This is a genomic window from Paraburkholderia fungorum (genome assembly GCF_046027605.1).
GTDB classification, from domain to species: Bacteria; Pseudomonadota; Gammaproteobacteria; order Burkholderiales; family Burkholderiaceae; genus Paraburkholderia; species Paraburkholderia fungorum_F.
Map to the genome: position 1 here is coordinate 460560 of NZ_JAQQEF010000002.1, position 56832 is coordinate 517391.

Below are 56832 nucleotides of genomic sequence, written 5' to 3' on the forward strand. Positions count from 1 at the left end.
CAGCCGCTTTCGGGCTTCGGATTGCGATCGGACTGCTGGGCATGCTGCTCACTTCGCTCGCGGCCGGGCTGAACGAGCATGTCACCGAAGTGGCGATGACGGACGTGCGCGGCGCACTCTCAATTGGCCACGACGAGGGAACCTGGCTGACAGCTCTCTTTGAGGCCACCAACGTCTCGGCCATGGCGTTCGCGCCCTGGTGCTCGATCACCTTTTCACTGCGGCGTTTCACTATCGGCGCAACGCTGACGTTTGCGCTGCTGGGCCTGCTTTGCCCGTTCGCTCCCAATGTCGAGACACTCGCTGTCCTGAGGGCGCTGCAGGGGCTGGCCGGGGGCTGCCTGCCGCCAATGCTGATGACCGCAGCGCTGCGCTACCTGCCGCCCAACATCAAGCTCTATGGACTCGCCGGCTATGCGCTCACCGCTACGTTCGGACCCAACCTGGGGACACCCTTAGCCGCTTTCTGGACCGACTACGTCAATTGGCGCATGGTGTTCTGGCAGGTGGTGCCCCTTTGCCTCGTCAGCAGCGCGGCCATTGCCTATGGCCTGCCACAGGATTCGCTAAGGCTGGAACGTATCCGCTCGTTCAACTGGGTTGGCTTGCTCACCGGCTTTCCCGCCATCTCGATGCTGGTGATCGGGCTGTACCAGGGCGACCGGCTGGATTGGCTGAACTCGCCGCTGATCTGCGTAATGCTCGGTGGAGGAGGCCTGCTGTTCTGCTTGTTCCTGTTGAACGAGTGGTCGCACCCGCTGCCTTTCTTCAAGCTGCGAATGTTGGCCCAACGCAATTTCACGCATTCGCTGGTCACGCTTGCCGGCGTGCTGGTGGTTCTACTGGGCGTGGCCGTCATCCCCAGCGACTATCTCGCCGAGGTGCGCGGCTATCGGCCGCTGCAGACCGCGCCGCTGGCGCTGGTGGTTGCCCTGCCTCAACTCATCGCGTTACCTGTTACGGCTGCGATCCTCAACATCGAACGCGTCGATTGCCGCTGGGTGCTGGGGCTTGGTCTCACCCTTATGGCGACCTCTTGCGTCCTCGGCAGCTTCATGACCTCGGACTGGGTGCGCGAGAACTTCTACTTGCTCCAGGCGCTTCTGACGGTCGGCGAGCCGATGGCCGTGATCCCGCTGCTGATGGAAGTGACGACCGGCCTGTCGCCAACAGAGGGCCCATTCGCCTCGGCCATGTTCAACATGGTGAAGGGCTTTGCCGCGGCGGTGGGCACTGCCCTGGTGGAAGGGCTGGGTACCGCGCGCGAGCACTACCATTCCGTGATGCTCGTCGACCGGCTGGGCGGCGAGCCGTTGGTCGCCGGGCAAGGCGCCGCCCGCACGGGGACGTTTGGCGATCTGGCCGCGCGGATTCACGCGCAGGCGGTCGTGCTCACGTCGGCCGACCTCTATCTCGTCATGGCGGCCATTGCGATCGCACTTGTGCTGCTCGTTCCCATCGTGCCTGTGCGCGTTCGTCCGCCCCGTGCAGCCACGCAGACAACTTCCCGCTGAACGCATCGAACATGTCATTACCAAGTCAACCATCCCGAAAGACGGTCTTGCTGGGGGCCTTCGCCCTGCTATTGGTAGGTTGCGGCTGGGGTGGCACTAGGCTGGTCTCCCAACCCGACGCCGAAACAACGAACGACGCCTACGTCAGCGCCGATTACACGCTCGTCGCGCCACGCGTGGCCGGCCAGATTGCCGAAGTGCTGGTCGATGACAATCAGGTGGTGAAGGCGGGCCAGCTTCTCGCCCGCATTGATGACCGGGATTATCGCGCCGCGCTTGCGAGCGCTGAGGGGGACCTGAAGGTAGCGATGGCCGCTGTGGGTGATTTCGAAGCGCAGATTGCGCAACACCCCGCGCTCGTCGCACAGGCGCAAGCAACCTTGCGCTCCGACGAGGCCGCCATCGCCTTCGCGCGTGCCAACGCCACGCGCTACCGCGATCTCTCAGCGGGCGGTGCCGGCACTATGGAGGAGCAACAGCACGCGGTGACCGCGCTCGACCAGCAGCAAGCCGGCCGGGACCGCGACCGTGCCGCGCTGCTTGCTGCCCAGCAGCAGCTCGAGATCCTGCAGGCGGGGCGCGACAAGGCGCTCGGTGCGTTGGCACGCGCGCAGGCCGCGCTCGATCAGGCGAAGCTCAACCTCTCCTATACGGAAATCCGCGCGCCGATCGACGGTATGGTCGGCCAGCGCTCGATCCGCGTGGGCGCATTCGTTGGCGCGGGCACCCCATTGCTGGCGGTGGTGCCGTTGTCGCAGGCGTATGTCATTGCCAATTTTCAGGAGAATCAGCTTGCCCGTATGCGCCAGCATCAGCCGGCGCGCATCATCGTGGACAGCTTTCCGGGCCTCGTCCTGAAGGGCCATGTCGACAGCCTTGCGCCGGCGACGGGCGTCGCGTTCGCGCCGATTGCGCCCGACAACGCCACAGGCAACTTCACCAAGATCGTCCAACGCCTGCCGGTCAAGATCATCATCGATCCAGGACAACCCGAGGCGGCGCGACTGCGCGTGGGTCTTTCGGTCGAGCCGACTGTCAATGTCGCCACCAGCGAAGCACCGGTCGAAGGGACGGAGAAAAAGTGACGGCGCGCGTTCTCTCCATTCGGGCTCCTCTGCTAGCCCTTCTGTCGGGTGCCATGCTTGCCGGCTGCACGGTCGGACCGAACTTCCAGCGGCCCAATGTTGCGGCGCCGACTGATTTCACCCGCGCCAACCACGCCCAGGCGCCGAGCCGCCCGGTAGAAGCAACGCTCGCGCCCGAGTGGTGGTCCTTGTTGGGCGATCCCGAGCTGGTCGCGTTGGAGTCGCGCCTCGCCAGTGACAATCTCGACGTGCAGGCCGCCTCGGCGCGGCTCCTGCAAAGCCGCGCCGGGTTGCGCGTCGCCGGGGCGGAGCAGTATCCGATGATAGGCAGTGCGGCGTCCTACAACCGCGAGCAGGCGAGCCCGAATGGCATTGTTTCGTTACTGGGCGTCAATCCTGCCGAAGCACAGCCCGAATCCGCGAGTGGCGACTCCGCATTCGGTGTCGCGAGCTTGCCGGGCACGAGCGGATCACCGCCCTACAACCTGTGGCAGTACGGCTTCGACGCGTCCTGGGAGTTGGACCTGTGGGGCCATGCACGGCGCGGCGTGGAAGCAGCCAACGCGGCCATGCAGGCATCGGTTGAGGACCGCCGCGCTATTTTGCTTTCCGCCCAGGCCGAGCTTGCCCGCGACTATATCGAGTTGCGCGCCACGCAGACCCTGCTTGGCATCACGAACAAGAATCTCGCGCTTGCCCGCGACACGGTCAAGCTGACCCACCTGCGGCTGACCGAGGGCGTCACGACCAACCTGGACGTCGCCAACGCCTCGGCGCAGGTTGCGTCGATTGAAGCGCGGCTGCCGCCGCTGCAGACCCGCCGCGATGCGCTGGTCAATGCACTGAGCTTCCTGCTCGGCGAAGAACCCGGTGCGCTCGGACAGACGTTGGCGGACGCGCGCGACATTCCGTCCCTGCCGGTCCGCGCGCCGATCGGCTTTCCGTCGGAACTTGTACGACGGCGGCCAGATATCCGGCGGGCGGAAGCCCAACTGCACGCCGCGACGGCGGAGATCGGCGTCGCGCAGGCTGATTTCTATCCTCAGATCTCGCTCACGGGCAGCCTCGGCTCCCAGTCGCTCCAGCTTTCGAGCCTGGGTGACTGGGCGTCACATCAGTTCGTCCTCGGTCCTTCGATCTCGCTGCCCATTTTCCAGGGCGGAAGACTCAAGGGCACGCTCGAGCTGCGCAAGGCTCAGCAACAGGAAGCGGCGATCGTCTTCCAGCGTACGGTGTTGCAGGCCTGGCATGAAGTGGATGACGCGCTGTCGGCCTACGATGCCGAGCAGCTCCGTCGCGACCGGCTGCAGGAGGTGGTGCAGCAGGACCAGATCGCACTCGCGGTCGCGCAGCAGCGCTATCGCGAGGGTGCGATCGATTTCCTCAACGTGCTCACAGTGCAGCGGGATCTGCTGAACGCCGAAAGCGATCTGGCGCAGAGCCGTGCAATCGCCTCAATCAATTTCGTCTCCCTCTACAAGGCCCTTGGCGGCGGCTGGGAGTCGGCGTTCCCGGAGGGGCCGCCGGCTGTGGAGCGCGCCGAATCCGTGCAACTGAAAACTGCGCATACCGCAGCCATTGGATCCGGTTCGTAGATTGATATTTATCTAAGGGCCTCCTGGCCGCTAACCGCGTATGTCGCGCCGCTTACCACCAGCCCGATCAGCGCTTCGCCGTATTCCGGTACCCATATGTGCACGATGACCGCCGCGATCGAACCCAGCGCCCATGTCGGCGGCGGGAAGGGATAACCGCTCGCGCTCGTCGGGGCCTGAGATGACGGACAGCATCAGCGCTGCGTCTGCGACGGTGCGCGTGAGCGGACCAATGTGTTCGAGCGATTCCCAGCCCGAGAATCCCGGATACAGTTCGTCGCGGCAGCCCGGATAGAGCGGCACGCGTCCCATTGACGCCTTCATGCCGAAGATGCCGCTATGAGCGGCCGGGATGCGCACCGAACCGCCGCCGTCGCTGCCGAGCGTGATTGGACACATGCCCGATACCACCGCCGCGGCCGAACCAGCGCTCGATCCTCCGGGGGGCATCGCCAGATTCCAGGGATTCCGGGTAGTTTCGAAAATTGGGTTGTGGCCGACGCCGCTATAGCCGAACTCGGGTACGTTGGTCTTGCCGATGACGATCGCGCCAGCCTGCTTCATGCGTTCGACGGCGACATCGTCTTCGTCCGCGATAAAGTTCTCGTAGGCGGGCGCGCCGCCCGTCATGCGAATACCCGCGGCGGAGATGAGGTCCTCGATCCCGAACGGCACGCCAGCGAGCGGACCAGGATCGCCCCCTGCCATCACGATGCGCTCGACTGCCTCGGCCTGCTCGAGCGCGAGCTCCGGCGAGGCGGTACAAAATGCATGCACGGACGGCTCGAGCGCGTCATACGCGCAAGCGCGGCCTTGACCACTTCGATCGCGAAGTGCTGGCTTGGCGCAGATGGCCGCAGTGCATCTGCTCCGTGATAACGAAGCCGTCGATGTCGTGCACCGCGTGCAGGCAAACGCGCACTGTGCTCTTGCACGCTATATGAAAATGCACCGTGAGCGCCGCTAACGCCTGACGAGCCGCTACCGCTAAATGCTCAATGTCTCGCGAGGATTCGCGATCTCCCCCGTGAGCGGAACTCCCGCTCGCCGGCGGCGTTCATCCCGCGTGCGAGATTCCGCTGCATACGCGTTGCCGATCAGACGGATTGATTGCCTGGCAGGTCAAGCATGGTTTGAAGTATGGCGCTAAACTCGTGCGCTTTGCCAAGGAGAACACCGCATGTCATCCGAAATCCGTGTAATCGCAGTCGTTCAAGGAAAACCCGGCACCGCCGACGCGATCCAGCAGGCGCTGTTGCGTTGTGTAGCGCCGAGTCGCGCCGAGACGGGCTGCCTGCTTTATACACCGCACCGCGACCTCGATCGCGCCGAGCGTTTCGTCTTCTTCGAGCGCTGGGCAAGCCGCGCAGCGCTCACCGAGCATGAGGGCACCGGGCACTTTAAGGAACTGGTTCGCGAACTGGCACCGCTGCTCGCGCATCCGCTCGACGTGACGGTGCTCGAAGCGCTACTGGACGATTGAGCGTGCCGTTGCGACGCTGATCGCGACCCGCCATCCATGTGCCTGCTACGTCAATGGCTGAGGCAGAAGCGCGCGGATGCGGATGACGACAGCGGACGGATACGACATTTTCTCGTTTCAACGATTTGGATGCGCCAGGGTTTGAATCATCGCGCTTGGTTCACCCGTAAAATGAACGCGCGTATTCGAGTGGGCTAAAGAGTTAGCGTTTCCTGCGCCTTGACGATCTCGCTCGCCACTACCTCGATCTGCTCGCGCTTGAGCATTGCCTTAGAGCGCAGCAATTGATACGCATGTTCTTCCGACACGCCACGCTTTTCCATCACAAGCTGCGTGGCCTGCTGGATCACTCGAACCTTCGCTTGCTTCTTCTCGAGCCGCTCAATGTATCGATCGCGCTTCCGCAATGCCTGACATTGCGCCAACGCCACCGCAAGCGCGGTCAGCAATCCGAAGGAGCGCACCGGCGACGGTATCGTCGCCAGTGCGTTCAGGCGCAGCACCGCTTCGACGGTGATCGGATTCTCGTAGCTCACCACCGAAATCACGGGCGGCGACAGGCTGGTTCCGAGCCACGGAAAATTGACCGAGAGGGTTTCGGGGCGCATCGCCACCCTGATCCTGCGGATGAATCACAACCACTTTCAGCGAGTGCAAATCGCGCAAGATCGCTAAGGTATCCGCAGCCCACTTCATGGCTTCGCCTGATTGCATGCAAAGGCTGCCGGAGCCAGACCGAGAAGCGTACCGCCTACGTCGGCACGTCTCAGGCGCTTGTGTGGGCCTTGATCAGTCATGCCAACACAATGCGAAGAGCGAATTGGACAGTGCTTCCACGATCGTCATCGTAAACGTGCGCACGTCAACGTCATCTCTGACGGCATGTCCAAAGTTGCATTGTGTTCAGCGTTCAAGATCGTGCCCCGCTTCAGGAGAGAGTGAAACAGTAGTTGAACAAAGGTAGCGATCAAACAGATTCTGACTGTGCGGCTATTGCATACATACTGAGGAGAAGTCGACCGTACGGCGATAAACAGTCCTGCCAAGCCACGGCACGATCGTGTACTCGTCATGTGAGTTGCTGCGGATGTGGATCCGTGTAGCGATGAGAGAAGATTAGATCGAGCCCGAGGGCGAATCTTCTCTACGGTTGGATACGCCAATGCCGCGTTAGCGTACCCCGCCTATACGGGCGTATAGGCGCAGGGAGGGGTGAACGCTTACGATCGACTGCCCGTCTCAGTAGATATCAGGACGGCGGTCCCGCAATACGTGATTAAACGCGGTGATTGCCGGTGCCGGCGCGCGCCGGCCAGATGCACCGACGCCATCAGAATTTCTTCGTCCGTTGGACTGGCAAGGCCGGCGCCGGCCAACCTTGCGAGTTGACAATCAGGCTGCGTCCAGGAAACGGCTGGTCGCCTGGTTTTTTGTCGAATCGACCTGAGTGACGCAGCTCCTCGGCACTTAGAGTTGCACCCCGCGCGTGAGCGCGCCATCCACTACAAGATTCGCCCCGCTCACGAAGCTCGCCGCCGGACTCGCGACGAACGCGACCGCGTTCGCGATCTCCTGGGGGCGCGCCATGCGTCCGCTGGGATTCAACGCGAGTGCTTCCGCGAACAGCTTCGGATCGTTATGTTCGATGTGATCCCACACACCGCCTTCGAAATAGACGTTGCCCGGCGATACGGCGTTCGCTCGGATGCCCTTCGGCGCGAGGTGGTACGCGAGGCCTTGCATGTAGTGGATCAGCGCCGCCTTGAAGGTCCCGTAAGGGCCGGCGGCAAAGTCGATTTCACGGCCGGACACGCTCGATATCGCGATGATCGAGGCGGCTTTGCTCGCTTCGAGAAACGGCATCGCGGCGTCGACCAGGTTGACCGTGCCCATCAAGTCGGTTTCGAATTCCTTGCGCCACGATTCGAGATCGTTGCCGATCGACAGCGCGCTCACATTGGCGACGACGATGTCGATGCCGCCCAGTTGCGCGGCGGCGTCGCGTGTCCAGGCCTGTAACGCCGGACCATTCGAAACGTCAACCGAGGCGCCGCACACCTTGACCGCGCCACCCGTGACCTGCACGATGTCGGCCACCGTCTGTTCCACGGTGGCACTATCACGGGCGCAAAGCGCGACGTCCGCGCCTTCGGCTGCCAGCGTTTGCGCAATGGCGCGGCCGATACCCTTGGTGCCGCCGGTGACAAGTGCCTTCAAACCTTTGAGTTTCAAATCCATCGTGGCGTCTCCCTAGTTAGCCGGTGCGAGATATTTCTTGCTGATCGCCGCGCCGACCGAATACTTCGGGTCGACAAAATTGCCCAGCCGCACCTTGCCACACTGGCTGAGCATCATGTAGGCATCCCAGCGGTCGAAGCCGTATTCCTTTTCCATCCACAGCACCAGTTCGCGGTACGCGATGCGCGTCGCGTCCTCAAGCGGGCGCGCGCTGCCGATCGCCATCAGCAGTTCATCGGTTTCGAGGCGCGGCCATTCGATGTGCCAGCCCTTGATCAGATCGACGTGGATCGTGGTCGTGCTGGAGTATTCGACGGCGGTGCCGCACACTTCGCCGTCGCCCTGGCAGGCATGTGCGTCGCCGATAAAGAGCCGCGCACCCTCGGAGCGGACCGGCAGATAAGTGATGCTGCCCGGGCCCATGTCGGGCACGTCCATATTGCCGCCGTGGCTGTCCGGCGTGAGCGAATTGATCGAGTCGATTTCCGGCGACAGGCTCAGCGTGCCGATATGCGGCTTGTACGGCAGCGTAACGCGCTTGCTCCAGTAGACGCCTTCTTCGTCCACGTCGATCTTGCGGGTGATCTCGGGCAACGGCTCATTGAGTGTTGCGGTGTATTCCGTACCGGTCAGCGCGCCGAAGCGCGGAATCAGGCAGCAGGTGCCGCGCGGATTGTCGCCGCGCGGCAGCATCGATTCGATGTACACCGCCACCACGTCGCCTTTCTCCGCGCCTTCGATCATGATGGGGCCGCTTTGCGGATTCAGAAACGGCACCCGCAACTTCTGACTTGGCAGATCCTGTTCCGTGAGGATCTTGCCGTCAAATGCATCGCGTGTCTCAACCACCACCCGGTCGCCCGGGGCGATGTTCATCACCGGCGTCGAGTACGGTCCGATGGTGTAGTGAAACGTGCCCTGTCGGGATTCGCTGAGTTCATGCGTTTCGCGAACCTGGCCGCGTGCGACGCCGCGCGTATGCATGATTGATTGTTCGAGCCAGTTCATTACGGTGTTCCTGTTCAAATGTAGGTTGTGTCGACGTGATGGGCGTACCGGTGACGCCGCATCACACTGAAATTAGCGCTCTGACGTTATTGGCTTCCATCTGGTCCCCAGGCCCCGCTGACACGACCTGGCCGCGCACCAGCACGACATAGTCGTCGGCTACCGCCTGCGCGAAATCGAAAAATTGTTCTACCAGCAGGATCGACAGCGATCCTTTCAGCGAGCGGATCACCGCCTCGATCTCCATCACGATCGACGGCTGAATGCCCTCGGTCGGCTCGTCGAGAATCAGCAGCTTTGGATTGGTCAGAAGCGCCCGGCCAATCGCAAGCTGCTGCTGCTGTCCGCCCGACAGATTCCCCGCGATGCGCCGGCGCATCGTCTTCAGCACAGGAAAGGTATGAAAGACGTCGTCGAAGGAAAATTGCTTGCCCTTGGTGGTCTGATTGCGCTCGCCCGCGTAGGCGCCGATGCGCAGGTTTTCCTCGACACTGAGTTGCGGAAAAATCTCGCGTCCTTGCGGTACGTAGCCGAGACCCGCCAGCACGCGCCGGTGCGACGGCGTGCGCGTCAGCGGCTGGCCCGCCAGTTCGATTTCACCGCCTTTGACCGGCAGCAACCCCACAAGGCACCTTAGCAAGGTCGTCTTGCCCACGCCGTTACGGCCAAGCACGACCGTGCAGGCGCCTTCGGCCACATTCAGCGACACGTCGCGCAACGTGTGGCTGCTGCCGTAAAACTGATTTAGTGCGGAAATCTTCAGCATGCTCATCGTCCGAGATAAACCTGAATCACGCGTGGATCGTTGCGCACGCTCTCCATCGATCCCTCGCCCAGTAGCTGCCCTTCATGCAGTACGCTGACGAGGTCCGCGATCTTGCCGACAAAATCCATGTCGTGTTCGATCACCACCACCGCCCGCTCGGGCGACTTGAGCCGCTCGATCAGTTCGGCGGTGCGTGCGGTTTCGTGGTCGGTCATGCCGGCTACCGGTTCGTCGAGCAGGATCACTTGCGGATCGGCGACAAGCAGCATGCCGATTTCGAGCCACTGCTTCTGACCGTGCGACAGCGTGCCAGCAATCCGGGGCCCTTCATTCTCGAGACCGATCGTCTCGAGCACTTCGTCAATGCGCCGGTTCTGCTGTGCGCCGAGGCGGGAGCGAACCATCTCCGCGTAGCCACGACCGTTGCGAATCGCCAGTTCGAGGTTTTCGCGAACCCGCAGCGCTTCGAACACGCTCGGCTTCTGGAACTTGCGGCCGATGCCCAGTCGCGCGATGGACGTTTCGTCGAGTGTCGCCAGATTCGTGACCTTGTTCAGAAAGACCTCACCGCCTGACGGCCGGGTCTTTCCCGTGATGACGTCCATCAAGGTCGTCTTGCCCGCACCGTTCGGACCGATGATGGCGCGAATCTCGCCGTATCGAAACTCCATCGACAGGTTCGTGATTGCCGCGAAGCCGGAAAACGTGACAGACAGGCCGCTGATGTAGACGGCAGTGGCCGGTTGTGGCTGGTTCATTGGCCGCCCCCTTTGGTTTCGCTGCCAGCGGCCATGAGCGTACCCCACAGGCCATTGCTGAAATAGACGACGATCACGAGTGTGACGCCGGCAAGAATGAACGGCCACAGCGCCGGCAGTTGCGCGGTCAGCCAGAACTTGAGTCCGTTGACAACGATAGCGCCGACGATTGCACCGATCAGGGTGCCGCGCCCACCGATGGCCACCCACACGGCAATCTCGACGGACAGCTGCGGCGAAACGATAGTCGGGTTGACGATGCCGACCTGCGGCACGTACAGCATCCCGGCAAACGCCGCGAGGACCGCCGACAGACACCACGCGAAGAGCTTCAACGTATGCGTGCGGTAGCCGAGAAAGCGCATCCTCGCTTCGTCGTCGCGCACCGCGATCAAGGCCCTGCCAAAACTGGAGCGCGCGAGAAAGCGCACGCCGACATAGGCCACCACCAGCAGCAGGCACGAACACACCGCGAGGCCTATCTGCGTGGACGTAGCGGCAAGCTTACGGCCCGCGAGGCTCGTGAAACCGGTCATGCCGTTGTTGCCGCCGAGGCCCACGTCGTTGATGAACAACAGCAGCATCAGGGCATAAGTGAGCGCCTGAGTGATGATCGACAGATACACGCCATTGATGCGCGAGCGGAACGTGACGAAGCCGAACGCGCCCGCCACCAGCACGGTGACGACGATCGTGGCGACGATCGTCACATCCAGCCGCGACAGCATTTTCCATACCGCGGGAAAGTCGCTCGCACCCATGTATTGCAGGAAGTCCGGCAATACATGCGTGTCGGCATACGCGCCGTTCAGCAGATAGATGGCCATCATATAGCCGCCTATGCCAAAGAAGATGCCGTGCCCGAGGCTCAGGATGCCCGCATAACCCCACACGAGATCGAGCGCCAGCGCGAGCAGCGCGAAGCACATGATCTGTCCGATCAGGTTGATGCCGAACAGCGACAGATGCAGCGCATTCGACTCCGGAATCACAAAATAGGCAAAGGGTAGATAGATCGCCAGCAGGACCAGCACCGGGACGATGCCGACCTCCACGGACTGGCCCATCCATTTCGTTGCGAACGCCGACAAGGTGAATCTCCTGCTGGTACACGGATCGGGAAACGTATTCATACGCGGGTCTTCAATGCAAAGAGTCCTTGCGGGCGCTTCTGGATAATCAGCACAATGAGCAGAAGCACGGCCACCTTGGCGGCAACCGCTCCGTAGAACGGTTCGATAAACTGGTTGATTTCGCCGAGCGCGAGCGACGACACGACTGTCCCCGCGAGACTGCCTGCACCGCCGAGCACCACCACCATGAACGAGTCGACGACGAAGCCCGTGCCCATCGACGGATTGACGCTGGCAATCTGCGTCAACACCACGCCGGCCAGGCCCGCGAGGCCTGCCCCAAGTCCGAACGCGATGCGATCGACTCGCTCGGCGGGTACACCGAGGCAGCGCGCCATGTCGCGCAACTGCGTGGTGGCCCGCATCAGCAAACCAAGCTTCGTGAAGCGAACCACGGCGAAGGTCGCGACGAAGATCAACACGGCGAGCACGATGGCAAACACGCGGTTGTAGGTCACGAAAAAGCCGGGTGCGACCTGCATGCCGCCGTTGAGAAAGCCGGGTGTGATGAACTCGACGTTCTGCGAGCCGAACAGCACCTGAATCAGCTTGATCAACGCGATGCTGACCGCCCAGGTAGCGAGCAGCGTCTCGAGCGGCCGGCGATACAGAAACCGGATGACGAAGAATTCGAGCAACATGCCGCACACTGCGCAGATCACGAACGCCACGGGAATCGCCACGAAAATGTAGGTGTCGAACCAGCCCGGCAGATACGCCTGCATGAAACGTTCGACGAGATACGTGGAGTACGCGCCGATCATGATGAATTCGCCATGCGCGAGATTGATCACGCCCATCAGGCCGAACACGATCGACAGGCCGAGCGCCGTCAGCAACAACACGCCGGCATAGCTCAAGCCGCTAAACAGAATCGACAAGCCCTTGCCGAGCGACAGCCACGTGTCCATGTTGCGAATCGCTCCCTGCACTGCAGCCAGCACGTCCGGATCCGAGCGCACGGAATCCTGCGCCGCGAAGTTCGCCAGCGCGGTGCGCGCGGTTTCGCTTGGGACCTCGGCCACAGCCTTGATCGCAGCCAGGCGGTCGGCCTTCACATTGCTGTTCAGCCCACGTTTAGCCAGCGCCAGCGTGAGAATGGTCGCGGTATCCGGGTCGTGCTGGGCCTTGAGCGCATGGGCGACGACAGCGGGATCGAGCAATGCAAAGAATTTGTCGACTTGCCGCGCAGCCGTCGCGCGGGTGTCCTGCTGCGGCGAGAACAGGTCCATTTCCGCCGACACCACCGCGAGCTTGCGCATTATCACGATGCTCGGCACATAGGGTGAATCCGCGGGCGCATTGGCGCGTGGCTGGAGGGTTGCGGCGTCGAGCGCAGGATTTCCCCGCAGCGTCACCTGACCGTCTGTGCCGCACACCAGCGCGCCGTTACGAATCGCATCGACGACCTGACGCGCCCACGCACGCTCATGCGTATCGTCCGACACGCCGGTTTCGACAAGTTGCTCTAGTGCAGCGGCCTTATCGCCGTTCGTCGCGCAGAACGATGTGAGCATCGCAGCGCGGCCCGGCGCGGCGCTCGCGGTAGTGGCCCAAACAAGCGCCAGACAAGCGATCGCGCGAAAGATCTGCCTGAAGTTGATCATGGGTGTTTCCATTCGATCCTGCTAGGAGGACCGGCATGCTTGTGTATGCCGATCCCACAACTGCCTGACTATGCGACAGGGACTATCAAGCTTTGCCGATGAACGGGCTAAATGGCACCGGCTTCTCGATGTCTTTAGACTTCCACAAAATGTCGAAGCCCTGAGTCGCGTTGATCGAGCCGATCATGTCGCCACGCCACAAGTACTGCGAGGAAGCATCCATCTTCACCGTGTAGCCCGCCGGATCGACCATCGACTGACCCGCGAGCGCTTTGCGCACCGCGTCCGTGCTGGTGGAGTGAGCTTTTGCGGCAGCCTGCGCCCACAGATTGATGCCGAGGTAGGTCGACACCATAGGGTCGATCACCATGTCCGGCCGATGCTTCAGGTTATGGGCGCTGACGTAGTTCTTCCAGTCGCTCTTGAACTGGCGGTTCTGCGGCGTATCGACGTTCTGGAAGTAGCACCAGCAGCTCAGATGGCCGACCAGTTGCTTCGTATCGAGGCCTTCCAGATCGCTGTCGACCACGTCCAGACCAAGAATCGGAATATCGGTTGCGCGCACGCCCTGATTGATCGCTTCCTTGAACATCGCCGGAATCGAATCGCCGACCACGGTCATCACGACGATGGCCTGGCCGCCCGGTTGCGCGGCGAAGTCCTTGATGTCGCGCACGATGGTCTGGAAGTTCGACTGCCCGAATGGAACGTAGTGTTCACGCCATGCCGAGTCAGGAATGTTCTTGGTCTTCAGATAGCCCTTGAGCATCTTGTTGATCGTGCGCGGCCAGACGTAGTCGCTGCCGATCATATAGAAGCGCCTGGCGCCGCCACCCTGGTCACTCATCAGGTAATCGATCGCCGGGAGCACCGAGCTGCTCGGCGGCGAGTTCAGATAGACGACGTTCTTCGACTGCTCTTCGCCTTCGAAGTGAAGCGGATAAAACAGCAGACTGTCCTGCGACTCGACAACCGGCAACACCGACTTGCGCGACACCGACGTCCAGCAGCCGAACAGCGCCGCGCATTTGTCGCGCAGGATCAGTTGTTTCGAGAGCTGTGCATACATGGGCCAATCCGACGCCGGATCGACGACGACTCCCTGAAGCTTGCGCCCGAGCACGCCGCCCTTGGCGTTGATCTGATCGATCGTCATCAGTGCCGTATCTTTTAGCAGCGACTCGCCGTTGGCCATCGTGCCCGATTGCGAAAACAGCAAGCCGAGCTTGATCGGATCGCTGGCTCCCGCGGCAAACGCAGCCTTTGGTAGCGCAGTGCCTGCAGCGCTCACCAATCCGGAGCCGACTGCCGACAGGAAGGTACGTCTTTTCATTTGCTTCACTCCGACATGGATTAGAAATCGCAAACGCAAAAAGCCCGGAACCAGACAAGCTGGTTTCGGGCTTTTTTGGCCGGTGCTGCTCAAGACGCCTTTGTCTCGGACAGCGAAATGGATGCTGGTGGTCGCCGTTCTGCACGGCGGGTCAGCGTGTCTGTCTAAGCAATGGTCATGCCAGCGGTTTGCGCTCGGCAGGGACGTTTTCCGCAAAACCCTTTTGTGAAGCGGACGCAAATTGATTAGTTGCGTCCCCGTCAAAGCGGAAGGCATTATAAATAAGCAGTTTGCGCGGCTGACTGCCTGGAGTACCGCACAAAGACAGTGCGAATGCGCACCAGTCACGTGCCACATGCACAAACAGCGCACTTCCCTGGTGACCCATTGGTTTTGACGAATGACTCGTATTGATGCCGGCCGTACCTCGGACCCAATCAGGATTGGCGTCCTGTATTCACGCTCAGGCGTAACCTCAGCCGCGGAGCTCACTCAACTGCAAGCCGCCATGCTTGCGGTAGAGGAGATCAATCGCGCGGGTGGGGTGTCAGGCCGCGAGATCGAACTCGTCTGTCTAGATCCGCAATGCCAGCCGCAGCGTTATGCCGAGCTCGCTGAACAACTGATTCTCGAACACCGGGTTCGGGTCATCGTCGGCTGTTATATGTCCAGTACGCGCAAGGCGGTCATTCCGATTGTCGAACGGCACAATGCGCTGCTCTTCTATGCGACACCGTATGAAGGCTTCGAATACAGCCGCAATGTGATCTACACCGGTGCGGCGCCCAATCAGAACACACTTCCGCTCGCCGGTTTCATGCTTACGCACTTCGGCTCACGCGTGAGCATGATCGGTTCAGACTATGTGTGCCCATACGAGTCGAATCGCGTGATGAGCGATCTGATCTTCGAACGCGGCGGAGAAAAGGTGGGCGAAACCTATCTGTCGCTCGATGCGCCGTGGGAGAGTTATCTGGATGTCGCAAAGCGGATCAAGCAACTTGCGCCCGACTTCATTTTCTCCACGGTAGTCGGCGAAGGTATTCCGCATCTGTACCGTGCGTTTGCGCAGGTCGGGCTCGATCCGTACCGCACGCCTATCGCCAGCCACATGACCAGTGAAGCCGAAATCGCGGTAATGGGAAACGACCTCGCAGAAGGACACATCACGTCGGCCGCGTATTTCCAGAGCGTGGATACAGCCGCGAACCACGACGCCGTCGCCCGCTATCAGGCCCGCTTCGGCGAAGATCAGCCGACTAACATGTGCTGGGAAGCCTCCTATTTCCAGATGCATCTGCTCGCGGATGCGATCCGTCGCGTCGGCTCCGACGACCCGACGCTGTTGCTGCGCGTGTTGCCCGGACTCGAGTTCGACGCGCCGCAAGGCCGCGTGCGTATCGACGAGTACAACAACCACACATACCTGCATCCGTTGATCGGCCGGGTCGACGCGCATTGCCGTTTCGATATAATCGGACGCGCGCCTGAACGCGTGAAGGCGGATCCGTATGTCGTCTTTCACAGCACGCCAGAGTGGACCGCGCACGCCCATCCTGAACTCGCACGCGCGGGAGCGGATCGATGAAGCGGACAGCGCAGACGCCGACGATCCTGCGTGACCTGCGTTCGCTAAAGGTCGTAGTGATTCATCCGCATGATCAGGATGGCGAAGAGTTGCTCGCGCAGCTTCAGCGCATCGGCTGTGACGTGCAGGTATGCTGGCCGCGCCTCGACAGCCTGCCTTCCGATACCGGCCTCGTTGTCATGGCGATGCGTCCTGAGACGCTGTCAATCGATTATCCGTGGCTCGGAACAAGCACGTCGCCACCGGTGATTCCGGTCGTGACCTACGAAAATCCAATCACCATCGAAGCGGTGCTGCGGTTGAATGCGTTCGCTACGATCCCGTCGCCGGTCCGCTCGTTTGGGTTATTGACCGCCATCGCCGTCGCGCTCACGCAATTCAAGGCGTCCCGCGCACGTGAGCGATACATCGAGCGGCTCGAGCAGAAGCAGGCGAAGGTTCGGGTGATCCAGCAGGCCACGCGGATCGTAATGGACTCGCGCGGCATGTCTGAAGAAGATGCGTATCAGCTGCTGCGCTCAAAGGCCATGCTCAAACGCGAGCAGATAGAGACGGTGGCCGGCGAAATCGTCAAGGCACACGAAACCCTGAGTTTCTAACCTCGGCGCGGTGGCGTCACGCAGGCGCAATTGGCCTGTGTTGCAGAAGGCGGTCCGCTATGACCCACCGGATCTTGGAGCGTTGTCTAACGGACTCTATGGCCGAAGCGCCTTCATCGCACCACGTGTTTCAACCAGCAACTCTTCCGCAAGTCGCGTCAGAGGGCGGTCTTTCGAAGAAATCGCCCAGGCGTCAATCGTGTTCTTCGGCCGAAACGGCAGCGCGACAATCGGCTGCTGACCGGTATGTGCGACGGCCGACAGTGCGTCGACCACCGCGACACCGGCGCCGGCGGCTACCAGCCTGCACACGGTCTCCGAATAGCGTGTCTCGACAGCCACGCGGTACGGCACGCCGCTGTCGCGGAATGCGGCGGCAATCAGCGTGCTGACGCGCGCCAGACTCGACAGACCGATCAGCGGATACGGTTCGAGATCGGCCGGCACGACACGTTTGCGCCGCGCAAGCGGATGTCCATGGGGCACGACGCAAACCATCTCGATCGACGCGATCTTCACCATCTTCAGCGACTGGTCAAGCTCGGGTTCGAGCGCCATCGCCAGGCCGAAATCGGCCGCCAGCGATTCAACGCTTTCGATCACCTTGAATGAATCGACGACGTCGCAAAACACCTTTACGTCGGGTTTGCCGATCATGAAACGCTGAATTGCCTGCGGAAGTATCGAGTGACCGAGCTGCGGCGTGGCGCTCACGCGCACATGTCCGAGGCGGTTCTCCTTGATGTCCTCGACGGTCTGGTCGAGAGCCTCGGAATACATGAACATGGCTTCTGACGCGCGAAACAGCAGCTTCGCCTCCTCGCGCGGGATCAGCCGGTTCCCCACGCGATTAAAGAGCGGGAATCCAAGTTCCGATTCGAGCTGGCCCAGCGCAGTGCTGACAGCCGGCTGCGAGATCCCGAGCACGCGGCCAGCACCGACTGTGGTCTGCGACGTCATGACGGTCCTGAAGATACCCAGCAGTCTCGTGTTCACAATAACCTTTTCTTATACGGTGTGAATAATTTTCAATAGTTGATTATTGTAATGCGGCTTTTGATAATGCCAGTTATCGCATACCGGAGACCGGATGCGCGCCGTGACGGCACAACCCCTCAGAACGAGACACCCCGATGAATACTGTCGCAAGCGCCAACGTTTCCGGTGTCGAACAAGCGGTCATGACAAAGGTGGCATGGAGAATCCTGCCTTTCCTGATGCTGCTTTATTTCGTCGCGTTCGTCGATCGGGTCAACATCGCGTTCGCCTCGCTGCAGATGAACGCGGACGTCGGGCTGTCGAGCGTTGCATACGGAATCGGAGCAAGCGCGTTTTTTGTCAGCTATTTTCTGTTCGAGGTGCCAAGCAACTTCGCACTCTCGAAGGTCGGCCCAAGAAGATGGATCGCTCGCATCCTGGTGACCTGGGGGCTGGTCTCCGGCGCCATGATGTTCGTATCGGGCGAGAAGAGCTTCTATGTACTACGCTTCCTGCTTGGCATGGCAGAAGCAGGCTTCTTCCCGGGCATTGTGGTTTATCTGAGCCGATGGTTCACCGCGAGTTACCGGGGACGAGTCACAGGCATTTTCATTGTTGCTATCCCATTGTCGGGCCTGATCGGTGGTCCAATTTCCGGGCTGATCCTTGACGGCATGAACGGCGTGTCTGGCCTGCGCGGCTGGCAATGGATGTTTCTACTGGAAGCCATTCCGGCGATAGTACTCGGTATCGGTTGTCTATGGTGGCTGGCCGATCATCCCGCGGATGTGACCTGGCTAAGCCCCGACGAGAAAGACAGGTTGGAACGCATGCTCGAGAGCGAGCGTCGCGCACTCGACTCGGAGGCGCGCTATCCGTTGTCAGCGGCCTTCGCGAACCGCGCTGTCCTGCTGCTTGCCGGCACGCTGTTTTGCATCGTATTTGGTACGACTGGCATCGCGTTCTTTTTGCCGCAGATCATCAAGAGCTTTGGCTATAGCAATACGGCGGTTGGTTTTCTGAGCGCCGTGCCATATCTTGCTGGCGTGATTGCGATGGTGTCATGGGCGCGCCATTCCGATACCCATCGCGAACGCATCGCGCATCTGGCCACGGCGACGCTGGTCGGTGCGCTCGGTTTCATTGCTCTCGCGTTCCTGTTGCCCGTGCACTGGGCCGCCATGATCGCTCTGTGCTTCGCGGCGATGGGCGTCTATGCTTCCAACGCGCTGCTATGGACACTGCCTTCCGAATTGATGACCGGTACCGTGTTAGCCGTGGCAATTGGTGTCGTTAATTCATTGGCTAACCTGTCTGGTGTGATCGCGCCGAGTCTGCTGGGATGGAGTCGTCAGGTCAGCGGCGGATTCGCTCTCCCGGCGTGGATTTTCGCGGGTTTTTTAGTCTTGGGAACCGTGCTAACGGTAGTCTTTAGTCGCACACCGATGTTCACTACATCGCGACGTGCTTTAGGGAAGGCAGTTTGATATGACGACGGCAGGCGCAGCACCGACCATCGATGTAAAACCGTTGAGCGCGAACGCGTTCGAAATATACGGCGAAGTTCTCGAGAACAAGACTGAACAGCGACGGCGCGATTTTTCAATGCCGTTTGCCGGACTCGACGCCGGCACTACGCCACGTTTGTGGATTAACCGCTTGCAGCCGAGCCGTACCCGTTCAATCACAATCGATACGATGGAGTGCCATCCGCACTCGCAGCAGACCTTCATTCCGATGCGCGAGGTTCCATACCTGATCGCGGTTGCACTACCCGGCGAAGACGGCCTTCCCGACCTTGCCACGCTCTGCGCTTTTACCAGTGACGGCGGCCAGGGCGTGTGCTATCGACGCTCGGTCTGGCACTTCGCATTTACGTCGCTCGACGACGTCAACGAGGTAGCGGTGATTATGGCAGACAGCGGCCGCGGCGATGACACCGTCGTAACGAAACTGGCCGAGCCTGTTAGGGTCGCGCTATAGAGCGGGAGTACGCAATGGACGACAAATACGCTCACCTGGAACGGAACTTCACCGGCTATGGACGCCGGCCGCCCAACCCCCGGTGGCCCAACAACGCCCGACTCGCAGTCAATATAGTCATCAACTATGAGGAAGGTGCGGAAGCGTCCTTCCCTGATGGCGACGACCACTCTGAAAGTGGTCTGGCGGAAGGCGGGGCGGGCGGCTTCGAAGGCCGCGATCTCGCTGCCGAGTCGATGTTCGAGTATGGCAGCCGGGTGGGTATCTGGCGCGTGCTGCGCCTGCTGGAGGAGCGCCGTTTGCCCGCCACCGCGTTCGCCTGCGCGCAGGCGCTGGAGCGCAATCCGGAATTCGCGCAGGTAATCCGCGATGGCGACATGGACGTGTGCAGTCACGGCCGGCGCTGGGTGAGGGCGCAAGCTCTCACTGAAGAGCAGGAAGCAGAGGAAATCAGGCGCGCCTTCGAGTCCATTACACACTCCACGGGACGGCCGCCAGCGGGTTGGTATTGCCGTTATGCGCCGACCGTTCATACTCGCAGGTTGCTGGTTGAGCACGGCGGATTCATCTACGATTCTGACGCGTATAACGACGAGCTCCCGTACTGGACGACGGTGCAACAGCAGCCGCATCTGGTGATCCCGTATAGCTTGACAAATAACGACGTCAAATTCGCGCGCGGCGCGATGGCAACCGGGGACGACTTTTACACCTTCGTCAACGACGCGGTCGAGATGCTGTGCCGCGAAGGCGCTCAAGCGCCGAAGATGATGTCGATCGGGCTGCACATGCGTTTGATCGGCCATCCTGGCCGTGCCGCGGGACTCGAGCGTCTGCTCGACAGCCTCGCGCGGCGGGAGGATGTGTGGATGTGCCGCCGCATCGATATCGCGAATCACTGGTTGCAGGAACATCCTTTCAGCGCGGCAGCGCGGAGTTGAAGAAAGTGCAGCGTGGCCAACTATTGGCGATACCGGAATGAAAATAGCAACAGATGCCTATTCAGTCGTCGAGATTTCCCGGTGAGTTCAAACGGGCGTAGACGATTCACTCGATGCAGCGCGCCATGCGCTTTCGGTCATTGCACGGCGGGAACGAGAGTTGTACGCATGGTCGCATCTCGCGTCTGCGAGCGACCTCGTTGGAGCGTCCGCGCAGACCGCACCCGGTCTGCTGGCCGGCGTTCCATTCGGCGTGAAGGACATCATTGACGTGGCCGGCATGCCGACCCGATGCGGTTCCGAGGCCTGCACACCTCGCCGTCGAACCGGTCCCTGCATTAACCGACCCAGCCAGATTTCTCGAAGCGCATTCGGTGATCATGCGTTACGAACTGGCGCGCAGTCTCCTACCGGTGGCCTCGGAGCACGCGGCGCAACTGAGCCGGCCGTTGCGTGATGCTATCGACCAAGGACTGGAGATGCCGACGCAGACGTATCGCGAGATGAAGGCGTGGCAACACACGCGTCACGTCCAGACGCTCGCGCATGGCCGGGAGCGTTTGCATGGTCTTGGCGGCCTGTGCGTCGGCAGCCTTTCTCCATTGCTCGCCGGTCGTCCACAAGACATATCTGCAGTAGTCGAGCCCGCGACACGCCCGGGAGGACTATTCGTCTGCTGAAACCCCCGTTGTTGTCGGCGCGGGCCGTGTCGAGACAAACCTTTACAGCCTGGACGAACTTAAAGCCGGTAACGTGTCGCACGAAGTCGATTGCGCCGCGGCCTCCACGCCCGGGCGTACGCATTTCAAGACCGGTAAATGAAGCTGGTAGATAACTTTTTTCGCATGCTACGATGGTCCGCCAGCGATTCCTAGCGAGGTCGAGCAAGCGATGGCAACCCTATATGACACGCTCGGTGTGCAAGCGCACGCCACGGACGAAGAAATCAAGCGTGCCTATCGCAAGGCCGCGATGAAATGGCATCCGGACCGCAATAATGGCGCCGAAGAAGTTGCGCGCGCCACCTTCCAGGAAATCAAGGACGCGTACGCGATCCTCTCCGACACCGCGCAGCGCAAAGTGTACGATTCGGTGTATAGCGAGCAGATGCGCGGGTGGGAGGCGCAGCGGACGCGTCAGCAAAAAGCGCAAGCCGAACGCGAAGCAGCGGCGCGTGCCGCGGACGAAGCGGCCTATGCGGAGATGGTGTCGCTCGCCATGCGTTTCGCCGACGACGGCCACAATCGCGACGTGTTATTCGGCGTGCTGCTGGGACGTCGATGCGAGGCCCGGCGAGCCGCGCAGATCGCCGACAGTGTGTCGGCATTGCAGGCGTCGCGGCGCGAGGCCGAGAAGGCGGAGCTTGCCGCCGAAGCGGCTGCGAAAGCGGCGGACGTGCCCGACGTTTCAGCCGGAGCGCAGGCCGCTACGGTCAACGACGATGCCGCCAATCGCGGCACACCCGGTCACCACGGCAACCCAGGCAAGCGCGAAGAGCATGCCAGTGATGCTCACCCTGCTGGCGTAATGAGTGGGCTCTGGTTTCAGTTCCTGAATGGTTTACGCTTTTGATGAGAGGTTTTTGGCCGCTAGACCAGAGACGTAGACCGAATTGATATAGAGCGCGGGCTTTAGCGTTCGAATGTCCGCTTCTAGAATCAAGGACATGTCCGTGACATGTGTCGTTCTATTGCCGAATAAAGAACGACGGTTCCTCATTGCCACGCATGCGGGTGGCGGACTCATCAGTATGCTGGGCACAAGGTGGCGCGTGCTCGCGGCTCTCCTCCTTGTCGCTGACTCGACTTCCTTTGCGAAAGGCCCGCTTCGCCTGACCTCCACGTTGCAGATTCCGAGAGGCACGACGGCCATGATTACCTTTATTTTTGTCGTTGCAGTGGCGGCGTTTATCCCCTACGTCGCGGCGCCAGGCATCGCGAACGGGGTCAAGGCGATCAGCGCGCAGCCTGCGGCGATGCGGTTCGAAACTTCACCGGCAGTGTCTGATGGCGCAAGTGACGCGGCGAACCGGATCGTGTCCGAACGGCGCGAAGGCGGGGCTTCTGTCTGAAGAGATGCCGCCACGAGAACGCGGCGGCATCAAAGCGGTATAGGCGGGGGACAGCAGGCGGCACTCAAGTGGCACTCGAGCGCCACACCAGGCGGCACTCAGGCGGCACTCAGGCGCCGGGCACATCCAGGCGGCACTAAGGGCGCCTCCAGGCGCTTACTTGCCGACCTTCTCGCGCGGCTGGAAGAACGCGAGACATGCGCCGACGAAGAGCGCGGCCGCAATCACATACATGCCCGCATTGGTGCTGTTCGTGACGTCCTTCATCCACCCGACGACGGTCGGACTGACGAAGCCCGCCAGGTTGCCGACCGAGTTGATGAGACCGATGCCGGCGGCGGCCGCGGTGCCGCCGAGCATCGCGCCAGGCCACGCCCAGAAAACGGGCATTGTGGCGAGCACGCCCGCTGTGCCGATTGAAAGCGCGATCATCGCGAGAACGACGTTCGAACTGAAAATGGTCGCGGCCAGCAGCCCCAGGCTTGCCATCAGACCCGCGGCAGCGAAATGCCAGCGCCGCTCGCGCAAGCGGTCGGCGCTGCGGGCAATCAGCAGCATGGCGACGATCGCACACCCATAAGGGATCGCAGTGAGCAGGCCGACGTTCAATGCATCCTTCACGCCCGCGGTCTTGATGAGCGTTGGCAGATAAAAGCTGACGCCGTAGAGACCCATCATGCAGCAGAAGTAAATCCCGGCCATGAACCACACCCGGCCATTGCTCAACACGCTCGACAACGATGCGTGCAGCTTGCCGGCGCCATCTTCCGCGACGCGTTGTTCGAGCAAGGTCTTTTCATCTTCGGTGAGCCATTTTGCCGAGCGGATTCCGTTAGGCAGGTACTTCAGCGTGATGACACCGAGCACGATCGAAGGAATGGCTTCCAGCAGGAAAAGCCACTGCCAGTTCGCGAGACCATGCACGCCATTGAATGCCTCCATGATCCAGCCCGACAACGGACCGCCGAGCACACCGGCGACAGGAATCCCCATCATGAACAGCGCATTGACGCGGCTGCGACGCGCCCCCGGATACCAGTACGTGAGGTACAGCACGATGCCTGGGAAGAAACCGGCCTCCGCGATACCGAGCAGGAATCGCAACGCGTAGAACTGGGTTGGCGTGGAGACGAACAGGGTGGCGGCTGAGATGAACGCCCATGTGATCATGATGCGGCTGATCCACAGCCGTGCGCCAAAGCGGTGCATCAGAACATTGCTGGGCACTTCGAAAAAGAAATAGCCGATGAAGAAAATACCCGCGCCCAGTCCGTAAACCGTATCGCTGAAGTGCAGGTCGTTGAGCATTTGCAGCTTCGCAAAGCCGACGTTGACGCGGTCGAGATAGGCCGCGACGTAGCAGAGAAATAAGAACGGCAAGAGGCGCCAGGTGACTTTGGCGTAAGCGAGGGACTCCAGTTTGTCCCGGTCGGCAGCAGGGTTCAGCGTTGTGGCGTTCATGTGTCTCTAGTTTCTGTGGGAATTTTCAATGCACGCCGGCGGTGACCGCGGAGGTCGCCTGCCTGGCGCGCGGCTGACAGCATACTGAAAAGATTCGATTTTGCGCTGCTACACTTCGTCGCAAATGCCGTCCGCGATACTCGCGCGTTGACCGTCCTGGTACAAATTCCCGTAGCGCAGCAATTTAGGCCATCGTAGTGTCACGAGGTCGCAAGACTGAACCAGCAGAATTGCGCAGAGAGATAATAAAACATGGAACGGGGTGAGCGTGACCAGAAAATACAAAGTGCTGTTTCTCTGTCGCGAGAATTCGGCACGCAGCATCATGGCGGAAGCTTTACTGCGCGAACTGGCAGGCCACCGGTTCGACGCATTCAGCGCGGGGCCGGAGCCCGCCGCGCGTGTCCATCCCAGTACGATCGCGCAACTGCGGCCGGGTATTTCAGACCTCGGCGTGCTCAGTCCGAAAAGCTGGCTGGAATTCACCGGCGAATGGGCGCCGCGAATGGACCTCGTCATTGCCATGGACGCGGCTGTCGCCGGGCATCGCGCGCCGCTCTTTCCGGGTGAACCTTCAATGTGTCTGTGGACTTTTGCCGATCCGCTCGCCGCTGAAATGCCCGAGCCGGAACGAGTCCGCTTGTTCGAAAAGGTTTTCTGGCAAATCGTGCGGCAGCTCAGCGCATTCATCGAACTGCCGCAATACGCGGCGGCGCCAGACGCTGCCGCGAGCGACGAAGCACCGGCGTGCGCTAGCCACGCGCTGTAAATATCCGCCCGCGCTTTGACAGCGCCGGCGAATATGCCGACCCTGCTGCTGCCATCAGGAAGTGCGGGGTGATAGGTCTTCGTGCTAGCGCTTTAACAGGCTGACCGCCTAGCGATTGTTCGGGCGCGCGAGCGGACTGCCGGCGAACGGGTCGTTGAGCCAATCCACCTGCTTTCTCGGCTGCGGAGCTGGGGCCGGCGCGGCCGTCAATTCGAAATGGTCAATTGATTGACCGGCACTGATTGCCTGTTTAAGCCATTGGGGCATTTCGCCCTGGCCGTCCCAGCTATCTCCCGTTGCGCTGCGGTAGCGCTCAGCCTTTTGCCCCTTCGGTTCGGCCGCCAGCACTGCGGCGAGGTCTTCTGGTTTGATGCCAAACTCTTCCATGCGGTGGCGGAGATACGCAATCATGCTATCTCGCTTCCTTTCGTCCATAAGATATTCGTCCTTCTAAAGCGTCCGGCGTTCTGTCAATTACAGATTGCGAGGGAACCCGCGAAAGCATTGAGCCCAAGTGAATGGAGTCCGCTCGCGGTAAAGTTATTGATCGAAGGAAATCCCAGTGGCAACGCCTAAAACGGTGTTCCATAAACGCGTTCATGCATATACCTGGCCAGGCCGCCTGGACGGCTGGCCGTGCCGATCGGTATCAATCGGTACCAACCGGAGACAATCAGTGAATATTCAAGCGCTCCGCCGCGCGGCAGGTACGGCTGCATAAGCCTGGTAGCCGGTATGGAAAAGACGGTGTTGACGATGCACTGACCGCGAATGGCCTGTCTCATGCCCACGCTCCGTCTCTCGCCGGTGCCTCGCGCGGGGCTGATTGTGTGTGTTATTCCAGCATCATAGCGCACTGTGCGGGTAAAGCATGCGCTGGCCCGACTGATTTTGTTGTCGAATGCCCTTGAATGTCCCTAATAGGGCTCCTGCCGACGCCGCTAACCCAGTCCGCATCGCCGGGATTGAAATCCCGGGTGGCCGACCTATAACGAAACTGCGGAGCGACAATCTGCGTTTCCAGCCTGATGGCGACCGGTTCCGGCAAGCCATGCGTGACCGCCCGACATCGGTTTCAGGTCTGGCAACTATTTACTCGTTTAGTTCGGTGACTCGCGGCAGCAGTCCCACATCGGCATTCGCCCGTCCGTCAGTTCGATTTGGTGACATGACGTTTTTCGCGGATCGATTCTTTTTGAAGGGGATGAGCGCTGCTGCGCCGGATTCGAGGAGTCTGGACATGAAATTACGTTTATTGATGGCGCTGGCGAGCATCGCGCTCTTTCTGGCGCCGAACCCGGCCGGCGCGCTGGATGGTCCGCAGGACGAAGGTGTGCCGGGTCGGACGTTAATGCAGAACGCGAACGAATCAGCACAGGCCACCACCGACATGTCGTATGGTGAAGCGGGGCGGAGCACGATGCCGGGTGCGCAAGCGGTGCAGAATGTCTCTTATGGCGGGGTTGCCGCCGGCACGGAGGAAGCGGGAGGCCGACAGGAGCGGCCATGCTCTTCCGGGCCGCAATGCAGGGTCTATTTTGGTCGATGACCGGCCGGCAGTTCAGGAGGCGGTGAAGGAGCAGCACGTACCGCCTCCAACACTTCGATGCGAGACCCGATCATGGGGTCCGCGCACCGCATCCTGATCGAAACGGCGCGAGAAACAACACACGAAACAACCGTGTCATCCGCACCCGACATACTGATAGAAATACCCCCACGCCCAACTGCGATTTTACGGAGTGGCCAGCGGGCGATTTAATACGATGTTATGGTGTGTTCCGTTCAGGTCTCCACCCACTGATTTTCGAGCCGCAAATCACAAGCAGGCAAATTCCGCCTGTTTTTTTTAATCGTGATGAGCTCCCCGCGAATTGATTAGTCCGGTGCGACTGCTCCAATCCCACCCGTTGTTTAGTGACTCGCAAACAATACTATGTTGATGGAAAATAATCTGCCGGCGGGCACTGTCTCGCCGGACGATAGCGCCTCGTCGTCTCTGCGTTCGTGGCTTGCTGTCGGCGCCGTGGCAATCGGTGCGTTCGCATTCGTGACCACGGAGTTTTTACCCGTTGGACTCCTGCCGCGTGTGGCGGCGGATCTGGGCGTGCAGCCCGGCACCGCGGGGTTGATGGTGACTGTGCCAGGTGTGATTGCCGCGATCTCCGCACCCGGTTCGATGCTGGTGGCCGGTCGGATGGATCGCCGGCGTGTGTTTCTGTTGCTCACGACATTGTTGCTGGCGTCGAATCTGATTTCCGCCTTTGCGCCCAATTTTTTGCTCCTGCTGTTCGGGCGCGCGCTGCTTGGCGCGGCGCTGGGCGGATTCTGGACCTTGGCAACGGCGGCATCGGGGCGCCTCGTGCAGCCGAAAGATTCGGCCAAAGCCATGGCGACGATCCTGACCGGCGTGACCTGCGCGACGGTGATCGGCGTACCGCTTGGCACCTTCATCGCGAGCTTCGCGTCGTGGCGTGCTTCGTTCATGGCCACCGGCGTACTTGTCGCGATCGCGCTCGTGGCCCAGTTCGTCTTCGTGCCGTCGTTGCCGTCAAGCGCCGCATTGCGGATGCGCGATCTGGTGTCACTGCTGCGCCGCCCGCATCCACGTAGAAGCATGCTGATGGTGGCGCTCGTATTCGGTGCGCATTTCTCTTCGTACACGTACATCACGCCGTTCCTGCTGCGCAACGCGAATTTCACGATGTCGACCATTACGTGGCTGTTGCTTGGCTTCGGCATTATCGGCTTCGTGTCGAACTTCGCCGTTTCATCAACGGTGGCGCGTAACCTGAAAACGTCCGTGGCCGCGATGGTTTCCCTGCTCATGTTCGCGCTGCTGGCAATGCCGCTGTTGCAGCATTCGTCGATCGGCGTCGCGGCGCTCGTCCTCGCGTGGGGTGTCTCGTTCGGGGCGCTGCCGCTCTGTTTCAGCGTCTGGATTCAACGCGCTACGCCGGATTCGCCGGAAGCGGGTTCGGCGCTGTTTGTCAGCATCATCCAGGTGGCAATCGCGCTGGGCTCCCTCATTGGTGGCGTGGTGGTCGACCATGTCGGCATTTCCGCCGACTTTCTTTTCGGTAGCGGTTTGGCGCTGCTGGGGCTTGCCGCGCTCGCGAGTTTTGGGCGCAGCGAGCAGGGGGTGGTGGCGGAGGCGATTGCGTGTCCTGCGTGTAGTGACTAGCGCGGCGAAATCAAAGGTGCTTCGATCGAATACGCTGCGCTTGATCGCCGCGCTGCTCGCAGACGACAACTGCTGGATCAACGGGCAGCGCATCCGAGGTCTCGGGCGCATGGTCCTCTAACGCCTGAGAGCGTGACCTTCGGAGTCGAGCGTCTTTTCAGATACCCCGCATCTGGGAAGGCGATCCGTTTTTGTTATCACCCTCTCCAATACACGGATTGTTAGCGCATCGCACCGCTCGTATATTTGCTGGACGAAAGCCGAAACATCACGGCCAGCAGAAATACAACAACTGAAAGGCAAGCCGCACAGGCCCGCCACAGGAGCACAGCGATGAATCGAATCGATCTGGAAGGACGTGTTGTCGCCATTACCGGCGGCGCGCGCGGCATTGGCTACGCAGTGGCTCAACGGGCGCTGAATTCAGGCGCGTCGGTTGCGCTATGGGACATCGACGCCGAGCGCCTCGCACGCAGCGAGCGCGAACTCAGCGAACTCGGCAAGGTAACAGCCGTCACGGTCGAACTCACCCAGGAAGCCTCGGTGGTTCAGGCGGTGGCACAAACGGTCGCCGCCCATGGCGCGATCGACGTGCTGATCAACTGCGCGGGCATCACCGGCGGCAACGGCACGACGTGGGAACTCGACCCCGAAGTCTGGCGCCGCGTGATCGACGTGAATCTGATCGGCCCGTATCTCACTTGCCGGGCGGTCGTGCCGCAAATGCTCAAGCAGGGCTACGGACGGATCGTCAATATCGCTTCGGTGGCCGGTAAAGAGGGCAACCCGAACGCCTCGCACTACAGCGCCTCCAAAGCCGGGCTCATCGGCTTGACCAAATCGCTCGGCAAAGAGCTTGCGACGAAGAACATTCTCGTCAATGCGGTCACGCCCGCAGCGGCCAAAACGGAGATCTTCGATTCGATGTCGCAGCAGCATATCGACTACATGCTCTCGAAGATCCCAATGAACCGGTTCCTGCTGCCGGAAGAGGCGGCCTCGCTGATTCTCTGGCTCTCTTCTGAAGACTGTGCGTTCAGCACCGGCGCGGTATTCGACCTGTCCGGCGGTCGCGCGACCTACTGAGTCGTCGCCGCGGCAGTTGGACCGCGGCGGTAGCAGTCGCTATGCAGAAGATAAAAACCGCAGAGCGCGACCCGCATGCTCTGCGAAGGAGACGTCATGAATCCGCATTCGCCCACGTCACTGGAGGCGATCAACAGCAAGGTCATGCGCCGGCTGTTGCCGTTCCTGCTGCTGATGTACGTGTTGGCGTTTCTCGATCGCGCCAACATCGGCTTCGCGCAGAAAGCGTTGCAGCACGATACGGGTTTGTCCAATGCGGCTTTTGCCTTCGGTGCAGGCGTATTCTTCGTCGGCTATGCATTGTTCGAAGTACCGAGCAATCTTCTACTGCATAAGGTCGGCGCGCGTGCGTGGATGTGCCGGATCATGGTGACATGGGGGCTTGTCTCGGCCGCGATGTGTCTTGCGCATACGCCGGGCGCGTTCTACTCACTGCGTTTTCTGCTCGGTGTCGCCGAAGCCGGTTTCTTCCCAGGCGTGATCTATTACCTGACTCACTGGTTTCCGCAAGCGGCGCGAGCGCGCGCGGTGGGCGTGTTTTATTTTGGCGCGCCGCTGGCGTTCATCTTCGGCAGTCCCTTGTCGGGTTCCCTGCTCGAACTGCATGGCACGATGGGTTTGGCGGGCTGGCAGTGGCTGTTTCTGATCGAGGGAACGTTGGCCTCGTTAGTCGGCGTGTGGGCGTTCTGGTATCTCGACAATCGCCCTGAAGACGCACGCTGGCTCGATGCAGAGGAGCGCACCCTGTTGCGCAGCGCACTGGACGACGACGCGCGTGCCGCCTCCACGCATGGACCGCATCGTATTCTCGCCGCGCTGGTGGACCGCCGCGTGTTGCTGCTCTCGGCGATCTATCTGCTGATCCAGATGAGTGTCTACGGTGTGATCTTCTATTTGCCGCAACAAGTGGCCGCTCTGCTCGGCACCACCGTCGGCTTGCGTGTGGGCCTCGTGGCCGCGTTGCCCTGGGTGTGTGCGTTGGCTGTGACGTGGTACGTGCCGCGTCGTGCGGATCGCACGGGTGGTCACCGGCGCTGGGCGGTGGCGCTGCTGGTACTCGCAGGTCTTGGCATTGGCGCCTCGGGGCTCGCGCATAACCCAGCGATCGGTTTGATTGCGCTGTGCTGCGCGGCCAGTGGTTTCATCGCGGCGCAACCGCTGTTCTGGACGTTTCCGACGCGCTACCTCACGGGGGCCGCGGCGGCAGGCGGGATCGCGCTGATCAATTCGCTCGGCGGTCTCGGCGGATTCATTGCGCCAAGCTTGCGCACGGCGGCGGAGCGGGCGTTTTCGTCGACCTCGGCAGGGCTGATCGTATTGGGCGTGTCGAGTCTGTTGGCGGCGCTGATGATCGGCACGCTGTTGCGCCATGACGGTACGGATTCAAGCGGGTCTTTCCAACATTTGCTGCACCGCGCCCGCTAGGCGCATTTTCGGCTGCACGTTCTGCGCACCAACAACGGAGCTCTTTTCATGGCCATGCCTACTATCCGGCACGTGCGTGCCTTTATCGTCCGCGGCGGCGGTGCGGACTATCACGATCAACCTGACGGACACTGGATCGACGATCACATTTCCACGCCGATGGCGCGCTATCCGGAGTATCGGCAGAGCCGCCAGTCGTTCGGTATCAATGTGCTCGGCACGCTGGTCGTCGAGATCGAAGCGAGCGACGGCACCGTCGGTTTCGCGGTCACGACGGGCGGTGAGATCGGCGCGTTCATCGTCGAGAAACATCTCGCGCGCTTTCTCGAAGGTCAGCTTGTTACCGACATCGAGAAGATGTGGGATCAGATGTATTTCTCGACGCTGTATTACGGCCGAAAAGGCGTGGTGCTGAATACGATCTCGGGCGTCGATCTCGCGTTGTGGGATTTGCTCGCGAAAGTCCGCAAGGAGCCGGTGTACCAGCTATTGGGCGGCCCGGTGCGCGATGAACTCGTTTTCTACGCGACGGGCGCGCGGCCGGATCTCGCGAAAGAGATGGGTTTCATCGGCGGTAAATTGCCGTTGCAGCATGGTCCCGCGGAAGGCGAGGCCGGTCTCAAGAAGAACCTGGATAAGCTCGCCGAGATGCGTAGCCGCGTCGGCGACGACTTCTGGCTGATGTACGACTGCTGGATGAGCCTCGACGTGCCCTATGCCACGCGGCTTGCGCAGGCGGCGCACGAATACGGCCTGAAATGGATCGAAGAATGTCTGCCACCGGACGACTACTGGGGTTACGCCGAACTGCGCCGCAACGTGCCACGCGGCATGATGGTGTCGACCGGCGAGCATGAAGCGACACGCTGGGGTTTTCGCATGCTGCTGGAGATGCAGTGCTGCGATCTGATTCAGCCGGATGTGGGCTGGTGCGGCGGCATTACCGAACTCATCAAGATTTCCGCGCTCGCCGATGCCCACAATGTGATGGTGGTGCCGCACGGTTCATCGGTGTATAGCTATCACTTCGTCGTCACGCGGCACAACTCGCCGTTCGCCGAGTTTCTGATGATGGCGCCGAAGGCGGATGAAGTGGTACCGATGTTCACGCCGCTGCTGCTCGATGAGCCGGTCCCTGTAAATGGACGGATGAAAGTGCCGGACACGCCGGGCTTCGGTGTGCGCTTGAATCCGGAATGCGCGCTGGTACGCCCTTATCCGCGATGAGTGCCCGATGATTGCGTAGTGAATGCGCCTGGAAGAATCCGCGGTGAACTCAGGCCCAACCTGCAAGACAGAGTATTGACCCAGCCAACAGGAGAATGACGTGTTGCTCAAGGACAAGGTCGTGATCGTCACCGGTGGCTCGCGTGGTATTGGCCGCGCGATAGCGGTTGCGTGCGCAACCGAAGGCGCGGATGTGGCGATCAACTACTGGGGCGATAACGACGCATCTTACGGACGCCGTTCGGCCGTTGCGGAAGTGGTCGGCGAAATCGAAGCGTTGGGGCGGCGTGTGATCGCGATCGAAGGCAACGTAGCCGCGCGCGAGACCGGTCACGAACTGGTTCGCCAAACCGTCGAGGCCTTCGGCAAAGTGGACGTGCTGGCGAGCAATGCCGGCATCTGCCCATTCCACGCCTTTCTCGACATGCCAGCTGAAATATTGGAGTCGACGGTGGCCGTCAATCTGAATGGCGCGTTCTACGTCACGCAGGCCGCCGCGCAGCAGATGAAAGCGCAGGGCACGGGCGGCGCGATCGTGGCGACGAGTTCGATCAGCGCGCTGGTAGGCGGCGGCATGCAAACTCACTACACGCCGACCAAAGCGGGTGTGCATTCGCTGATGCAGTCGTGTGCGGTGGCATTGGGGCCCTACGGCATTCGCTGCAATTCGGTGATGCCCGGCACGATCGCCACCGACCTGAACGCGGAAGATCTCGCCGACGAAGCCAAAAAAGCCTACTTCGAAAAACGCATTCCGCTAGGCAGACTGGGCCGCCCGGACGATGTCGCCGACTGCGTGGTATTTCTCGCGTCGGAGCGCGCGCGTTACGTAACAGGCGCCGCGCTTCTGGTGGACGGCGGCCTGTTCGTCAACTTGCAGTAACGCGCGATGCCGACGTCAATGAACCGGTGCGGAGACGATCACAGGCGCGGCCGCGGTCACGGCGGAATCGTCGCGTGCGAGCTTGCGCGAGAAGCCACGCAGCAAATCGATAAAGCGCAGCGCCGGTTCGGCGAGGGCTTCTTCCTTGCGCGTGAGAATGCCGAAACCGGCGAGGCTCTTGCCGATTTCGAGCGGCAACGCAACCAGCAGTTTGCCGCGCAGATGATCGCGCACCACCGACTCGGGCAGCATGGCCACGGCGTCGTAGTTCTCGAGCAATTGCAGCGTGGCGAAGATCGATGCGCACTCGGTCAGATTGACCGGCGTCGCCAGACCCGCCCGCGCGAGTTCCTCTTCGAACAGCACACGCGCCGGACTGGTAACCGGTTGCGCCACCCACGGCCAGTCGATCAGCTCCCGCAACGTGATGCGCGCGCGCTGCGCCAGCGGATGCACCGAACGCACCACCAGCAGCAAGGTCTCACGGGCGAGCGGCTCGAAACTGAAATCGTTGTGTTGCAACGGACTGGTCAGGCGTCCCAACGCCAGATCGACTTCGCGGCGATGCAGCAATTGCACGACCTGGTCACTGGTTTCTCCAAGAATGCGCACGTTCAGCAAGGGGCTTTCAGTTTTCAGGGCGGCCACCGCCATGGCCAGCAGATCGGGCGCGGCGCCCATGATGGCGCCGACGGTCAACTGTCCATGCCCGCCGCGGCGTTTGACGTCGAGGTCTTCGGCAAAGCGGGTCAATTCGGCCAACGCCCGCCGCGCGTAGGCCAGCGTGACCACGCCGAGCGGTGTGGGCGTCATGCCGCGCGCGTTGCGCTCGAACAGCAGGAAGCCGAACGCTTCCTCGATGTCGCCGAGCATGCGGCTCGCGCTGGGTTGCGCGACGTTGATTGCCTCGGCGGCCTGATGGAGATTGCGCGCGTCGTCAAGCGCGACGAGCAGCGCGAGGTGTTTGAACTTGAGCCGATTGACGAGTGCGATGGCAGCTGAGTGTTGGCTCATGGTTCCCGGTGCGATTCGGTTTGTGGATCGCCCAATCCCAACAACGGATTGAGATGCTATCGACGCAGGAATTATAGTCGTATCAGTCGCTTCTAAAGAAAGCGCCCGGATACGACGGGAGACAGGCCGCAATGGAAACAATCGCTTTCCGGATGGTACTCAACCCGGGCATGCGCGAGGAATACGAACGACGTCATGCGCAAATCTGGCCCGAACTGGTTGATGCATTGCACAACGCCGGTGTGCGCGACTATCGGATTTTCTTCGACGCGGGCTCGGACCATCTTTTCGCCATTCTGACGCGCGCCACGAATCACACCATGAATGAGCTGCCGCAACTCGACGTGATGCGCAAATGGTGGGATTACATGGCCGACATCATGCAGACGGCCCCTGACCATACACCGCTTCAGCAGCCGCTCGAGCCGGTCTTTCATCTGAATTCACTTAGCTGACGTTGCAGACTGTACCTGGACCTTATGGGCGGAGGGTGTCGCATGCAGGTTGTCGATTCGCATATCCATCTGTGGGATCTGAAGACGCATCGCTATCCGTGGCTGGAAAACCCGGGTGTGTCGTTCGTGGGGGACGCGCGCGAACTCAAGCACGACTATCTGCTCGACGACCTGCTCGGCGAGGCCGGCGATATCGACGTGCTGAAACTGGTGCACGTGGAAGCGAATCACGATCCCGCCGATCCGGTCGAGGAAACCCGCTGGCTGCAATCCATTGCGGATCGTTCAGTGTCGCGCGGCATGCCGAATGCGATTGTCGCCGCCGTGGATCTGTCCGCGGCGAACGCACCTGAAATACTCGAAGCGCACGCGTCGTTCGCGAATACGCGTGGCATCAGGCAGATCCTGAACGTGCATGAGAACAAGCTGTTCGATTACGTCGGCCGTCATTTCATGCGCGAGCCGCGGTGGCGCGAACATTTTGCGTTGCTGCGCCGTTACGACATGTCGTTCGATCTGCAACTGTATCCGTCGCAGATGGAAGAAGCGGCGACGTTGGCGCGCGCGCATGGCGAGACGATTTTTATCATCAACCATGCGGGCATGTTCGTGGATCGCAGCAGCATTGCCGGTTATCGCGCGTGGCGTGACGGGTTGCGACTGCTGGCGGGTTGCAGGAACGTCGTGGTGAAGATCAGCGGACTCGCGATGTTCGATCATCAGTGGACGATCGAAAGCCTGCGCCCCTATGTGCTGGAAACGATCGACACGTTCGGCGTGGAGCGCGCGATGTTCGCGTCTAACTTTCCGGTCGACCGGTTGTTCGGCTCTTATGCGGATTTGTGGCACGCGTATGCGTCGATTGTGGACGGCGCGAGCGTGGCTGAGAAAGAAGCGCTGTTCCGCCGTAACGCGGAGCGCTTTTATCGTATCTGATTCGGCGGACCGGACCTGGCGCATCTGACGCACACTCGAAAGCGCGCACTCGAAAGCGAACACGAAGGAGACAAGTAGTGCAGCAATCCCAAACCGCGGTGCCCAGGCTCGAACTCCGGCACGCCAGCAAATCCTTTGGCCGGGTCCGCGCGTTATCCGACGGCGATCTCGCGTTGTGGCCGGGCGAAGTGCATGCGCTGCTCGGCGAAAACGGCGCGGGCAAATCGACGGTCGTGAAGATTCTCGCGGGCGTGCATCAGCCGGATACCGGCGAGCTGCTGGTTGACGGCGTGGCGCGCCGTTTCGCGACGCCCGCGGAAGCGCGCGACGCGGGCCTCGCGGTGATCTATCAGGAGCCGACGCTGTTCTTCGATCTCTCGATCGCCGAGAACATCTTCATGGGGCGGCAACCGGTCGACCGGATCGGCCGCATTCAGTACGACGCCATGCGCCGCGAGGTGGATGGCTTGCTGGCCTCGCTCGGGGTCGATCTGCGCGCCGATCAACTGGTGCGCGGTTTGTCGATCGCCGATCAACAGGTGATCGAAATTGCGAAGGCCTTGTCGTTGAACGCAAACGTGCTGATCATGGACGAGCCGACCGCCGCCTTGTCGCTGCCCGAAGTGGAGCGGCTCTTTGCGATCGTGCGCAAGCTGCGCGAGCGCGAGGTGGCGATTCTGTTCATCACGCACCGGCTCGATGAAGTCTTCACGCTGACGCAACGCGTGACGATCATGCGCGATGGCGCGAAGGTATTCGACGGGCTCACCGCCGAACTCAGCACTGAATCCATTGTGGCGAAGATGGTGGGCCGCGATCTGGAAACGTTCTATCCCAAGGCCGAGCGGCCGCCGGGCGAAGTGCGCCTGTCCGTGCGTAGACTCACGCGCGTGGGCGTCTTCAAGGACATTTCCTTCGACGTCCGCGCCGGCGAGATCGTCGCGTTGGCGGGTCTCGTGGGTGCGGGCCGCAGCGAAGTGGCGCGCGCGATCTTCGGCATCGATCCGCTCGACTCAGGCGAAATTTCCATTGGCGGCAAGCGTCTCGCCGCGGGCAGTCCGGCCGCGGCGGTGCGTGCCGGCCTCGCGCTGGTACCGGAGGACCGTCGTCAACAAGGACTGGCATTGGAGTTGAGCATTGCGCGCAATGCGTCGATGACCGTGCTTGGACGGCTCGTCAAACATGGCCTGATCTCCACTCGCAGCGAAACGCAGCTGGCCAATCAGTGGGGCACCCGCTTGCGTCTCAAAGCGGGCGATCCGAATGCGCCGGTCGGCACACTTTCCGGCGGCAATCAGCAAAAAGTCGTGCTGGGCAAATGGCTCGCCACCAACCCGAAGGTCCTGATCATCGACGAACCCACTCGCGGTATCGACGTCGGCGCGAAAGCGGAGGTGTATAGCGCGTTGGCGGAACTGGTGCGCGACGGCATGGCCGTGCTGATGATTTCGAGCGAACTGCCGGAAGTACTCGGTATGGCCGATCGCGTGCTGGTCATGCACGAGGGCCGTATTAGCGCAGATATAGCGCGCGCCGAAGCCGACGAGGAGCGCATCATGGGCGCCGCGCTCGGCCAACCGATTCCCCCGTTGGGGCACGCCGCATGATGCGCCATTCTCCAACTCATCCCGCGCCGGTCCGGGCACCGGTCTCCAAGCGCACCGGCAGCGCGCCAGGAGGCTTCGTCGCGAGCATTGCGAAGAGCCGCGAGACGACGCTCTTCGTCGTGCTGATCCTGTTGATCGTGGGCACGGGAATCGCGAAACCGCAGTTTCTGAATCTGCAGAATCTGCGGGACGTGCTGCTCAATGTATCGATTATCAGCTTGCTGACAGCCGGCATGACGGTCGTAATCCTGATGCGGCATATCGATCTGTCGGTGGGATCGACAGTCGGCGTGAGCGCCTATGCGGTCGGCAGTCTGTACGTTGCGTTTCCGCATATGCCGGTGCTCGTCGCGTTGCTGGCCGGACTGGCGATCGGTCTGGTGGCGGGCGGTATCAATGCGTTGCTGGTTGCCGTGGGTCGCGTGCCGTCGCTGGTGGCCACGCTCTCCACGCTCTACATCTTTCGCGGCGCGGATTACGCGTGGGTCCACGGCGGGCAGATCAATGCAACCAGTTTGCCCGATGCGTTTTCCCGTCTCGCGACCGGCACGTTCTTCGGCATACCGACGCTCGCGCTCATCGCGATCGTCGTGCTGGCAGCGTTGGCTATCTATCTGAAGCAGTTTCGCGGCGGACGCGAACACTACGCGATCGGCTCGAACCCGGAGGCGGCCCGGCTTGCCGGGGTGAACGTCGAGCGTCGCGTGATGGCGGGCTTTTTGCTGTCCGGTGCGATTGCCGGCTTTGCGGGCGCCTTGTGGCTCGCGCGCTTCGGTACCGTCGATGCAAGCACGGCGAAGGGCATCGAATTGCAGGTGGTTGCCGCCGCCGTGGTGGGCAGTGTTGCGATCACGGGTGGTGTGGGCACCATTCTCGGCGCCACGCTCGGCGCGCTCGTGCTGGGGGTGATCAGCATCGCGCTCGTCGTGCTGCACGTCTCGCCATTCTGGGAGCAGGCGATCGAGGGCGCGCTGATCGTCGCCGCGATTACCGCCGATACCTTGCTGGCCCGCTCCGTCGCCAAACGTATGATGAGGAAACGCGATCATGGCTAAACCCGATTCCGCGTTGCTCACGCGCAAACGCGAAACACCGTTGCAATGGGAAGTGTTGCTGGTCGTCGTGCTGGCGTTGTCGCTCGGACTCGGGCGCTGGTTGTCGCCGGTGTTTCTCACCAGTGCGAATATCAGCAACATCCTCGCCGATCTGACCGAGATCGCGTTGATGGCGCTGCCCATGACGCTGATTATCGTCGCCGCGGAAATCGATCTTTCGGTGGCGTCGGTGCTGGGCGCGTCCAGTGCGCTGATGGGCGTGCTGTGGCATATGGGCTTGCCGATGCCGGTAGTGATCGTGCTGGTATTGATTGCCGGTGCGCTGGCGGGCTTGCTGAACGGCCTCGTGATCGTGAAGCTCAATCTGCCTTCGCTCGCGGTCACGATCGGCACGCTGGCCCTGTTTCGCGGTCTCGCGTATGTGCTGCTCGGCGATCAGGCGGTCGCGGATTTTCCGGCGGGGTATACGGCGTTCGGCATGGATACGGTTGGCTCGACCTTCATTCCGTTGCCGTTTGCGATCGTGATCGTCGGGGCGGTGCTGTTTACGGTGTTGCTGCAGTCCACCGCATTCGGCCGCAGCCTCTACGCAATCGGCGCGAATCCCACCGCCGCGGCGTTCTCCGGCATCGAAGTCGCGAAGATCCGGCTGCGGCTGTTCGTGTTGTCCGGCGCGATGAGCGCGCTGGCCGGCGTCGTCTATACGCTGCGCTTCACCAGCGCGCGCGGCGATAACGGCGAAGGTTTCGAATTGTCGGTGATCGCGGCGGTGTTGTTCGGCGGCGTGAGTATTTTCGGTGGACGGGGTTCGATGTTCGGTGTCCTGCTGTCGCTGCTGATTATCGGCGTGCTGAAAAATGCGCTGACGCTCGACGATGTATCGAGCGAAACGCTGACGATCGTCACGGGCGTCCTGCTGCTGGCATCGGTGCTGATTCCCAATCTGGCTGCCCCCTGGCGTGCGGCGCGTGACCGGCGTTTCATCGCGAAGTCCGCCTCTTCTTTATAACGTTCTCTTAAAACCCGTTCCCCAGAAATACCAGACACGAATACCAGATACCTACAACCCGGACAGGTTTTCGTCCAACAACAAAGCAGGAGACGCCTTATGTTCAATCCTCTACGTCACACCGGCAAAGCTGCGCTGTGCATCGGCCTGGTTGCGCTCAGTTGCGCCGCATCGGCAGCGGGGCTGAAAAGCGGTCTGAAGATTGCTTTCGTGCCGAAGCAGATCAACAACCCTTATGAAGTGATTGCCGACGACGGCGGTATGGCGGCGATCAAGGAATTCGGCGGCGTGGGCAAGGTCGTGGGGCCCTCGGATGCCGGCGCGTCGTCGCAAGTGCAATACATCAACACGTTGATTACGCAGCGGCAGGACGCGATCGTGATCGCGGCCAACGACGCGAACGCTGTCGTGCCCTATCTGAAGAAAGCGATGTCACAAGGCATCAAGGTCGTGACCTTCGACTCGGATACCGCGCCCGAAGGCCGTCAATTGTTCGTCAACCAGGCGAACGCGGAAGGTATCGGCCGGGGTCAGATCCAGCTGGTGGCAAAACTGATGGGCGGCGAGGGTGAGTTCGCGGTGCTGTCGGCCACGCCGAATGCAACCAATCAGAATACTTGGATCAAGTGGATGCAGGAGGAGTTGAAAAAGCCGGAATACTCAAAGATCAAACTCGTGAAGATCGCGTACGGCAACGACGACGACCAGAAGTCGTTCGTTGAAACGCAAGGCTTGCTGCAGGCATATCCGAATCTGAAGGCGATCGTCGCGCCGACTACGGTCGGCATCGCGGCGGCGGCGCGTTACATCTCGTCGTCGTCGAGCAAGGGCAAGGTGCAGGTGACCGGCCTGGGCACGCCGAACCAGATGCGTGCGTTCGTCAAGAACGGGACGGTTAAGGCGTTCCAGCTTTGGGATCCGAATCAGCTTGGCTATCTGGCGGGTTATGCCGCGGCGGCGCTGGCGTCGGGGACGATCAGCGGCAAGGAAGGCGAGTCGTTCGATGCCGGCAAGCTCGGCAAGCGCACGATCGGACCGCAAGGCGAAATCATTCTTGGACCGCCGACCACGTTCGATTCGAGCAATATCGACAACTTCAATTTCTAACCAGCGAGCCGGGTGTAGCGGCGCCGGGTGCCGCTACACAAGGATCGCTTCTATCCGCCAGAAAGCAGGTACGGGATATGCGCGGCAGGCGAGCCGTCGGGAATTCGCTTGCCGATATGCGCATGCGGCCGCCCCATGAACTTTGGACCGATACGATAAATTGGCAAATTGACCTTGGGCGTAGTTGGCCCGAACTGCTATCTTGAGTGAGTAAGAGTCGTTCGGATAGCACGCAGTTGTTGACACAGCCGTCGATGGACGCGGTTTTCGGCAAGAATGAAAGCGACCCATTGCGGCGAGCGCCGAACGAGCGGAGAAAATTCCTGCCAAGAGGTGCGTGATGACCGAAGTGACCTGGCTTGTTGTGGCTGACGGTGGCCGCGGGCGCGTTTTCAAGGCGCCGGGACTGACACTCGACTTGCAGGAAATCGAAGATCTCATCAACAGTGAATTTACCGGCACGATGCTGACGGAAAAGGACCGGCTAAAATTCGCGAAGCGGGTTTCCGATTATCTGGAAGAAGGGCGGCTCCATCAGCGCTACGATCGGCTGAGACTTGCCATGGAGTCAAAATTCCTCGGCATGGTCAAAGCAAATCTGACCGAGCAGACCCGTCGATTGATTTTCGAGCAACTCAGCGAGGACCTGTCGACACTCAATACGAAAGAAATCGAGGCCCATCTGCGGCGGCACTGATTGGCCGCCTTCGGTCACGAGTCTTATGCGCTGGTTTCGGAGCCAGGCGGTTCTTCGACATCGCGAAACCAGGTTTCTGCGTGAGCGCGGTCGGCAACCCAGGAGCGGGACTGCGGCGTGTTGAACTCCCGGTCGATGAACCGGCGCCCCCATTCGACCCCGTCTCTTATCGCCTCTTCTTCTGTGAGCCACTCGGGTTGAACGGTTTCGGGGCGAACACTGACCACCGTGCGATCGCCGCGAGTCACATTCACTCTTGCAATCCAGGCGCCGCGCGGGTTGCGCTCAGGGTGCACCGCGATCTCAAACTCGCCGTAAGAAACAGTGCGTGCTGGCATCGTTTTCTCCTTTGCAGCGTTCGATGGGTATCCGTTCGCAATCCGATGCGTGATCCTAAACACCATCATGCCGCAATTCCAGCATTCCGGCGTGCGGATCTCAACGCGCCATGGCAATCCGATAGACGCATTTCACCCATATCTAGCATCGGAGAAAACGGGCGCTCACATCCTCGCGACTTGCTCGTAGACTTCCTGTGTGGAGGGCGTGCGAGGCTCCCCATTCTCGACTGGGAGGATGCATGGCTCAGAATGAAATCTCATATCGGCGGTTTGTCATTTCCGCGACGATCTCCCCTCTGCAGGGCAACCGGGGGATCGTGACAGTCGACGTCGTGACCTCGGATCCGCAGCGTATTGCCGATCTCGGCACGGAACGCTTTCTCCACGTCGAGCGGTGGGTTGAACGCAATGATGCCGCCTTTCTTCAGGTCGTGGTGGACGAATGTAAAGTGACTATCGACCATTACGCGGACAACGTCGACGATAGTTGATTCTTGCGTCTGGCCGCAAACGCCACCTTGCATGAGGGATTGAAAATGCAGGAATTCGATTTCTACCTCAACCTGAAGAAGCCGACGCTCGGACTCTATGTGCGCAAGGGCGCCGGCCTTCCCGACCTGGTTGACACAAGTGACTGGCAATTCAACGGACACGTGTGGCAAAGCGAGCTGACGCCCGATATCCTGAAAGCTCTGGAGGCCAACGGCCACGCGTTTCAGGAATTGGGCGGCTGACTTTTGACATCGCACGCCGGCCATGCCGAGGAGAGAACCATGTCGAAGCAACAGGGCAAATTGAGTGATGAGTTCATCGCACAGCAACGCCAGCGCCTCGAGGCGTTGCGCCGGCAACTGCTAGGCGGAGAGGAAAACACGATCGCGAATCAGCGGACGGCCGAAGAAGAGCACGGCGAGGAGGCCGAGGAGTTCGAGGATGTCGCGCAGGGAATGGCGCAGAACGAGGTCAACCAGGCGCTGCATGACGTGAACGACCAACGCGTCAGCGATATTGAGCGCGCGCTTGAGAAGATCGACGAGGGGACCTACGGTCTCTCCGATGCCAGTGGTGAGCCGATACCGAAGGCGCGTCTCGAAGCCGTACCGGAAGCGATACTCACGGTTGAAGAGCAGGGTAGCCGCGAGGGCGGAAAATGACGGCTTGCAACGGGCGTCCAACGTGTAGCAGCGTATATCGATCGCCTGCGAACATACCGGCGATTTACGGCCGCGAGGCAACCTCATCCAGATGGACCAGCAAATCGGCCGGGTCGTCATAAACGCGTAATGCGCCGGCGCGCTCCAGTTCTTCTGTGCCGTATCCGCCTGACAGCAAGCCAACGCCCAGCGCTCGACACCGTTGGGCGGCGAGCATGTCCCAAATGCTGTCCCCCACTACCACGGCTTGCTCGATCGGTTCGCCGAGCCGCACGGCTGCGGCAATAAACAGGTCCGGGTCCGGCTTCGCGTATTTGACGTCGTCGCGGGTGACGACCACGGCTTTGGCCGGATCCACGCCCAGCGCCTCCAGATTGAGCGCCGCGGTCTCCATCCGGCCGCTGGTCGCCACGGCCCACGGAGTGCCGGCTTGCGTCAGCGCGTCGAGCAGTTCACGAGCACCCGGCAATGGGCGCACCTGAGCGCGTAATCGTTGATAGGCGGCGGCATGCGCGTGACGCAGCCGCTCGCTAAGCTCAGCGCTAATTTCATTGTGCGTCTCTCGTAGAAGCTGGTTCGTAAAGAGGCCACCGCTCATGCCAATCTTGCGATGAATCCGCCAGACAGACAATGGAATGTTTTCCCCATCGAGCGCTTCTTTCCAGGCGAGCACATGCTGATAGACGCTGTCGACGAGTGTCCCGTCGAGGTCGAACAGAAACGATGTCTGGATTCGCATGATGGGCCCGATTGATAAGCGCTTCTGGAAACACTCGCGAAGCGTACTACTATAAACCTGAGCAACGAAATCTTGCGCATGGACTTGCACGTCGAGGCGCTGTTGACGGACCGCACCAATGCCTATCATCGGAAAGACCAACATTCCTTTATCTACAGACCGTTCATAGAATCCAGGGGCGGATTTGAGGTTTCGTCATGCTAACCATGCTGAGATGGTTCTTTAGACAAAGTCTATAACCTTTGAAATGACCGGATGCCTTAACCGAAAAAGGTGACTCTCGATGCCCGCCCTTTGCGAAATCTGTAATGCCCGTCCTGCTGTCGCCCGTGTGACCGTTGTGCAAAACGGCGAGCGGAAAACTTTATCGATTTGCGACTACGACTATCGGCAATTAATGCGGCACCAAAGCATGATGAACCCATTCGATTCCCTGCTGGGAGGAGGCGGCTTGTCGCGCTTCCTTGGCGGCCTGGGAGGCGGCGGAGCCGAAGATGAAGATGAAGACGAAGACGCGGGTTACGAGGCCGAATTGCCGCGCGAGTCGGTTGATGCAACCGATGCTTTCAGTGAGCAAACACTAGAGTTATTGCAGCGCGCCGCGGAAAAGGCCCACGAGCTTGGCCGCAACGAACTCGACACTGAGCACCTGCTTTACGTGCTCGCGGACACCGACGTATGCGCCGCGCTGCTGAAGGAGCTCAAGCTCTCACCGCAGGACATCAAGGGTTATATCGACCAGCACGCGCAAAAGGGCACTGCCTCACCCGATGCGCCGATCGACAAGATGACCATCTCGCCGCGCCTGAAAAAAGTGATCCAGTACGCGTTCCAGGCATCGCGCGATCTGGGCCATTCATATATCGGCCCGGAGCATCTGCTCATCGGCCTTGCGGCGGTGCCGGACAGTATCGCCGGCGCGCTGCTGAAGAAGTATGGCGTGACGCCGGAGGCGTTGCGGCAGAAGGTCGTGAAAGTGGTCGGCAAAGGCGCGGAGGACGGCCGCGTCGACACGCCAACCGGCACCCCCACGCTCGACAAGTTCGGGCGCGACCTCACGGCCATGGCGCGTCAGGGCAAGCTCGATCCGGTGCTCGGCCGCGCGCAGGAAATCGAGAGCACGATCGAAGTGCTCGCGCGTCGCAAGAAGAACAACCCTGTGCTGATCGGCGAGCCGGGTGTCGGCAAGACCGCGATCGTCGAAGGGCTGGCGCAGCGCATCATCAACGGCGACGTGCCCGAGGTTCTGCGCGGCAAGCGGCTCATCGAGGTCAACATCAACTCGATGGTGGCGGGCGCGAAGTATCGCGGCGAATTCGAGGAGCGCGCCAAGCAGCTGATCGATGAGGTCACGGCGAAGCACGACGAATTGATCCTGTTCATCGACGAACTGCACACGATCGTCGGCGCGGGACAAGGCGGTGGCGAAGGCGGCCTCGATATCGCGAACGTGCTGAAGCCCGCGCTTGCGCGTGGCGAGCTCAGTCTGATCGGCGCCACGACACTCAACGAATATCAGAAGTACATCGAAAAAGATGCGGCGCTCGAGCGGCGCTTCCAGCCGGTGTTAGTACCCGAGCCGACGGTGGAGCAGACCATCGTGATTCTGCGTGGGCTGCGCGACAAGCTCGAGGCGCACCATCAGGTGACGTTCGCCGACGATGCGTTCGTTGCCGCCGCCGAGCTTTCCGATCGCTATATTACGTCGCGCTTTTTGCCGGACAAGGCCATCGACCTGATCGACCAGGCGGCGGCACGGGTGCGTATCGGCGCGACCTCGCGACCCGCGGCGATCCAGGAGCTCGAAGCCGAAATCGCCCAGCTCAAGCGTGAACAGGATTACGCGTCCTCGCGCAAGCGCTTCGACGAGGCGAAGAATTTCGAGGCGCGGATCGGCGAAAAGCAGGCGAAACTCGACGAGCAGATGGAGGCATGGCAGCGCAAGACCGGCTCGGAAACACTCGAAGTGACCGTGCAGTCCATCGCCGAAGTCGTGTCGCGTCTCACCGGCATTCCGGTCACGGAGCTCACCCAGGAAGAGCGCCAGAAACTGCTGGATATGGAGAAGAAGCTGCGCGAGCGCGTGGTCGGCCAGGACGACGCGGTGATCGCCGTGAGCGATGCCGTGCGCCTGTCACGTGCGGGCCTGGGCCAGGCGAACCGGCCGATTGCAACGTTCCTGTTCCTCGGACCGACCGGCGTCGGCAAGACCGAACTGGCGAAGGCGCTGGCGGAAACGGTGTTCGGCGACGAGCAGGCGGTGATCCGTATCGACATGTCCGAATACATGGAGCGTCACGCGGTTGCACGGCTGATCGGCGCCCCTCCGGGCTATGTGGGTTACGACGAGGGTGGGCAGTTGACCGAGCGGGTCCGGCGCCGCCCGTACAGCGTGATCCTGCTCGATGAGATCGAGAAGGCCCACCCGGATGTGAACAACGTGCTGCTGCAGGTGTTCGACGACGGGCGGCTCACTGATGGCAAGGGCCGCGTAGTGGACTTCAGCAATACGATCATCATTGCGACGAGCAATCTCGGCGCCTCGATCATCATGGAAAATCTCGAGAAACCCGACGCGGATCGCCAGTCTGAAAAAGCGATCCGCGAGGAATTGATGGGAGTGCTCAAGGGACACTTCCGCCCTGAATTCCTGAACCGGATCGACGAGATCATCGTCTTCCACGGACTCTCGCGCGACAACATCCATTCGATCGTGAAGATCCAGCTTGAGAGGGTGGAGCGCACCGCGGCCGCCCAGGATATTACGCTCAAGATAGACGAATCCGTGATCGATCATCTCGCCGATGCTGGCTATCAGCCGGAATTCGGGGCGCGCGAGTTGAAACGCCAGATTCGCCAGGAACTGGAAACGCGGCTCGCGAAGGAGATGCTCGGTGACCGGCTGAAGTCGGGCGATACCGTCGACGTCAGTTATGACAAGGAAAGCGACGAAGTGAAGTTCAGCAAGAGCGAGGCGCCCCCAACGCCCAAGGCGACAGGCGGAAAGAGTGGCAACGGACGCGCGAAGAAAAAGCCGTCTAAAGAAATTAGCAGCCCCGAGCCGGCTGAAAGTGCCGAGTCGAAGAAATGACGCGTCCAGCAAGCTTGGAAAGGCCGCTGCGTCATCGTTGACGACTGACGTTGTGCGGCCTCTGAATCTGAAGACCGGTTGAAACATGCGGCGGTGTCACTGCACTTGTACTGTGCATGCCCGCCACTATTCGCCTGTTCCTTTCGCGATGCATCCACTTCGGCGAGATCGGACTCATCTTCTCGATCGGCTGTACTCCGGGACGATTCACACGTGCATGGTGGAGACATGCCACACATGCTCGCCGCACTACGAATCCGAGCTGCCGGCAATTGCACTCACGCAGGCGTCTCACACCTACGCGCGATTCCTGATTACCCCCGTTTTTATGCAGACCTTGCGTTATCGCGCTACGATGTGCCGCGTAGCCGTTCCGTCGCCACATGGTGTCCGTCTTTACGCACTTGCCGTAGCCACCCGGAGCCGTTGATCGATCATGGAAATCTTCGATGCATTCCACCTTGCCAGGTTGCAGTTTGCGTTCACGGTTTCGTTTCATATCATGTTCCCCGCAATCAGCATCGGCATGGCCAGCTTTCTGGCCGTGCTGGAGGGGCGCTGGTTGTTGACGGGCGACACCGCCTACAAGGACATGTTTCTGTTCTGGTCGAAGATCTTCGCGGTCGGCTTCGGCATGGGGGTGATCTCGGGTGTGGTGATGGCCTACGAGTTCGGCACCAACTGGAGTGGATTTTCCAGCATTGCCGGCAATATCACGGGCCCGCTGCTGACCTATGAAGTGCTGACGGCGTTCTTTCTCGAGGCCGGCTTTCTCGGCGTCATGCTGTTTGGCTGGCAACGAGTCAGTCCTCGCGCGCACTTCTTCGCAACGCTGATGGTGGCGGTGGGCACGCTCATTTCAACCTTCTGGATTCTCGCGTCGAATAGCTTCATGCAGACGCCGCAAGGATTCGCCATCGAGAATGGCCGTATCGTACCGGTCGACTGGATGAAGGTGATCTTCAATCCGTCGTTTCCGTATCGCCTGGCACATATGACGATCGCCGCATTCATCGTCGCGGGCTTCATCGTGGCCGCGTGTGGCGCCTGGCATCTGTTGCAGGGACGGCGCGACAAACCGGTCACACGTAGCTTTTCGATGGCGCTATGGATCCTGCTTTTTCTGACGCCGGTGCAGATTTTCGTCGGTGACGCGCATGGCCTCAACACACGCAAATATCAGCCGGCCAAGATCGCTGCGATTGAAGGGCTCTGGGAAACCGAGAAGGGTGGCACCGCTCTCAATCTGATCGGTCTACCTGACATGGACGCCGAGGTGACGCGATACACGATCCAGATACCGCATCTGGGCAGCCTGATCCTGACGCACAGTTGGGACGGTGAGATTCGCGGCCTGAAAAGTTTTCCGCCGGAAGATCGCCCGTACTCGCCGATCGTGTTCTGGACTTTCCGGATCATGGCGGGCCTTGGCATGTTGATGTTGTTGACCGCGTTGCTCGGGCTGCTGCTCAGAGTACGTGGGCGCCTCTACGAGACGCGCTGGTATCAGCGTTTCGTGCTGTGCATGGGGCCTTCTGGAATCGTGGCGCTATTGGCCGGGTGGGTCACGACCGAGGTCGGACGCCAACCCTGGACGGTCTACGGTGTCCTGCGCACCGCGGACTCCCTGTCACCGATCAGTGCACAGCAAGCGGGCGTTTCATTGCTGATCTTTGTGCTGGTGTATTTCCTGGTGTTCGGCATGGGCGTCTACTACATGTTGAAGATGATGAAGCGCGGACCCGAGGAGCATGTCGACCGGCGCGAGTCCCGCCAGCATCCGGTGTTGCGCAATCGCCCGCTGGACGCACTAGACGCACCGGCCACGACGAAAGGAGAGTGACGCCATGCAAATCGATCTTCCCGTCGTGTGGGCCGCGATCATCGGACTCGGCGTTTTCATCTACGTCATGCTGGACGGTTTCGATCTCGGCATCGGCCTGCTGTTTCCGTTCTTCGAGGCGAAGGGCGATCGGCAAGTGATGGTCAACACCATCGCGCCGGTCTGGGACGGTAACGAAACATTCCTCGTGCTCGGCGGCGCCGGCCTTTATGGCGCGTTCCCCGGAGTCTATTCGACGCTGTTGCCGGCGAACTATCTTCCGCTGATCCTGATGGTGATCGGCCTGATCTTTCGCGGGGCGGCCTTCGAACTGCGTGCAAAGGCAGTGAGAACCCAGCATGCGTGGGACCTCGCCTTCATTGGCGGTTCCGCGCTCGCGGGGTTCTGCCAGGGCATCGTGCTGGGGTCGCTGCTGCAGGGCATCAAGATTGTGGATGGCCGTTTCGCCGGCGGCCCCTTCGATTGGCTCTCGCCGTTCAGCCTGTTCTGCGGAATCGGCGTGCTCTTCACCTATGCGACGCTCGGCTGCGGCTGGCTCATCCTGAAGACGGACGGCGAATTGCAGCGCAAGATGCGCGAGGTGATGCGCCCGCTCGTGAGCGTTCTGCTTGGCGTGATTGCCGTGGTGAGTCTGTGGACCGTGATCGGCTTGCCGGCGGTTGCCCACCGCTGGTTTGGCAGCGGCAATCTGGGCTGGTTCCTGCCGGTGCCGATCCTGGTCATCGCGTGTGTGTGGGGCATCTTTCGCACTTTGCGCCTGCAGCACGAAGCGACCCCGTTCCTTCTCACGCTCGCGCTAAGCTTTCTTGGCTACAGTGGTTTGCTGATCAGCATCTGGCCGAACATCGTGCCCCCTTCGCTGACGATCTGGGAAGCATCGTCGAGCCACTCGAGCCAGCTGTTTACGTTGGTTGGCACCGTGATCGTGCTGCCGGTCATTCTCGTCTACAACTTCATGCAGTATCGCGTGTTCCGCGGCAAGGTGCGGGAAGGGGACGCCGGCTACCACTGAGGCGCTGCCCGCGCGCTATTCTGCTTGCGTCAACGATACCGATGCTTCGCTCGTCAGCATCAGGAATGTCAGCGTCTCGCGCAGATAAAGGCGCACGACCGTGTCGGTATGGCTCGTGTAACCGATCGACAGTTCTTCGCCAAGATGCAGTTCGAAGTCGCCACCACGCATGGATAGCACGCTGCCACCCGCGAGCGCGGGCGCCCAGACGATGTCGCCATTCACGATCCGCTTGATGTGCCCGATAACCGGATAACCCTGCTCGCGTGCCTCGCCGAGCGCCGTGTACGCGTCGGCGCCGAGCAGCACGGAATAGGGGCCGTCGACACCAGCCAGCCGCAGTTCTTCGAGTGCGTTACCAATCACGTTCGGATAATCGCTGACATCGGCCGGCAGCGCGAGCGGCGGATTCGACGAGCCTTCGCGAAGGCCGCCTATGCCCGCAGCCTTGTAGCCATCGAAGATCGCGCGATCTTCGGCATAGGCGAGCTGCTTGGCCGCTTCCTTCGCGGGCTGCCAGTCCGCATCTTTCGCGCCGCGCACGACGCTGTCGATCGCTTCGCGTTCCAACTCGAACGGCACGGTCAACTCGACGAGGCTCTTGACCTCGGACAGTTTCGCCACCACGCCTGGCTGCGGCGCGGGAATCGCGATCTGGTGCCCCGTGCCGACGCTGGACAGTTCCGGGCCGCCGGGACCCTTGACGTCAACCACACGACGACCGGCGACGCTGCGCTTGAAGGTCCGTGCCACTTCGTCTTCGAGCTGCGACCAGGCGGCACGGGAGATGGGGGCAAGCTCGCGATGCAAGTTATTCATGTTGGGAGATTCCCTTGAGAGAGCCAATACTCAGCGAGCCGTCGTGACGCGGCTCGGTGGACGAAGACGATTCGGGTGCTTGCTCTGCCGCAGGTGCGGCTTGCGGATCGCGATCCGGGAGCGCCTCGAGCAGGGTGGCCGACGGGACGAAGAACAGGCTGCCCGTGACCGCGCGGCTATAGTCGAGCAACCGGTCGTAGTTGCCCGGCGGCCGCCCGACGAACATGTTCTCCATCATCAGCTCGATCGGCTGGGGCGAACGGGCATAACCGATGAAGTACGTGCCGAACTCGCCCATGCCGGGGCGGCCGAACGGCATGTTGTCGCGGAGGATCTTCACCTCTTCGCCGTTTTTGGTGATGGTGGTGAGCGAGCTGTGCGAACACGACGGTTTGACCGCTTCGTCGAGTTCGATGTCGGCGAGCTTGGTGCGCCCGATGATGCGCTCCTGGGTCTCGACGGAAAGCGCGTTCCAGCCGGTCATGTCGTGCAGATACTTTTGCACGATCACATAACTGCCGGCCTCGAACTCCGGGTCCTCGTCACGGATGAGGGTCGACTCGACGGCCTTACGCCCCGACGGATTCTCCGTACCGTCGACAAAGCCCACCATGCTGCGCAGATCGAAGTTGCGGAAGCCGTGCACTTCGTCGACCACCGTGATTGCATCGTCGAGCCGCCCAACCAGTTGCGTGGCGAGCTCGAAACACAGGTCCATATGATCCGCGCGGATATGCAGCAGGATATCGCCCGGGGTGCTCACGGCGCGGCGTTCGCCCGTGCCGAATTCGCGAAACGGATGCAGTGACGCTGGGCGCGGCGCGCCGAACAGCGAGTCCCACACGTCGGAGCCGAAGCCGACAACGCAGGAGAGGTGGCGCGAAGGGGAGCGCCTGCCGACCGAACGCACGAGGGCGGCAACGTCGCCGCACCACGCGCGCACCTTTTCCGCTGCGTCGCTGCCGGTCGCGACCGTCGCGACGATGAAGATCGCGCTGGGGGTGATGTCATTACAGATGGCTTGCGATTCTGGGGCGTCGAGGGACTCTGAGGTTTCTTTCGGCATCGGATTGGATATTGATAAACCGTTACGGATTCGGGGGAATGGAACGAATGTCTTACCGCCTTCGTGATCGCCGGCCTGAGGCAGCGTAAATATTTCGTCCGGATGACATGAAGCACATTGACAGCCGCGGTCGCCATAGGCATTCGCAGAGTGTTGCTTCGCCATCAAGAGAAGCGCCAAACCCTGTGACAGGGTCCGCGTTCGCTACGTCAGCAGATGTTATACCGGCCGGCCACTTTATGGAAACCGTGCTGGCGGACCGGTGGGGGCGGTAGTCGGCTTCACGATCGGGGCGAGTGGCGGACTGGCCGAGCATGCGGTGAAGGACACGCTTGACGGTGAACTGGTCGCGTCGATATCCGGCAAACTGACCGCCGGCCACGTTGCGTTCATTCTCGAGGTGCAGGAGGCGTCACCATTTGAAGTCGACAATATCGTGCTCGGTTACGGCGGCAGCGTTTTTCGCAAGCCACTTGCGTGATCGCGGGCGCGAAGCGTGCGCATGCTCGTCGAGGTAGACTTCGGAACAAACCAGATGCGTAGCGCCTCGGATCTCCGATAGCAACGGGGACCCCGGCACGCGTGCAGAATGGTTCGGGCCAGACTTTGCCGTGAGCGTCCTTCAGGAGTAACCGAACATGACCGCAACTGCCAGCGAAGATATCACCCGTCAGGCGATTGACGCGTTCTATCGCGCCATCGAGCAGAGAAGCGTTGAGTCGTTACGAAAGGTCGTCACGCCGGACTGGGAATATATTCCGGAGCCCCCTGGGGTGGCGCTGGGACCCAACCAGATGGTGCCGATGTTCGCCGACATCGCTGCCGCACTTCCCGATATGAAGGTCACCATTCTCGACTTGCTGATTCATGGGGACCGGGTGGGCGTTCGCGCGGAGATCGATGGCACTCAAACGGGGAAACTGCTCGGCATTGCCGCCAGTTCCAAGCATATTCATTTCGCGATCCACTCTTTCCATCAGATGCGCGGAAATCTGATTGCGAAAACCTGGCACCTCGAGGACTGGCTATCGGTGTTCCGGCAACTTGGGCAGTTGCCCACAACACTTGAGCAGCACTGAGCACGAGGTGGCACGCCAGGGCGCGTAGGCGTCAGGCTGGTGGGTTGACGCTAATGATGCATTGCTGCGGAGATCAGGAGATGAAACGGCAGCACGAGGAGTGCCGTCCCGGCGACACCGAGCAGCCATAAGCCCACGAACCATAGCAGGCGTTGGCGAAACGTCTTGCTGGACCCACGGCTTGTTTGTGGCATGGCATTCCTCACTGTCGGCTCGTGATGCGGGCTCGTGATGCAGGCTACTGATGCGGGTTACGTAATACGCAATCGACCCAGCGTGAAAGCTGACCCGCAACCGCAACCACAACCGCAACGCTATGCGCGGATCGCGAAGTTCCGCGCATAACCCGTGGATACCGTGTCGTCGCCCCACACCTTGCCGTCCATCAGTATATGAGAACGCTCATCGCCTGGCACTGCCACCGCGACTTGCGCCGCTGCATCGCGATACAACTGTGTCTGATTGATTTGCGCCGCGATTTCCGCGTAATCCGTGCGGGTGTCGATCATGCCCCAGCGATCGAACTGCGTGAGGAACCACGCACCGTCGGCGGCGCGCGGGTAGTTCACCGCACCGTCGTCGAAGAATCGCACGGGTTGCCCCTGCGGCGCCGGGCCGGCAATTTCGTTGCCGAGCCGCGCGGCGATCAGCGCTTCATCGATACCGATGAATTCGGGGCGCGCGAGCCAGCGCGCAATGTCCTCGCGATGTCCCGCACCGTCGAGCCAGCGGCACGCTTCGAGCATGGTCCGCACCAGCGCTCGCGCTGTATTGGGATTCGCGCCGACAAAATCGCGCCGGCACGCTAGCACTTTCTCGGGATGATCGGGCCACACTTCGCTCGTATAGGCGACCGTCCTGCCGACGCCTCGCGCCTCAGCCATCGCATTCCACGGTTCGCCGACGCACAGGCCATCGAGTTTGTCTTCAGCGAGCGCGGCGACCATTTGCGGCGGCGGAATCACGACGCTCTCGATATCGCGCAACGGATGCACGCCTTGCGACGCGAGCCAGTAGTACAGCCACATCGCGTGGGTGCCGGTGGGAAACGTCTGCGCGAAGACCGGCTTGCGGCCGAGCGTCGCCAAAGCCTGGGGCAAGGTGCCGTGTTCGGCCAATGCATCGGCGAGGCGATTCGAGAGCGTGATCGCCTGGCCGTTCCGATTGAGCACCATCAGCACAGCCATATCCGTTTGCGGACCGCCGAGGCCGAGTTGTACGCCGTAGACAAGACCGTAGAGCGCGTGCGCCGCATCGAGATCGCCCGACAGCAGTTTGTCGCGCACGGCGGCCCATGACGGCTGCCGGCACAACTCCAGCGTCAATCCATGGGCGTGGCCGAATTCGAGCAGCTTCGCGGCGACGAGCGGCGCGGCATCGGACAGCGCGACGAAGCCGAGCCGCAGATGGGTTTTCTCGAGGCCCGCGGACGCGGTCGATAAGGGAGGGGAGGCGGCAGAGTTCATAAGCGGCGCTTCATTTGAGCGAATCCGCCGACGCGATGACGGCACGCGCGACTTCGGCGAGCTTGACGCCCTGGTTCATTGCGCGCTTGCGCAGATTGGCGTACGCGGCGGGTTCGGTGATCTTCTGTTGATCCATCAGCAGGCGTTTGGCGCGATCGATCAGCTTGCGCTCGGTGAGTTCGTTCTCGACTTGCGCGAGGCGTTCTCGCAACTGCGACTCCTGCGCAAACCGTGCGAGCGCAACTTCGAGAATCGGCGCGAGCCGTTCCGTGGCGAGACCTTCGACGAGGTAGGCGGTGACTCCGGCACCCACCGCGTCGCGGATCAGCTGCTGGTTCGCGTCGTGACTGAACATCAGGACCGGACGTGGCGCGGTGGCGTTCATGACCGCGAGTTGTTCGAGCGTGTCACGCGACGGCGATTCCGTATCGATGATGATGACGTCCGGCCGTTCGCTCTGAACCACGCGGTGCAGTGCTTGCGGCGTCGCCGTGCCGGCCAGCATCTCGTAGCCAAGTCGTGCAAGGGCGTCGCGCAGATCGCCTATCGGCTTGTCGGTATCGGTTACGAGGAGAACGCGCAGCATGGGGTTGGGTTTATCGACGGCTGACTATTGATAAAGCAACGTATATGCCAGTGGAGGGGGATTGCATCAAGGGCAACGCAATCAGGGGCTTATACAGGGCTTGCAATCAGACAGACACGAGGGAACGCACCCGCACGGGGCATGGGTAAGACATGCACCGAAGCGGCGCATGAAAGACCAGGCACCGGACGGGTGCGGCTCAAATTCAATGAACGCAAGGCCGGGCCGCCGGGGCGTCCCGCCACAGTTGCAGCGCGGCCTGCAGGTCTTTGACCACGGGATCCCAATCATTCAATTCCCGCTGCCGGAACAGGCGCATTGACGGGTACCATGGGCTATCCGTTCCGCCGGTCAACCATCGCCACTCCGAATAGGCGGGGACCAGCACCCAAACGGGAAGTCCGGCCGCACCGGCGAGATGAGCAACCGACGTGTCGACGGTGATCAGCAGATCGAGGGTCTGCAGTATTGCCAGAGTGTCGGTGAAGTCGTTGATTGCGGGGCCCAGCGTGTACACGTCGTATTCATGCGCCAGGTCTTCGCTTTCACGCTCGCGATCGCCTTTTTGCACTGAATACCACGTGATCCCGCTAAGCCCGAACAGGGGCCGTAGTGCAGCTAGCCGAATAGACCGGTAACGGTCGAGCGCGTGTTGTGGGCTACCTGCCCAAACCACGCCGACGCGTTTGTTTTCGGCATGTGTTCTGTCCGTTGAAGTCGTTTCGAGACGAGCCTGCCATTGGCGCCGCTTTTCGGGCGTCGCTGTCAGATACGGCATGGCGACGGGGAGCATCGGTACATCGAGTTTCATATGTTCCGGCATCCTTAGCATGGTGCACCAGTAGTCGTACGGTCCGGCCGGCATGGTAGTGAATGCGGCTCGCACGCCCGTCATACGGCTCGCCAGTGCTGCTACCGGTTCACTGACGAGTACATCGACGGTGGCCTGTTGCTGGTGCAGCCATTCTGCGAATCTGATGAACTGAATCTGATCGCCGAGCCCTTGTTCGCCCACCAGCAGGAACCGGCAACCCGCAACGGCTTCCCCTTTCCACTCTCGAAAGACCGGCCGGACCCGCTCCGTTTGCCTGTCCGGCAGGTCATGGAACCATTTGTATCGCTTCCAGCCTTCTTCGAATTCACCCAGGGCAAGCAGCACGCCCGCAAGATGGAATTGCATGTGTGGGTTATAGGGCAGAAGCCGCGCCGCTTCCACACTGTGCGGACGGCTGTCGGCGATTCTGCCGCTGATGCTGAGTGCGCGCGCCGCATTGTGATGGAGGAGTGCGTGGTGCGGATCGATAGCGAGACCTTGCCTTGCGACACTGAGCGCGTCGTTGAAACGATCGCTTGTGTTCAGTACGACGGCGAGCGCTTTCAGTGCGTTGGCGTCGCCGGCAAAACGGGTTCGTATCTTCGCGATCGCATCGTCAAGCTGCTGCGTGTGGCCGGCCTTCGCGAGTACGGTAATCAGACCGAGTCCGTCATTCAGGCTGTCCGGATCGAGCGTCCATGCGCGGTGCCAGTAGTGCACGGCGCGATCGGACTGTCCAAGTTGCGCATGGATGCGGGCGAGCGCCCGAAGCGCATGGTGCAACCCCGGTTCGATATCAATCGACTTCTCATAGTGAATGATTGCCTCCGTGAGGTGGCCGGCTTGCCGCAGGCAGTCTCCCAGATTCCTGTGAAGACTGGCCGTACTGCCCGCAAGGCGGATTGCGCGCCGATAGAACGCTTCAGCCGATGTGTGATCGCCCATCGACGCAGCAAGCAGGCCCGCGTGCTCCCCTATGTCAGCCCGCTCCGGGGCGACCTGCAGTGCCTGCTCCAGGTAGCCGCGAGCCTGCTCCATGTCGTTGGTATGAACGCACGCGAGTCCCAGGCGATGCAGCGCGTGAGCGTCGCGTGGACGCACGCTGAGCACCTTCCGGTAAGCGACGATTGCCTCTGTCATACGCCGGGCGGAAAAATGCGCGTCCGCGCGCGCGACGAGCGTCTCGATGTCTCTGTCATCGTGATTGAAACGGGGGATTCTGAAAATCAAAAGGAGGTCCTGATACAAGCGTGTCGTGCGCGGGAAGTCGCCCCTGCGGTCCGCGACAGGGGCGGGGATGTCATTCCGGTGTCGCAGTCTTATTGCGTGTAGGCCGCCAGAACGGAAGCGCCGCGGACGGTTGCGTTAGTGGCGCTCACGATGCCGTAGTAAGTCCCTGACGCCGGGTTGGAGAGGGTGCAGGTCGCATTCGCACCCTTGGTCCAGGCGGTCCCGCACTCCGGATGGAGCACGGAAGGCGTGCCCGCTCGGAGATACAGGGTTCCGGTTTCGCCGTTGGCGCCAGGTGAAAGACTGAAAGTGAGGCTCTTTGCGCCGGCAGGAACGTCCAGCGCGAAATACCGCATATCGCCTGAGCTTGCCGAGAACGTTGTCGGAACATTGGGACTGATGTCCGTAATGGCCGGTGGAATGACCCGGAACGGGCGCGTCAGGCGGCTGACGGCTCCGGTGTTATCCGTCACCGTGAGAGTGACTTCGTAAATGCCGGGATAGTCGTAGTTCACGGTTGGATTGACCGATTGCGTACGCGTCAGATCAGCGCCACCCGTGCCGAAATTCCACGACCATGACTTGATCGGCACACCCCTCGCGCTAGAGAGGTCGGTACATGACACTTGCATCAGCGTCGTACTTTCCACGCACTTGAAGTCCGCCGCCGCGGGAATCTTTCCAGATCTCGCGGCAACGACAGTTGCGTTCGCATCCAGAATGCCGCGCCCGAGCGCCTGATCCGGCTGACCGGTAGGAAAGGGCTGCGCATTCTGCGCGAGCAGGGTTCGCATTTCCGCGGCGCTCAGGGGCTTGGGGGCCACAGACTGGGCGAGTGCGATAACGGCGCTGACCATGGGCGTCGCCATCGACGTGCCGTTCATGAACGCATAGGCTTCAGCCCGCGGCGCCATGGTCCCGCTGTTGTAAGTGGACCAGATCGAGTCGGCCGGCGCCGCGAGATCGACGCCTGCGCCGAAGTTTGAACCGATCCACC

At 61.2% G+C, this 56832-nt stretch carries 56 protein-coding genes (1 of these 56 cut by a window edge); 35 read left to right on the forward strand and 21 right to left on the reverse strand.

The window, feature by feature from the left end; genetic code table 11:
* Positions 1 to 41 precede the first annotated feature (41 nt).
* Genes PQR53_RS05390 through PQR53_RS05400 form a run of 3 tightly spaced genes read left to right on the forward strand, consistent with a single transcriptional unit; the run spans position 42 to position 4194 of the window.
* The gene (locus PQR53_RS05390) at positions 42 to 1514 is read left to right on the forward strand and encodes an MFS transporter (protein ID WP_408451546.1); all 1473 of its coding nucleotides are present in this window, start codon (positions 42 to 44) and stop codon (positions 1512 to 1514) included.
* A gap of 11 nt (positions 1515 to 1525) precedes the next feature.
* On the forward strand, positions 1526 to 2599 hold the full coding sequence (locus PQR53_RS05395) for an HlyD family secretion protein (protein ID WP_408451547.1): 1074 nt from the start codon (positions 1526 to 1528) through the stop codon (positions 2597 to 2599).
* Positions 2596 to 4194, forward strand: a complete 1599-nt coding sequence (locus tag PQR53_RS05400) for an efflux transporter outer membrane subunit (protein ID WP_408451548.1) — start codon at positions 2596 to 2598, stop codon at positions 4192 to 4194. The genes PQR53_RS05395 and PQR53_RS05400 overlap by 4 nt, the downstream gene beginning before the upstream one ends.
* A 30-nt stretch (positions 4195 to 4224) precedes the next feature.
* Here the strand turns inward: PQR53_RS05400 and PQR53_RS05405 are convergent, their stop codons facing one another.
* Entirely contained in the window at positions 4225 to 4971 is a 747-nt protein-coding gene (locus PQR53_RS05405) for an amidase (RefSeq protein WP_408451549.1), read from the reverse strand.
* A gap of 403 nt (positions 4972 to 5374) precedes the next feature.
* Between PQR53_RS05405 and PQR53_RS05410 the strand changes: the two genes are divergently transcribed.
* Positions 5375 to 5677: a putative quinol monooxygenase gene (locus PQR53_RS05410; protein WP_408451550.1), complete on the forward strand. Its 303-nt coding sequence runs from the start codon at positions 5375 to 5377 to the stop codon at positions 5675 to 5677.
* A 194-nt stretch (positions 5678 to 5871) separates the two neighbouring features.
* On the opposite strand, the gene PQR53_RS05415 is transcribed toward PQR53_RS05410, so the two are convergent.
* The 8 genes from PQR53_RS05415 to PQR53_RS05450 all read right to left on the reverse strand — a co-directional run bounded on the left by PQR53_RS05415 (position 5872) and on the right by PQR53_RS05450 (position 14520).
* Positions 5872 to 6285, reverse strand: coding sequence for an ANTAR domain-containing response regulator (locus tag PQR53_RS05415; RefSeq protein ID WP_408451551.1), 414 nt, complete (start codon positions 6283 to 6285; stop codon positions 5872 to 5874).
* An 859-nt stretch (positions 6286 to 7144) separates the two neighbouring features.
* Positions 7145 to 7915 carry an SDR family NAD(P)-dependent oxidoreductase gene (locus PQR53_RS05420; protein WP_408451552.1) on the reverse strand — a complete coding sequence of 257 codons (771 nt, stop codon included), beginning with the start codon at positions 7913 to 7915 and terminating at the stop codon, positions 7145 to 7147.
* Between the two features lie 12 nt (positions 7916 to 7927).
* On the reverse strand, positions 7928 to 8923 hold the full coding sequence (locus PQR53_RS05425) for an acetamidase/formamidase family protein (protein ID WP_408451553.1): 996 nt from the start codon (positions 8921 to 8923) through the stop codon (positions 7928 to 7930).
* 61 nt (positions 8924 to 8984) lie between these two features.
* A complete protein-coding gene (urtE, locus tag PQR53_RS05430; RefSeq protein WP_408451554.1) occupies positions 8985 to 9689 on the reverse strand; it encodes an urea ABC transporter ATP-binding subunit UrtE in 705 nt (234 codons plus the stop codon).
* A 2-nt stretch (positions 9690 to 9691) separates the two neighbouring features.
* Positions 9692 to 10447 (reverse strand): urea ABC transporter ATP-binding protein UrtD, encoded by a 756-nt coding sequence (gene urtD, locus PQR53_RS05435; protein ID WP_408451555.1) that lies wholly within the window; start codon positions 10445 to 10447, stop codon positions 9692 to 9694.
* The gene (gene urtC, locus PQR53_RS05440; RefSeq protein ID WP_408451556.1) at positions 10444 to 11538 is read right to left on the reverse strand and encodes an urea ABC transporter permease subunit UrtC; all 1095 of its coding nucleotides are present in this window, start codon (positions 11536 to 11538) and stop codon (positions 10444 to 10446) included. Before urtC ends, urtD begins: the two co-directional genes overlap by 4 nt.
* 38 nt (positions 11539 to 11576) lie before the next feature.
* Positions 11577 to 13199, reverse strand: a complete 1623-nt coding sequence (gene urtB, locus PQR53_RS05445) for an urea ABC transporter permease subunit UrtB (RefSeq protein WP_408451557.1) — start codon at positions 13197 to 13199, stop codon at positions 11577 to 11579.
* A 73-nt stretch (positions 13200 to 13272) separates the two neighbouring features.
* Positions 13273 to 14520: an urea ABC transporter substrate-binding protein gene (locus PQR53_RS05450; RefSeq protein WP_408451558.1), complete on the reverse strand. Its 1248-nt coding sequence runs from the start codon at positions 14518 to 14520 to the stop codon at positions 13273 to 13275.
* 400 nt (positions 14521 to 14920) lie between these two features.
* On the opposite strand from PQR53_RS05450, the gene PQR53_RS05455 reads away from it, so the two are divergent.
* Entirely contained in the window at positions 14921 to 16108 is a 1188-nt protein-coding gene (locus tag PQR53_RS05455; RefSeq protein ID WP_408451559.1) for a transporter substrate-binding domain-containing protein, read from the forward strand.
* Entirely contained in the window at positions 16105 to 16707 is a 603-nt protein-coding gene (locus PQR53_RS05460) for an ANTAR domain-containing response regulator (protein ID WP_408451560.1), read from the forward strand. Before PQR53_RS05455 ends, PQR53_RS05460 begins: the two co-directional genes overlap by 4 nt.
* Before the next feature lie 96 nt (positions 16708 to 16803).
* On the opposite strand, the gene PQR53_RS05465 is transcribed toward PQR53_RS05460, so the two are convergent.
* Positions 16804 to 17703, reverse strand: a complete 900-nt coding sequence (locus PQR53_RS05465; RefSeq protein WP_408451561.1) for a LysR family transcriptional regulator — start codon at positions 17701 to 17703, stop codon at positions 16804 to 16806.
* A gap of 137 nt (positions 17704 to 17840) precedes the next feature.
* Here PQR53_RS05465 and PQR53_RS05470 point away from each other — a divergent pair, with 137 nt between their 5' ends.
* From PQR53_RS05470 to PQR53_RS05500, 7 genes are all read left to right on the forward strand, one after another.
* Complete coding sequence (locus PQR53_RS05470; protein ID WP_408451562.1) at positions 17841 to 19172, forward strand: MFS transporter; 1332 nt, start codon at positions 17841 to 17843, stop codon at positions 19170 to 19172.
* Between the two features lies 1 nt (position 19173).
* Entirely contained in the window at positions 19174 to 19668 is a 495-nt protein-coding gene (locus tag PQR53_RS05475; protein WP_408451563.1) for an ureidoglycolate lyase, read from the forward strand.
* Between the two features lie 14 nt (positions 19669 to 19682).
* Positions 19683 to 20609, forward strand: coding sequence for a polysaccharide deacetylase family protein (locus PQR53_RS05480; protein ID WP_408451564.1), 927 nt, complete (start codon positions 19683 to 19685; stop codon positions 20607 to 20609).
* A gap of 160 nt (positions 20610 to 20769) precedes the next feature.
* A complete protein-coding gene (locus PQR53_RS05485) occupies positions 20770 to 21066 on the forward strand; it encodes an amidase family protein (protein WP_408451565.1) in 297 nt (98 codons plus the stop codon).
* The gene (locus tag PQR53_RS05490; RefSeq protein WP_408451698.1) at positions 20990 to 21289 is read left to right on the forward strand and encodes a hypothetical protein; all 300 of its coding nucleotides are present in this window, start codon (positions 20990 to 20992) and stop codon (positions 21287 to 21289) included. The genes PQR53_RS05485 and PQR53_RS05490 overlap by 77 nt, the downstream gene beginning before the upstream one ends.
* 211 nt (positions 21290 to 21500) lie before the next feature.
* Complete coding sequence (locus PQR53_RS05495; protein WP_408451566.1) at positions 21501 to 22181, forward strand: J domain-containing protein; 681 nt, start codon at positions 21501 to 21503, stop codon at positions 22179 to 22181.
* A 118-nt stretch (positions 22182 to 22299) separates the two neighbouring features.
* Complete coding sequence (locus PQR53_RS05500; RefSeq protein ID WP_408451567.1) at positions 22300 to 22680, forward strand: hypothetical protein; 381 nt, start codon at positions 22300 to 22302, stop codon at positions 22678 to 22680.
* 156 nt (positions 22681 to 22836) lie between these two features.
* Here the strand turns inward: PQR53_RS05500 and PQR53_RS05505 are convergent, their stop codons facing one another.
* A complete protein-coding gene (locus PQR53_RS05505) occupies positions 22837 to 24141 on the reverse strand; it encodes an MFS transporter (RefSeq protein WP_408451568.1) in 1305 nt (434 codons plus the stop codon).
* Positions 24142 to 24409: 268 nt separating this feature from the next.
* Here PQR53_RS05505 and PQR53_RS05510 point away from each other — a divergent pair, with 268 nt between their 5' ends.
* Positions 24410 to 24910, forward strand: a complete 501-nt coding sequence (locus tag PQR53_RS05510; RefSeq protein ID WP_408451569.1) for an arsenate reductase/protein-tyrosine-phosphatase family protein — start codon at positions 24410 to 24412, stop codon at positions 24908 to 24910.
* A 108-nt stretch (positions 24911 to 25018) separates the two neighbouring features.
* Here PQR53_RS05510 and PQR53_RS05515 read toward each other — a convergent pair whose 3' ends face one another.
* Complete coding sequence (locus PQR53_RS05515) at positions 25019 to 25345, reverse strand: H-NS histone family protein (protein ID WP_179741007.1); 327 nt, start codon at positions 25343 to 25345, stop codon at positions 25019 to 25021.
* An 805-nt stretch (positions 25346 to 26150) separates the two neighbouring features.
* Between PQR53_RS05515 and PQR53_RS05520 the strand changes: the two genes are divergently transcribed.
* The 6 genes from PQR53_RS05520 to lra1 all read left to right on the forward strand — a co-directional run bounded on the left by PQR53_RS05520 (position 26151) and on the right by lra1 (position 32715).
* Positions 26151 to 26459, forward strand: a complete 309-nt coding sequence (locus PQR53_RS05520) for a hypothetical protein (protein ID WP_408451694.1) — start codon at positions 26151 to 26153, stop codon at positions 26457 to 26459.
* Positions 26460 to 26846: 387 nt separating this feature from the next.
* Entirely contained in the window at positions 26847 to 28094 is a 1248-nt protein-coding gene (locus PQR53_RS05525; RefSeq protein ID WP_408451570.1) for an MFS transporter, read from the forward strand.
* Between the two features lie 333 nt (positions 28095 to 28427).
* Positions 28428 to 29180 (forward strand): SDR family NAD(P)-dependent oxidoreductase, encoded by a 753-nt coding sequence (locus PQR53_RS05530; RefSeq protein WP_408451571.1) that lies wholly within the window; start codon positions 28428 to 28430, stop codon positions 29178 to 29180.
* Positions 29181 to 29276: 96 nt separating this feature from the next.
* Positions 29277 to 30605, forward strand: coding sequence for an MFS transporter (locus PQR53_RS05535; protein ID WP_408451572.1), 1329 nt, complete (start codon positions 29277 to 29279; stop codon positions 30603 to 30605).
* Between the two features lie 48 nt (positions 30606 to 30653).
* Positions 30654 to 31832 (forward strand): L-rhamnonate dehydratase, encoded by a 1179-nt coding sequence (gene rhmD, locus PQR53_RS05540; RefSeq protein ID WP_325043219.1) that lies wholly within the window; start codon positions 30654 to 30656, stop codon positions 31830 to 31832.
* 100 nt (positions 31833 to 31932) lie between these two features.
* Positions 31933 to 32715, forward strand: coding sequence for an L-rhamnose 1-dehydrogenase Lra1 (gene lra1, locus PQR53_RS05545; protein WP_408451573.1), 783 nt, complete (start codon positions 31933 to 31935; stop codon positions 32713 to 32715).
* A gap of 15 nt (positions 32716 to 32730) precedes the next feature.
* Here the strand turns inward: lra1 and PQR53_RS05550 are convergent, their stop codons facing one another.
* A complete protein-coding gene (locus PQR53_RS05550; protein ID WP_408451574.1) occupies positions 32731 to 33729 on the reverse strand; it encodes a LysR family transcriptional regulator in 999 nt (332 codons plus the stop codon).
* A 131-nt stretch (positions 33730 to 33860) separates the two neighbouring features.
* On the opposite strand from PQR53_RS05550, the gene rhaM reads away from it, so the two are divergent.
* The 7 genes from rhaM to PQR53_RS05585 all read left to right on the forward strand — a co-directional run bounded on the left by rhaM (position 33861) and on the right by PQR53_RS05585 (position 40595).
* Positions 33861 to 34184: an L-rhamnose mutarotase gene (rhaM, locus tag PQR53_RS05555; RefSeq protein ID WP_408451575.1), complete on the forward strand. Its 324-nt coding sequence runs from the start codon at positions 33861 to 33863 to the stop codon at positions 34182 to 34184.
* Between the two features lie 42 nt (positions 34185 to 34226).
* Positions 34227 to 35120: an amidohydrolase family protein gene (locus tag PQR53_RS05560; RefSeq protein ID WP_408451576.1), complete on the forward strand. Its 894-nt coding sequence runs from the start codon at positions 34227 to 34229 to the stop codon at positions 35118 to 35120.
* 77 nt (positions 35121 to 35197) lie between these two features.
* Positions 35198 to 36727 (forward strand): sugar ABC transporter ATP-binding protein, encoded by a 1530-nt coding sequence (locus PQR53_RS05565; protein ID WP_408451577.1) that lies wholly within the window; start codon positions 35198 to 35200, stop codon positions 36725 to 36727.
* On the forward strand, positions 36724 to 37782 hold the full coding sequence (locus tag PQR53_RS05570; RefSeq protein ID WP_408451578.1) for an ABC transporter permease: 1059 nt from the start codon (positions 36724 to 36726) through the stop codon (positions 37780 to 37782). The genes PQR53_RS05565 and PQR53_RS05570 overlap by 4 nt, the downstream gene beginning before the upstream one ends.
* Entirely contained in the window at positions 37775 to 38791 is a 1017-nt protein-coding gene (locus PQR53_RS05575) for an ABC transporter permease (protein WP_408451579.1), read from the forward strand. The genes PQR53_RS05570 and PQR53_RS05575 overlap by 8 nt, the downstream gene beginning before the upstream one ends.
* A gap of 99 nt (positions 38792 to 38890) precedes the next feature.
* On the forward strand, positions 38891 to 39898 hold the full coding sequence (rhaS, locus tag PQR53_RS05580) for a rhamnose ABC transporter substrate-binding protein (RefSeq protein WP_408451580.1): 1008 nt from the start codon (positions 38891 to 38893) through the stop codon (positions 39896 to 39898).
* A 340-nt stretch (positions 39899 to 40238) separates the two neighbouring features.
* Positions 40239 to 40595 (forward strand): host attachment protein, encoded by a 357-nt coding sequence (locus tag PQR53_RS05585; protein WP_408451581.1) that lies wholly within the window; start codon positions 40239 to 40241, stop codon positions 40593 to 40595.
* Between the two features lie 23 nt (positions 40596 to 40618).
* Here the strand turns inward: PQR53_RS05585 and PQR53_RS05590 are convergent, their stop codons facing one another.
* Positions 40619 to 40933, reverse strand: coding sequence for a DUF6566 family protein (locus PQR53_RS05590; protein WP_408451582.1), 315 nt, complete (start codon positions 40931 to 40933; stop codon positions 40619 to 40621).
* Positions 40934 to 41175: 242 nt separating this feature from the next.
* On the opposite strand from PQR53_RS05590, the gene PQR53_RS05595 reads away from it, so the two are divergent.
* From PQR53_RS05595 to PQR53_RS05605, 3 genes are read left to right on the forward strand one after another with little or no spacing between them, the layout of a single operon-like run.
* Complete coding sequence (locus PQR53_RS05595) at positions 41176 to 41427, forward strand: hypothetical protein (protein ID WP_408451583.1); 252 nt, start codon at positions 41176 to 41178, stop codon at positions 41425 to 41427.
* Positions 41428 to 41472: 45 nt separating this feature from the next.
* Positions 41473 to 41670: a hypothetical protein gene (locus PQR53_RS05600; RefSeq protein ID WP_408451584.1), complete on the forward strand. Its 198-nt coding sequence runs from the start codon at positions 41473 to 41475 to the stop codon at positions 41668 to 41670.
* Between the two features lie 39 nt (positions 41671 to 41709).
* The gene (locus PQR53_RS05605) at positions 41710 to 42090 is read left to right on the forward strand and encodes a TraR/DksA family transcriptional regulator (protein WP_408451585.1); all 381 of its coding nucleotides are present in this window, start codon (positions 41710 to 41712) and stop codon (positions 42088 to 42090) included.
* A gap of 64 nt (positions 42091 to 42154) precedes the next feature.
* On the opposite strand, the gene PQR53_RS05610 is transcribed toward PQR53_RS05605, so the two are convergent.
* Positions 42155 to 42829 carry an HAD family hydrolase gene (locus PQR53_RS05610; protein ID WP_408451586.1) on the reverse strand — a complete coding sequence of 225 codons (675 nt, stop codon included), beginning with the start codon at positions 42827 to 42829 and terminating at the stop codon, positions 42155 to 42157.
* 283 nt (positions 42830 to 43112) lie between these two features.
* On the opposite strand from PQR53_RS05610, the gene PQR53_RS05615 reads away from it, so the two are divergent.
* From PQR53_RS05615 to cydB, 3 genes are all read left to right on the forward strand, one after another.
* The gene (locus tag PQR53_RS05615; RefSeq protein WP_408451587.1) at positions 43113 to 45920 is read left to right on the forward strand and encodes an ATP-dependent Clp protease ATP-binding subunit; all 2808 of its coding nucleotides are present in this window, start codon (positions 43113 to 43115) and stop codon (positions 45918 to 45920) included.
* A gap of 436 nt (positions 45921 to 46356) precedes the next feature.
* Positions 46357 to 47763, forward strand: coding sequence for a cytochrome ubiquinol oxidase subunit I (locus PQR53_RS05620; RefSeq protein ID WP_408451588.1), 1407 nt, complete (start codon positions 46357 to 46359; stop codon positions 47761 to 47763).
* Between the two features lie 4 nt (positions 47764 to 47767).
* Complete coding sequence (gene cydB / locus PQR53_RS05625) at positions 47768 to 48775, forward strand: cytochrome d ubiquinol oxidase subunit II (protein WP_408451589.1); 1008 nt, start codon at positions 47768 to 47770, stop codon at positions 48773 to 48775.
* A 15-nt stretch (positions 48776 to 48790) separates the two neighbouring features.
* Here the strand turns inward: cydB and PQR53_RS05630 are convergent, their stop codons facing one another.
* Both PQR53_RS05630 and PQR53_RS05635 read right to left on the reverse strand, forming a co-directional pair.
* The gene (locus tag PQR53_RS05630; protein WP_408451590.1) at positions 48791 to 49594 is read right to left on the reverse strand and encodes a family 1 encapsulin nanocompartment shell protein; all 804 of its coding nucleotides are present in this window, start codon (positions 49592 to 49594) and stop codon (positions 48791 to 48793) included.
* Positions 49587 to 50660, reverse strand: a complete 1074-nt coding sequence (locus tag PQR53_RS05635; protein ID WP_408451591.1) for a Dyp-type peroxidase — start codon at positions 50658 to 50660, stop codon at positions 49587 to 49589. Before PQR53_RS05635 ends, PQR53_RS05630 begins: the two co-directional genes overlap by 8 nt.
* A 262-nt stretch (positions 50661 to 50922) precedes the next feature.
* On the opposite strand from PQR53_RS05635, the gene PQR53_RS05640 reads away from it, so the two are divergent.
* Complete coding sequence (locus PQR53_RS05640; RefSeq protein ID WP_408451592.1) at positions 50923 to 51141, forward strand: hypothetical protein; 219 nt, start codon at positions 50923 to 50925, stop codon at positions 51139 to 51141.
* A gap of 157 nt (positions 51142 to 51298) precedes the next feature.
* Complete coding sequence (locus PQR53_RS05645) at positions 51299 to 51739, forward strand: ester cyclase (RefSeq protein ID WP_408451593.1); 441 nt, start codon at positions 51299 to 51301, stop codon at positions 51737 to 51739.
* A gap of 314 nt (positions 51740 to 52053) precedes the next feature.
* Here PQR53_RS05645 and PQR53_RS05650 read toward each other — a convergent pair whose 3' ends face one another.
* From PQR53_RS05650 to PQR53_RS05665, 4 genes are all read right to left on the reverse strand, one after another.
* Entirely contained in the window at positions 52054 to 53205 is a 1152-nt protein-coding gene (locus tag PQR53_RS05650; RefSeq protein ID WP_408451594.1) for a CmpA/NrtA family ABC transporter substrate-binding protein, read from the reverse strand.
* Between the two features lie 10 nt (positions 53206 to 53215).
* Positions 53216 to 53791, reverse strand: a complete 576-nt coding sequence (locus tag PQR53_RS05655; protein WP_408451595.1) for an ANTAR domain-containing response regulator — start codon at positions 53789 to 53791, stop codon at positions 53216 to 53218.
* 205 nt (positions 53792 to 53996) lie between these two features.
* Entirely contained in the window at positions 53997 to 55835 is a 1839-nt protein-coding gene (locus tag PQR53_RS05660; protein WP_408451596.1) for a tetratricopeptide repeat protein, read from the reverse strand.
* Between the two features lie 89 nt (positions 55836 to 55924).
* Positions 55925 to 56832 carry the end of a S8 family serine peptidase gene (locus PQR53_RS05665; protein ID WP_408451597.1) on the reverse strand. It continues 1198 nt past the right edge of the window, so 908 of the gene's 2106 nt are visible here — the last part of the coding sequence; the start codon falls outside the window, past its right edge; its stop codon occupies positions 55925 to 55927.

Bases quoted from the DNA above. Each gene is read 5' to 3' on its own strand.
- PQR53_RS05535 (WP_408451572.1), top strand. From the start codon at position 29,277: ATGAATCCGCATTCGCCCACGTCACTGGAGGCGATCAACAGCAAGGTC.
- PQR53_RS05655 (WP_408451595.1), bottom strand. From the start codon at position 53,791: ATGCTGCGCGTTCTCCTCGTAACCGATACCGACAAGCCGATAGGCGAT.
- PQR53_RS05490 (WP_408451698.1), top strand. From the start codon at position 20,990: ATGCGTTACGAACTGGCGCGCAGTCTCCTACCGGTGGCCTCGGAGCAC.
- PQR53_RS05605 (WP_408451585.1), top strand. From the start codon at position 41,710: ATGTCGAAGCAACAGGGCAAATTGAGTGATGAGTTCATCGCACAGCAA.
- urtD (WP_408451555.1), bottom strand. From the start codon at position 10,447: ATGAACCAGCCACAACCGGCCACTGCCGTCTACATCAGCGGCCTGTCT.
- PQR53_RS05475 (WP_408451563.1), top strand. From the start codon at position 19,174: ATGACGACGGCAGGCGCAGCACCGACCATCGATGTAAAACCGTTGAGC.
- urtE (WP_408451554.1), bottom strand. From the start codon at position 9,689: ATGCTGAAGATTTCCGCACTAAATCAGTTTTACGGCAGCAGCCACACG.
- PQR53_RS05425 (WP_408451553.1), bottom strand. From the start codon at position 8,923: ATGAACTGGCTCGAACAATCAATCATGCATACGCGCGGCGTCGCACGC.
- PQR53_RS05395 (WP_408451547.1), top strand. From the start codon at position 1,526: ATGTCATTACCAAGTCAACCATCCCGAAAGACGGTCTTGCTGGGGGCC.
- PQR53_RS05600 (WP_408451584.1), top strand. From the start codon at position 41,473: ATGCAGGAATTCGATTTCTACCTCAACCTGAAGAAGCCGACGCTCGGA.
- PQR53_RS05520 (WP_408451694.1), top strand. From the start codon at position 26,151: ATGAAATTACGTTTATTGATGGCGCTGGCGAGCATCGCGCTCTTTCTG.
- PQR53_RS05480 (WP_408451564.1), top strand. From the start codon at position 19,683: ATGGACGACAAATACGCTCACCTGGAACGGAACTTCACCGGCTATGGA.
- PQR53_RS05590 (WP_408451582.1), bottom strand. From the start codon at position 40,933: ATGCCAGCACGCACTGTTTCTTACGGCGAGTTTGAGATCGCGGTGCAC.
- PQR53_RS05415 (WP_408451551.1), bottom strand. From the start codon at position 6,285: ATGCGCCCCGAAACCCTCTCGGTCAATTTTCCGTGGCTCGGAACCAGC.
- urtB (WP_408451557.1), bottom strand. From the start codon at position 13,199: ATGGAAACACCCATGATCAACTTCAGGCAGATCTTTCGCGCGATCGCT.
- PQR53_RS05455 (WP_408451559.1), top strand. From the start codon at position 14,921: ATGACTCGTATTGATGCCGGCCGTACCTCGGACCCAATCAGGATTGGC.
- rhaS (WP_408451580.1), top strand. From the start codon at position 38,891: ATGTTCAATCCTCTACGTCACACCGGCAAAGCTGCGCTGTGCATCGGC.
- PQR53_RS05595 (WP_408451583.1), top strand. From the start codon at position 41,176: ATGGCTCAGAATGAAATCTCATATCGGCGGTTTGTCATTTCCGCGACG.
- PQR53_RS05570 (WP_408451578.1), top strand. From the start codon at position 36,724: ATGATGCGCCATTCTCCAACTCATCCCGCGCCGGTCCGGGCACCGGTC.
- PQR53_RS05635 (WP_408451591.1), bottom strand. From the start codon at position 50,660: ATGCCGAAAGAAACCTCAGAGTCCCTCGACGCCCCAGAATCGCAAGCC.
- rhaM (WP_408451575.1), top strand. From the start codon at position 33,861: ATGGAAACAATCGCTTTCCGGATGGTACTCAACCCGGGCATGCGCGAG.
- PQR53_RS05505 (WP_408451568.1), bottom strand. From the start codon at position 24,141: ATGAACGCCACAACGCTGAACCCTGCTGCCGACCGGGACAAACTGGAG.
- PQR53_RS05620 (WP_408451588.1), top strand. From the start codon at position 46,357: ATGGAAATCTTCGATGCATTCCACCTTGCCAGGTTGCAGTTTGCGTTC.
- PQR53_RS05530 (WP_408451571.1), top strand. From the start codon at position 28,428: ATGAATCGAATCGATCTGGAAGGACGTGTTGTCGCCATTACCGGCGGC.
- PQR53_RS05460 (WP_408451560.1), top strand. From the start codon at position 16,105: ATGAAGCGGACAGCGCAGACGCCGACGATCCTGCGTGACCTGCGTTCG.
- PQR53_RS05630 (WP_408451590.1), bottom strand. From the start codon at position 49,594: ATGAATAACTTGCATCGCGAGCTTGCCCCCATCTCCCGTGCCGCCTGG.
- PQR53_RS05495 (WP_408451566.1), top strand. From the start codon at position 21,501: ATGGCAACCCTATATGACACGCTCGGTGTGCAAGCGCACGCCACGGAC.
- PQR53_RS05450 (WP_408451558.1), bottom strand. From the start codon at position 14,520: ATGAAAAGACGTACCTTCCTGTCGGCAGTCGGCTCCGGATTGGTGAGC.
- PQR53_RS05615 (WP_408451587.1), top strand. From the start codon at position 43,113: ATGCCCGCCCTTTGCGAAATCTGTAATGCCCGTCCTGCTGTCGCCCGT.
- PQR53_RS05420 (WP_408451552.1), bottom strand. From the start codon at position 7,915: ATGGATTTGAAACTCAAAGGTTTGAAGGCACTTGTCACCGGCGGCACC.
- PQR53_RS05585 (WP_408451581.1), top strand. From the start codon at position 40,239: ATGACCGAAGTGACCTGGCTTGTTGTGGCTGACGGTGGCCGCGGGCGC.
- PQR53_RS05410 (WP_408451550.1), top strand. From the start codon at position 5,375: ATGTCATCCGAAATCCGTGTAATCGCAGTCGTTCAAGGAAAACCCGGC.
- PQR53_RS05645 (WP_408451593.1), top strand. From the start codon at position 51,299: ATGACCGCAACTGCCAGCGAAGATATCACCCGTCAGGCGATTGACGCG.
- PQR53_RS05390 (WP_408451546.1), top strand. From the start codon at position 42: ATGCTGCTCACTTCGCTCGCGGCCGGGCTGAACGAGCATGTCACCGAA.
- cydB (WP_408451589.1), top strand. From the start codon at position 47,768: ATGCAAATCGATCTTCCCGTCGTGTGGGCCGCGATCATCGGACTCGGC.
- PQR53_RS05610 (WP_408451586.1), bottom strand. From the start codon at position 42,829: ATGCGAATCCAGACATCGTTTCTGTTCGACCTCGACGGGACACTCGTC.
- PQR53_RS05525 (WP_408451570.1), top strand. From the start codon at position 26,847: ATGTTGATGGAAAATAATCTGCCGGCGGGCACTGTCTCGCCGGACGAT.
- PQR53_RS05550 (WP_408451574.1), bottom strand. From the start codon at position 33,729: ATGAGCCAACACTCAGCTGCCATCGCACTCGTCAATCGGCTCAAGTTC.
- PQR53_RS05470 (WP_408451562.1), top strand. From the start codon at position 17,841: ATGAATACTGTCGCAAGCGCCAACGTTTCCGGTGTCGAACAAGCGGTC.
- PQR53_RS05515 (WP_179741007.1), bottom strand. From the start codon at position 25,345: ATGGACGAAAGGAAGCGAGATAGCATGATTGCGTATCTCCGCCACCGC.
- PQR53_RS05560 (WP_408451576.1), top strand. From the start codon at position 34,227: ATGCAGGTTGTCGATTCGCATATCCATCTGTGGGATCTGAAGACGCAT.
- PQR53_RS05650 (WP_408451594.1), bottom strand. From the start codon at position 53,205: ATGAACTCTGCCGCCTCCCCTCCCTTATCGACCGCGTCCGCGGGCCTC.
- PQR53_RS05575 (WP_408451579.1), top strand. From the start codon at position 37,775: ATGGCTAAACCCGATTCCGCGTTGCTCACGCGCAAACGCGAAACACCG.
- rhmD (WP_325043219.1), top strand. From the start codon at position 30,654: ATGGCCATGCCTACTATCCGGCACGTGCGTGCCTTTATCGTCCGCGGC.